Source organism: Streptomyces guryensis (assembly GCF_021261325.1).
Classification (GTDB): Bacteria; Actinomycetota; Actinomycetes; order Streptomycetales; family Streptomycetaceae; genus Streptomyces; species Streptomyces guryensis.
Genome location: NZ_JAJSBI010000034.1, coordinates 1 through 56,070, shown reverse-complemented (window position 1 = coordinate 56,070; position 56,070 = coordinate 1). Strand labels below are relative to the sequence as shown.

The following is a 56,070-nucleotide window of genomic DNA, read 5'->3' as shown; positions in this document are numbered from 1 at the left end:
CAAGCTCCGGGTCTCCAGCCGTGTCCAGGCGGCGCTCCTCGCGGAGCGCGCCGGACTGCTCAGCGACGACGGCGCCGACACGGCACGGAACAACGGGCGATGAGCACGGGGCAGGCACTGTGGCGGCGGATGCCGCCCTGGGCCGTCGACGCGGGCCTCGTGGTGCTCGCCGCGCTCGACGCCTGGATCAACCTCTACGACGAGGCGACACCGTTCATGTGGGCCTGCGCCGCCCTCGGGTGCGCCGGACTGTTCCTGCGCAGGCGCTTTCCCCTGGCCGCCTTCCTGCTGACACTGCCCATGACCCTGTTCATGGACGTGGCGGTCGCGCCGATCGCCACCCTGTACACACTGGCCGCGTGCTCCCGTAACCGCCCGCTGCTGGCCGGCTGCGCCCTGCTGAACGCGGCGGCCAGCACCCTCGTCTGGCCCCTGTCCGACTCGTTCTCCGGCGACCGGACCTGGACGCTCGTCCAGTTCGTCTACACGCTGGCCACGGCCTTCGCCCCGATCCTGTTCGGCCAGCTCGTGCAGGCCAGACACGACGTGGCCCGTCAGCTCGTCGAGGTCGAAGTGGCCCGCGAACACGAAAGCGCCCTGTACGCCCAGGCCGTCCTCGCCCGCGAACGCGCCCAACTGGCCCGCGAGATGCACGACGTCGTCTCCCACCAGGTCAGCCTCATCGCCGTACAGGCCGGAGCCCTGCAGGTCGCCGCCAAGGACCCCGACGCCCGCGACGCCGCCCGCACCATCCGCACCCTGAGCGTGAACACCCTCGACGAACTCCGCCACATGGTCACCCTGCTGCGCGCCTCCGGCGGCAAGGAAACCGAACTCACCCCCCAGCCCACCCTCGCCGGCCTCCAGCAGCTGATCGCCAACAGCGGCATCGAGACCACCCTGACCGGCGGGCTCCCGCCCGGCATCAGCACAACCGCCCAGCGCACCGTCTACCGCACGGTCCAGGAAGCCCTCACGAACGTACGCAAGCACGCTCCCGGCGCCCGCGCCGAGGTACGCCTGTGGCACGAAGCGCAGCACTTCGGCGTCACCGTCACCAACACCGCCCCCACCCGCCCCTCCGTCGCCCTGCCCAGCGCCCGGCACGGCCTGATCGGCCTGAAAGAACGCGCCGAACTGCTCAACGGCACCCTCACCGCCGAACCCACCCCCCAGGGCGGATACAAGATCGCACTACGGGCCCCCACCCGGCCCGCCTGAGCAAAGCTTCGCGGAGGACTGCGACCTCACGACCGTAAGAGGTGACGAGCAGCCCTGCCGGACCGGCGTCGAGGCGGGGCACGACGCCCTCTTCCGCGGGCCGTACGCCGGAACCGCCCGCGCCGCCCGGTCGGCGCCCGCCGACCCCTCGTCTCCGCCCCGACCCGGCCATGGTCGAGGCGGAGCCGACGATCACCACAGTGGACGGCGAGCCGCCGGCCGCCACGCCCGCGTCGGCCGTCGTGGAACGGACAGCGGAGGGCCACTGGAGGTTGACTCGGAACACGGCTCCGGCGGCCCGCGACCACAGCACCCGCCCGAACAGCTCCCGGAACCGACCGGGACCGGATCAGTCGGCCAGCCGGTTGACGGCAGCGGCGGCGATGCCTTCCATGTAGCCGGGGTCGTCGCTGGGCTGACCGGTGAGTTCGACGATGCCGAACCTGTGGCCGCTGCGGATCACCGCGACGCCGCCGGCGACCTTGCCGTCGCCGTTGAAGGCCGGGTACCAACTGCCCCCGCCGGCCTTGACGGTGATCGCGTGCCCCTTGCCGTAGTACCAGTGACCACGAGGCTCGTCCTGGCAGCCGCGCACCAGCTTGTCGAGCTGCTTCTCGTACGACGCCGCCGATGTGTCGGTGGAGCCGTCCGCGGCGGATTCGGTCAGCAAGGTGCCCTTGGTGTCGAAGGTCCAGGTCACGTCGGCGTAGGCGGCGGCCTTGCCCTTGGTCAGCTCTCGCATCGTCTCCTCGCCGGAGCACGCCGAGAGAGCCTGCTTCCCGGTCAGGTCCACCGTCGCGCGGACCGGGGCCAGGCCCTGCTGGAAGAAGTCGTCACTCTGCATCAGGCCGGCGGAGCCGAGGCCGGGTGCGGCAGGAGCGGCGGCAGACGCGGTCGCCGACCGGCTCGCGGAAGTCGTGTCCGCGCCGGCGGCGGGAAACGCGCCGATGCCGATCGCTATCAGTGCGGCACCGAGGGAGGCGGCTGCTCCTGCGGTGCGACCGCGAGGCGCGAACTTCCTGTGGGCTGCCTGGTTGTCGAACATCTCATCTCCTGTCTGGTCGCGACGCGGTTGGCGTCGTCATACGTCTGGGAGATGCCGGAGGTACGGGAGATGTTGGATGGCGATCTGCCGCGGTCGATGTGATCCACGTCACGTCTGCCGGTGGGCCTGGGGTGGTCTCAGAGCCGTGTCACGGCCGCACGGACGATCCGCGTCATCGCAGCCGAGCCCAGGCAGGCATCGACCTCCAGGATCCCGTAGTGAGAGCCGTTGCGGAGTACGGCGACGCCTCCGCACGGCTCCTTGCCCCGTGGAGCGGTCCCTGTGGTGTTCAGATCGCCGCTGTAGACACCCATCCAACTCGCGGTGATGTCCCCAGCGACGTCGATCGTGTGCGTCGGCCCGTAGACCCAGTGCGTGGCCGGTTCGCTCTGGCACGGCACCTCCTCCAACAGCAGGCGCTCGGCGTAGTTCTGAGCCAGTGCCCGGCTTCCGGCGTCGCCGGCGACTTCGCGTGCGACCTGATCGCCGATGTTCGCCGCCTCGGTGGAGTCGCCGCTGCCCCTGTCCTTGGTCGTCACCAGGCCGCGGAAGTGTGCGTCGTACGCTCCCAGGGTCTCGCCGAGGGTCTTCTCGCCGGTGCAGGTCGCGTTGGCGTAGTTGCCGTCTCCGACGCGGTCCCGCACGTATATGCGCTTGGAGAGACCGACCTTCGTGAACTCGGCCGCTGTCAGCAGGTGCCGGTTCGTCATGGGTCCGCTCGCGGGCCTCGGAGCCGGAGAGCCGCTGCCCGGCGGGGACGCCGCAGCGCCCGGCGTCACCGTCGGGGTGGCCCGAGCAGCGGGAGCGGGCAGCACGAACCGGCCGGTCAACAGGCCGAGTCCGACGGCTACCGCCAGGATGACGACGATCGTCCGAGGCCGCACGGCAGCACCTCCCGGCCCGCGATCGAGCTGAGAGCGAAGGGGGAGCGGGAAGCCGGGGCGTCTCAGAAGGCACCGCCGAGGCGGTCCCGCATGAAGCGACGAGCCTGATGGATGCGGTCCTTGACCGTGCCCAGAGGAGCGTCGGTGATCTCGGCCACCTGAAGATAGGTCAGGTCGCCGAGATCGCGGAGCACAAAGGACTCCACCAGGGCCGGGTGCCGCTCCTCCAGTGCCGCCAGCGACTCCATCAGGTCCAGGCGGGTCCCCGCGATGACGCTCGTCGTCCGGGGGTCGACACCGTCGGGAACGACCGCATGACTGTCCTCCGCACGGCGGCGCATCGAGCGATACGTGGCCCTGGCGGCGTTCGACGCGATCACTGTCACCCAACCGAGGAACGAGCCCCGCCCGCTGTACTCGTGCAGATGCGTGCTGATGGACAACAGAGCGTCCTGCGCGGCCTCTTCGGCGTCGGCGTGGTGCGGAAGAAACCGGGAGCAGCGGCGCATGACGGTGGGCCGGAGCCTGGTGAGGAGGCGGTCCAAGGACGCCCGGTCACCTGCCTGGGCAGACGCCACCAGGTGCGTCAGCTCATCCTCCTCGAGCACGCTGCTGTCCCCCCGCTATCGTCAGATCCGGACCCCACTGGGTCGCACGGAGGTTCCCGACCACAGCCGACCACGGTCAGCCGCTTCCGCCTCCGCCCCATCGCCCCGAGAAAAATGTTGCCACATGCAGAAGCTAGGTCGTTATCTCCTCGAGGACAGGCTGGGAGCCGGTTCGTTCGCCACCGTCTGGAAGGCATACGACCCCGAACTCGACACCGATGTCGCGGTCAAGGTGCTGGCCGACAACTGGGCGTCGAACGCCGATGTACGGCAGCGCTTCCTGGCGGAGGCGAGGCTGCTCCGCAGGATCTCCAGCCCCCGTGTCGTGCGCGTTCACGACGTGGGCGTCCAGGACGACCGGCCGTACTTCGTCATGGACTACGTCCGAGGCGGCACGCTGGCCGAGCAGACCGGGCACTGCCGGCCCGCGGAGGCGCTCCGGCTCGCGGCCGAGGCCGGGTACGCGGTTCAGGTGCTCCATGACGCGGGCGTCATCCACCGCGACATCAAGCCGTCGAACCTCCTGCTCGACGCCGGCCGCACGCCCGCCGCCGTACTTGTCGCGGACCTCGGCAGCGCGAAGCAACTGGCCGATGCGTCGGGGCTGACCGTGACCACCGGCACTCCCGCGTACATGGCGCCCGAACAGGCCTTCCAGACCGGCGGGTTCGACGGTCGAGCCGATGTGTACGCCCTCGGTGTCGTCGCCTTCGAGTTGCTGACCGGGCGCAAGCCGTTCGGGTCGGGAGGTCGCACCGTCCCTGTGGCGCGGCAGGCGTCGACGTCGTCGTCGCCGGCCCTTCCCAGGGAGCTGGGGGTTCCGGACGGCATCGAAACACTGCTTCGTGCGGCGCTGTCCGTGGAACCTGACGAACGACCGCAGACCGCCCGGGCGTTCGCGGATGCGCTGCTGTCGCGGGAGGAAGAGGAGTGGGCGTCGGTCAGGTCCTCGGGGCCGACGCGTCTGGCGGTCTGGCTTGCGGCGGTCGTCGTGTTCCTGGTGACAGCGGTACTGACCTGGTTGTTCCGCTGAACCTGCGGTGTCCTGGTTCGGTCGGACCCGTCACATGGAACCGCGAAGGTGCCGGGCACACTCTGCGTGTTGTAGTCCATTCGACACGAGGATGTGCCACACATGATCACGCTTACCAAAGAAGACGGCCCGGCGGACCTGGACGGAGTGACCCACCTGTCCATCGGCGTTTCCTGGGATCCCACCGCCGGTAGCAGCGGCGGGGTCCTGGGCAAGCTGCGCCGCAAGACCGGCACCGACCTCGACCTGATCGCCGTCGCGCTCCAGGGCGGAGACCCGGTGCGCCTTGCCGGTCTCGACTCGCTCGACCCGATGGGCAACGGCTCGTTGGTGCACAGCGGTGACAACCAGACCGGCCACGGGGACGGCGACGACGAGACGGTGACCGTCGAGTTCGCCCGGATACCACCCAACATCACGTCGATCGTGTTCGTAGCCGCCGCGTACAAGAAGGGCAGTTCGTTCCAGAAGGCGCGCAACATCAGCTTCAAGGTCTACGACGCGACCGGGGGCAGCTCGCAGCAGGTTGCGGACATCTGGCCGAGCATGCTCACCCAGGACAACGGCTGTGCCGTGGCCAAGGCGGTGCGGGTCGGCGGCAGTTGGAAGCTGGAGGTGATCAACACGACGGGCAGGATCAAGCAGGGCGACGAGCATGCCTTGATGCGTTTTGCTGTCAGCAAGTAGGACGTCGCTGAGGTCCGGAGCGTCTGAGGCTGCCGAGGGGGCGGCAGGGCGTGGGCGCCTGCGCACCGGGGGGATGTGGCAGGCAGCCGAGTTCGCTCGCACGCCCGGGGGGTTGGCGGTTCGGCGGTGCGGGTCAGGCCCACGCCGGAGTGGTGCCGTTGTGGATCGCACAGCGCTTCGCGTCCCCCGGTCGGCACCCAGCCCGCGGTCTGCGACGCCCAGGCCTCCACCGACGACCAGGCTCCCGAGAGCTCCCCGCCCCATGACACTTGCGCTTGCGTTGGAAAACCGATCGGTTTACCCTTCTGGAAACCGATCGGTTTTTCGTTCTCAGGGGAGAGTCATGACTGTTTTGAAGGGCGCGAACGTCTTCGTCACCGGAGGCAGCCGCGGCATCGGCAAGGCCCTGGTGGAAGAGCTGTACGCGCGCGGTGCCGGCAAGGTCTACGCCACGGCCCGCGACCCGCGCGGCGTGACGCACCCGGACGCGGTCCCGGTGGCGCTGGAGGTCACCGACCCGGCCTCCGTGGCGGCCGCCGCCGCACAGGCGCAGGACGTCACCGTGCTGGTCAACAACGCCGGGGCATCGGTCGGCGCGTCCTTCCTCGACTCCCCGATCGACGACGTACGCCGGGAGTTCGAGACCAACTTCTACGGCCCGCTCCTCGTGGCCCGCGCCTTCGTGCCGGTGATCGAGCGCAACGGCGGCGGCCACCTCCTCAACGTGCACTCCGTGCTGTCCTGGATCGCACTCGGCGGCTCCTACAGCGCCTCCAAGGCCGCCCTGTGGTCGCAGACCAACTCCCTGCGCCTCGAACTCCAGCCGCGTGGCATCGGGGTGACCGGGCTGCATGTCGGCTACGTCGACACGGACCTCGCGGCCGGCGTCGACGCACCCAAGTCCGACCCGCGCGACGTCGCCGCACTCGCCCTCGACGGCGTCGAGACCGGTGCGTACGAGGTGCTCGCCGACGACATCTCCCGGCAGGTCAAGGCGGGCCTGGCCGGCGAACTGGCAGGGCTGTACCCCCAGCTCGCCAAGTAGACCTGCGCGGGCCCCGGAGCAACGAACACCAGTTTCCTGAGACCGGAAAGGGTATTGGCAATGAGCGCGAATTCGCAGGTGAGGAAGAAGTTTTACGCCCTGAACATGTTTGACGTGGTCGATCTGGAAAAATACCTTGCGTATTTCAGTCGCTTGCCCGAAGCGGCTCCGCAGTATGGTGGTCGAATGGTGGCGTTTGGTCGCTTCCGGGACAACGTGGCCGGTGATCTCGCGCCACGGCAGGTTCTGTTCCTCGTGGAATGGGAGTCCGAGGAGGCCTTCAACAAATTCCGGGACGATCCGGAATTGGCCGACCTGCATCCGCTGCGGGAGAGCGGGACGGCGTCCTACATCTGGCAGACGTTCGATGGCTCCGATATGAGTGACCCCGCCGACGTCTCGCTCGACGACGTACTGGCGGTGCTCAAGCCTTAGCGCTCCAACGCGAATGGTGAAGTCCCACTGGAATATTGGTGGATGTCGGGATCTTGAGACCACGAGCAGCCCATGGCAGGCTCATGCCGCATGATCGATGATTTCGCGAAAGCCAACCTGCACGGGAGACTGCGGCGGGACCGCGAGGCGCTGCTCTGGAAACTCGACGGCTTGTCCGAATACGACGCCCGCCGACCTTTGACCGCAACCGGGACCAACCTCCTCGGCCTGGTCAAACACGTGGCCACCGTCGAGGCCAGGTACTTCGGCGAAGTCTTCGACCGGCCTTCCCCGGAACCGCTGCCCCGGTGGCAGGACTCCGACGGCAGCGATCTGTGGGCGGCCGAGGACGAGACCCGCGATCAGATCGTCGGGTTCTACCGGCGCACGTGGGAACACTCGGACGCGACGATCACCGCGCTTCCCCTCGACGCCCCCGGCCACGTGCCGTGGTGGCCGGAGCCTTATCTCAACACGAACCTGTTCGCCATCATCGTCCATGTCCTCGGCGAGTCCATCCGGCATGCCGGGCACGCCGACATCCTGCGCGAGGGCCTCGACGGCCGGACCGGGGTGCGCGCCGAACACGAGACGCAGATCGACGAGGAAGCCCGTGCAGCCCACTGCGCGAAGATCGAGCAGGCCGCCAGGGCGGCCGCACCGGTCAGGGCTTGGTGAGCGTTTGACTCTCGGTCGCCGGTTTCATCTGGCTCAGCCGCCACGCCAGTTGGGGGTGGCTTCGTGGGTGCGGCCCCGGGCAGCGCCTGCGGGTCAGGCGGCCAGCTGGTTCATCTTGCGGATCTGCTTGTCGAAGACCGCGGCGCGGGAGCGAGGCGGCGCAGGACGCGTGCGCGTCCGGCCACAGGGCCGGCTGTGTGGCGCGGCCTCGGCTTCGGGCCGGTCGCGGCCGCCACGATCGCCTTGGCGACGACAGCGGGGGCGTCGCCGCCCCTGACCGCCTCCGCCATCACCCGGCCGACGGTCTGCCGCGCGCGTACACGTGCAGGGAGGTGCCGGGTTTCGCGCTGTTGGCCTCGAACCCGGTCCTGGTGTAAGCGGGTTCGACGATGAGCGCCCGGATACCGTGGTCACGGACCTCGTGGTCCAGGGACTCGGTGTAACCCTCGATCGCGTGAGCGTCACACCCCCGAGCGGGGTGAGGTGTGAAATGTCGCGGCCTGTTGCGGCCACTTGGAAACCCGCTGCGACGAGGGCGAGCGCGGTTTCCCTCCCGATGGCGGAGGACGCACCCGTCACGAGTGCCACCGGCCGATCCGTCGTCATCCTGGACTCCCACTCCGATTCGAAACCGATCGGTTTCCGTTACAGTAAACCGATCGGTTTACCGGTGCAGGTTCAAGCAGGGGATGCGGCCATGGGCGGAGTCAGTGCGCAGGAGCGGCGAGAGAGCGTCATTCGCGCGGCGATCGCCGAGTTCGCGATCGCCGGCTACCGCGGCACCACCACCGCGGCGATCGCCGACCGGGTCGGCGTCAAGCAGCCGTATCTCTTCCGGCTCTTCCCGGACAAGAAGGCGATCTTTCTCGCCGCCCTGACGCGGAGCGCGGAAGACACTCGCCTGGCTTTCGAGAGGGCGGCCGACGGGGTGGGGGGAGGCGAGCGCGCCGGGCAGGTGATGGCGGACGCCTATGCGCAGCTGATCTCGACGTGCCCCGAAACGCTCCTGATGCAGATGCAGGGATACGTCACCGTGGCGGCCGCCGAGGCGCAGGGGGACGACGTGATCGGTGAGGTCGTCCGGGCCGGCTGGATGAGTATCTGGGAAACCGTGCACCTGTCGCTGGGCGCTGATGCCGAGCGGACCGCAGGCTTCTTCGCCTGTGGCATGCTCGGCAACATGCTCACGGCCATCGGGCTTCCCGTGAACGCCGGGAGGTGAGGGGGCGTTGCGGACCGGGGTGCGTCAGCGCATGTCCGCCGCGTCGAGCATGGCGGCCACCGTGGGGGCGACGAGTCCGCCCTGCGTGTCGGCTTTGATCCCCGCACGGGCGCTGGCGCCGTCGAAGACCAGGATCAGCTGCCGGGCCAGCAGGTCCGGGTCGCTCGCCCCGCCCTGTTCCGCCTCGGCGCGGAAGTAGGCCGTCAGGTTCTCCTTGACCCGGCGGGCCACCCGGCTCGCGGAGTGGCTCGGATCCTTGAGCTCGATCTGTACGACGAGGTACCGGCAGCCCTGGAAGTCGGGCGCACCCGCCTGCGCCTCCGCCTGTTCGAAGACGTGCAGGATCCGCTCACGGGGCGGACGGTTGTCGTCCGCCGCGGGCAGGAGTGCCGTCACGTAGGCGGAGGCGCGTTCCTCCAGGCTCGCCGCCAGCAGTTCGCCTTTGCTCTCGAACAGCTTGTACATGGAGCGCTTGGACACCCCCGCCGCCTTGCACAGCGTGTCGACGCCGATGTTGACGCCGTCTCGGTAGGTGAGCGTGGCCGCTGCCTCCAGCAGTCGCTCTCGGGAGCTTGCCATTGCTTCGGTGGTCATATGGCGAGGTTAACTCGATTCCGACCGATTGGAAACCGATCGGTTTACGATGCGCGCTGCGAGGAAGCGGTGCGCTCTTCGTCCTTGCCGCGCTCGGTGCCGCCCGGCATTTCTCGCCACGGCGGATTCAGGCTCAGTGGGCGATCACAGGCTCGCCCTCCGAGGGCGCCAGAGCTGAATTCGGCATCAGGAACGCCGTGAGCGCCGCACCGACCACGAAGATCCCGGCGCCCCACGCCAGGGTGGCCGTGTAGCTCTCGACCCCGGCCTGGGCCATGGTCAGTGCGCCCGGCTTGTGCGAGGACAGGTAGTCGGTCGCGGCCGATGAGGCAACGGTGGTCAGCAGTGCCGTACTGATCGAGCCGCCCACCTGCTGGCTGGTGTTGATCAGCGCCGAGGCGACGCCCGCGTCCTCGTGGTGCACGCCTGCGGTGGCCCCCTGGAACGCGGTGGTCATCACCGCACCGATGCCGAGGCCCAGCAGGATCATGCCCGGCATGATGTCGGCGACGTAGCCGCTGTCCAGGGTGAGCCGGGTCAGCAGGGCCATACCGGACGCGGAGACCAGGAAGCCGGCGCTGACCACGACCTTCGGGCCGACCCTGGGCAGCAGCAGTGAAGGCACCGTGGTCGACGAGGCGACGATGCCCCCGACCATCGGCAGGAACGACAGACCGGCCTCGATCGGCGAGTAACCGATGCTGGCCTCCAGGTAGTAGGTCAGGAAGCGTGGTGGTCAGCGGTGTTCTCGCGCCCGGAGTGGGCCCGGTGATCGCCGGGGTGGAGCCCAAGCCGGCCCTCCGTACGATCCTTCAGGGGGGCCTCGGCGACAAGAGCGCGCTGCGCGAGGACTACCTGGACGAACTCCTCCAGGTGGGCAGCCGCCCCGGCTACCCGACCGTCGCGCGGGCCGTGTACCAGGCCCTGCCCAGCCTCATCGCAGCCCGCCCGCGCTACCCCGAGATCAAGGCGCCCGTCCACCTCGTCTACGGCGAAAAGGACTGGTCCCGCCCCTCGGACCGGGAAGCCAACAGGCAGCTGCTTCCGGCCGCCGACTTCACACTGGTCCCCGGGGCAGGCCACTTCATCGCCCTTGAGCGCCCCGATGTGCCGGCCGACCTGCTGAACGCGGTGGCCTGACACGCGGCCGTGGCCGACGCTGCCGAGCCCGCTGCCGTACGGCAGGCCGACGCCCATGATGACCGTCATGCTCGATCCGCAGACGGCTGCCCGGCCGCGGCACCACTCGGTGAGAGCGGCGTGCCGGGCCGCACCGCCGGTGGCGTGGCGCGGGCAGCCGCTCTGAGTTTCGCAGTCGGCCGGAGATCGCTACGTCCGGGGAGCCCCTCCGGACTCAGGGAGCGCCGGCCCGCAGGGCGACCGAGTGGCGCCGTCGCGACCGCGCATATCGAGGTCGGGCCGGACCGCCGGTTGGCGGGCGTACCTGATCGAGTGCATGGGCCCCGGCGCGGCGGAGTTGTCGACTGGCGATGGTCTCGGAACCCCGCTCGTGATGCGCCGCGGACTTCGGTCCGACGCGCGTGCGGGTGGACGCCGTATCGCCGGGCGTGATCCCGCCCCGGCTCCGGGCGGCACCGAGTCCCACCCGGGCGAGATCATGGTGAGGGGCAGACCGCGCAGGCGCCGCCGCCCGCAGCCGGGAGGCTGACCGGGGGGACACGGTCTGCTGCCCCAGGCGGGCGCTCACGGCCGGCCGGGCGTCGCGCATGTGCGAGCCGACCGGGCCACGCCCGCGTGATCAGCCGGAAGCGGGAAGGGGAGCGTCGGGCGCTTCTTGCTCGGCACGCCGGCGGTACTCGGCGTTGATGCGCTGAGCTTCCTCGAGCTGGTCCTCGAGGATGACGATGCGGCACGCGGCCTCGATCGGGGTGCCCTTGTCCACGAGCTCGCGGGCGCGCGCAGCGATCCGCAGCTGGTAGCGGGAGTACCGGCGGTGTCCGCCCTCCGAGCGGAGCGGAGTGATCAGACGAGCCTCACCGAGGGCTCGGAGGAAAGCCGGGGTGGCGCCGAGCATCTCGGCGGCCCGACCCATGGTGTATGCGGGGTAGTCATCGTCGTCCAGACGATCACTGAGGGGGTTGTCTGCTGTCATGTCACCTCGTTGTGCAACGCGTCGAGGGGCCCTGGTGCCGTACGGCACCAGGGCCCCGAAGGAAATTCAACACCATCCGTCGGCCCTAATGCTCTGCCGACCTTCTGTTTTCCGCTACCAGCCCTGCAGAAGGGGGGTGCGGGGATCGCGGCTGCGTGACCGGGGACCACCTTCCAATCCGGGGTCTTGCGGTACCCGGCCGAGTGCGTCTCGGGCCGGGCGATCCGATGGCGTCTGCGTCCTCCGTCCTTGCTTTGAACCAGAACTGCACTGCTTTGCGAACTTCATGTACTGCAACCCGCCAGTTCGTGTCTGCCGGGTCTCGCTTGACCTGTGTCGACGAGGAAAAGGCTAACTGGGTCAGAGCCCAATGTCTACTCTGACAAGAGTAGATTTCACCTGCCTGAGGGAACAGATAGCCTGTGACCTGCAACGACGGGTGACGCAGTCGTCGTGGGCGGCGGTATCGCGGCTAGGCCTCCCGGGCAAGGCCGTCAGGTGGCGCGGGCCTCAGTGGCCCGGTCCGTTCGCGGGCAGCGGCAGCGGCAGCGGCAGCGGGTCGCGGGCGGCGGGACGGCGATGAGGGCCCTGCCGACGTGTGTCGGCAGGGCCCTCATCGGAATCCGAATGGCGGTTTTGCCGCCCGTCCTCATCCGTCCAGGCAGGCGGCGCCGAGCAGCGCCGACGAGGTCTGGAGCGGAGCGGAGACCCGCACGGGCGCGGCGTCGGGGCGGGCATGGCAGGTGAAGCCGAGGCGGGTCATGGCCCGGATGACTTCGCTGCCGGTGAAGTCGCGGCGGTCCTGTCGGGTGACGACCTCGCCCACCTGCTTGACGGGGTAGCGGCGGCGGCCGATCGTCACGGACTCACCCGTCACGATCTCGGGCGCGAGGCCCTTCATCGAGGCCAGCACTCCGCTCTTGCTCAGGTCGAACGGGTACCGGGCGATGACACAGCGCATGATGCCCTCACAGGGAGAAGGAGAACGGGCTGGGCGGGGTGAGCCGGATCAGTGGGAGAGGGCGAGGACGCCCGCGGCCCGGCCGTGTGCCCGGCCGCGTGCCCCGCCGGTGACGGGCCGAAGGACGGGCGAGGCGGACGGCTCGTCGAGGACGTCCCGTAGACGCAGCCGGTCCGTGTAGACGGAACTGCTGCGGTGAACGGCGAGTTCGGCCCGGGTGACCGCGCCCGTGCACTGATCGTCCCCGTCGCACAGGAGCAGGAACTCGACACGGGCACCGGCCATGAGGGACAGGGCGACCTCGACGGTCATGTCGTCCCGGACCCGGGGTCCGGCCGCTTCCTTGTCGTCGACTGCGCTCATGGTGAAGCGAACCGCCGGTTGCCGCTGCATCTGAACCGGTGTCAAAGCTGCCTCCATGGAGGGGGGTGAGGGATGGGTGCCTTCTGGCGATGCCTCTACGTGGATGGGGCGAAGCGATGCCTCTACGCAGCCGAGTCGAAGGCGGGCCGCTGCGCCCTGTTCCGCCCGGCTCGTCCGGTGGCGCGCCCCTGGGCAGGGCGATCACGGCGGCCCCGGGAGGAGGAAGCCGCGGAGCGGCGGGGGCGTTCCGCGACGGGCGCGGTGATGACCACGGGGACACCGGAAGGGGCCTGGGCCCCGGTGATGCGGCTCAGTTCCGCCTCACCCGAACGCACCGGGGTGATCCGGGGGGCGATGCCGGCCGCGGTCATCAGCCGGGTCATGTCGCGGCGCTGGCCGGGAGTCACCAGGGTGACGACACTGCCGGACTCTCCGGCGCGGGCGGTACGGCCGCCGCGGTGCAGGTAGTCCTTGTGGTCGGTGGGCGGATCGACGTTGACGACCAGGTCGAGGTTGTCGACGTGGATCCCGCGCGCCGCGACGTTGGTCGCCACCAGTACCGTCACATGTCCGGTCCTGAACTGGGCGAGGGTCCGCGTGCGCTGCGGCTGGGACTTGCCGCCGTGCAGGGACGCCGCGCGGACGCCGCTGTTCAGCAGGTGCTCGGTGAGCCGGTCGACGGCGTGCTTGGTGTCCAGGAACATGATCACCCGGCCGTCTCGTGCCGCGATCTCGGTGGTCGTCCGGTGCTTGTCCGCCTCGTGCACGTGGAACACGTGGTGTTCCATCGTGGTGACCGCTCCCGCGGAGGGGTCGACGGAGTGCACCACCGGGTCGGTCAGGTAGCGGCGGACGAGCAGGTCGACGTTGCGGTCCAGGGTGGCGGAGAAGAGCATCCGCTGCCCTTCGGGGCGCACCTGGTCGAGCAGGGCGGTGACCTGCGGCATGAAGCCCATGTCGGCCATCTGGTCGGCCTCGTCGAGGACGGTGATGGCGACGTCGTCCAGCCGGCAGTCGCCGCGGCCGATGAGGTCCTTGAGCCGCCCCGGCGTCGCGACGACGACCTCCGCGCCGGCCCGCAGCGCGCCGGCCTGCCTGCCGATGGACATCCCGCCGACCACGGTCGCCAGCCGCAGCCTCACGGAACGGGCGTACGGGGTGAGCGCGTCGGTCACCTGCTGGGCGAGTTCGCGGGTGGGGACCAGGACCAGGGCGAGCGGCTGCCGTGGCTCTGCGCGCCGACCCGCCGTACGGGCCAGCACCGCGAGGCCGAAGGCCAGGGTCTTGCCCGACCCGGTACGGCCGCGGCCGAGCACGTCACGTCCGGCGAGGGAGTTCGGCAGCGTCGCCCCCTGGATGGGGAACGGCACGCTCACGCCCTCGTGGCCGAGCGTGGCCAGCAACGGTGCCGGCAGGGCAAGGTCGGCGAACGACTCGACGGCGGACAGCGCCGGCGTGAGCGTCACCGGCAGCGCGAACTCGCCCTGGGGTGTGGCCGGGCGCCGTCCGTGGGCATTGCCGCGCCGCGGAGCCCTCGAGCGCTCGGCGGCGGAACCTCGGGAGCGGTCGTAGGTACGGGTCGTGCGTGCGGTGCGTGCGCGGTTCAAGCGGAACCTTCCTCGATGTGAGCACGTAGGCACGTAGCAAGGAATTTCCGCAGCAAAATGAAAGGCGCAGAGAATCGCGAGAACGAGCCGGAGGCGATGGGCGTCGAGTCGATCGACGGGGAATCGTCCCCGGTCGGTGACGTGGCGGAGCCTTCCCGTCATGCGCCCTGAAATGCACTGAGCTGGGGCCCGCACCCCAAGGTGCGGGCCCCAGCTACGAAGTATGCGTTGTTGCCGGTGTCAGGCGGGAACGATGTTCTCGGCCGTGGGGCCCTTCTGGCCCTGCGCGATGTCGAACGACACCTTCTGGCCTTCCTGCAGCTCACGGAAGCCCTGGGCGGCGATGTTCGAGTAGTGGGCGAAGACGTCGGGGCCGCCGCCGTCCTGCTCGATGAAGCCGAAGCCCTTTTCTGCGTTGAACCACTTCACGGTGCCAGTAGTCATGTCATTTCTCCTTCGGAGACGATGTCGGAATCCGCCCTGTGCGGATTCTGCGTCGCCGTGCTGATTGGACCGTCGGGAAATGAACCTTCTGGCAACCACACCTGCAACTGAGAACGACGTTAGCACGGTGCGAGCGACCCTGTTCGGTCAGTAATTCTGCTCGGGTCGGCGATCGAGGAATACTCGCCGTGTACCGTGCCTATTTCTGGCTTCGCGGATGCAGATATTGATCCGCGCGGATGAAGCGTTCCCGTCGAACGCTTCCGGCCACAGGGCCCCCACCTCCGTCGATGCGTCATGTGCCGCCGCCGTCGTCGTTGACGGGCGGGGAAGCGGCCACCCTGCCGAGACCCCCCTTCCGCGAGGAAGGTCACATCGGCCCGGAAGGGGCACGACGCCGACGGCCGCAGCCACGGCGGCTCGTGTGGGCATCCCCATGTCGTCCACCGGGCGGGTGGCCGGTTCGCCGGTCGGATACTTTTCGCCGGGCTGCCGGCCGCCGCTCCGCCCGGACGGCCACCCCATCGAACAGTGCCGCGCCTGCCGCCACGAGAATCCCCGTGTCCCGCCCGGCTTCACCTCGGTGATCACCGACGGCGCACGCCGCACAAGCGTTGCCCCCGAGGGGCGGTGTGCAACCGCTCCTAGCCGGCGCGTTCGGCGGTCCAGGTGATGTGAGGGGGCTCGACGCGCGCGCACAGGGGCCCGCCCTGCGCGTCGGTCAGGCCGAGGCGTCCGACCAGCAGCCCGCCGCGTGCGGCTGCGGCGAGTACGTCGGCGGGGATGACGTCGAGCATGAGCTTGGCGCGGCGGAACATCGTGAAGGTGCCCGACTCGTCGACCGTGCCCCACGACAGATAGATGAACCGTCGGCCCAGACGGTCCTGCACGTAGGGGCCTTTGACCTCGGTGCCGGTCGGCGAGGCGCTCGCGGTGCACTCCAGGGTCCACGTCGCGGACGGTCCGTCGCCGGGCTGTGGCTCAAGGACTTCGTCCGGACGGTCGCGGCGTTGCACAGCGACGTGGAGGTTGCCGTGGGCGGGGACTTCGCCGTCGACAAGGGCGGGGCGGCTGGGACCGGGCAGGTCGACGGCGTCGATGCGTATGCGCATAGCGGCCATCATCCCGCCAGAGTCCGCGCCGAGGTCGGCCGACCTCGAACCGGGGTGGGCGCTGACAGCGGTGAACCGTCACTCAGTGCCCGGCCCTTCTACGGTGCCTTCTCACCACCTCTGCCCCCACAGCGTCCAAGACCGAGGCCGGTGACGCGGCCACCGACGCTGTTCGGCGTGAGACCGGCTCGGGTTCCGGATCCGCCGCGTGATCATTGCCGTCGCCGGTACGTCCGGCCTTCCGGCAGCCCTGGACTCGCCTCCGGCTCATCCATGTGAAAGGGCAGGTCAGCGTCACGTTGCGATGTGATGGGTTACCCGGGACGAGCTGCTGCTGGCGGGCACGGCCGGGTTGCGGTGCCCCTTGTCGGCCCCAAGCATGGGTTCAGAGGAGCAGCCACAGGCACATCCGAGGGCACCGTCCGGGAGGACATGAGAGCCATGCCGTTTGCCGCGTCCCGGCCCGCCGGGCGTCGCCGGACAAGGCGCCGTCGACACGCAGGGTTGCGATCGGAATGACCGACGACGGCCGGCCGCTGCGCTGTCTGGTCACCGGCGCCACCGGTTACCTGGGCGGCAGGCTGGTGCCGGAGCTGCTGGCCGCCGGGCATTCCGTGCGCTGCCTGGCCCGCACGCCCGGCAAGCTGCGGGACCATCCGTGGGCCGGGCGGGCGGAGGTCCTGCGCGGGGACGTGACGGACGAGGGGGCCGTACGTGCGGCCATGGAGGGCACGGACGTCGCGTACTACCTGGTGCACGCGCTGGGCACCGGTCGGGGCTTCGAGGAGACCGACCGGCGCGCCGCCCGGATCTTCGGTGAGCAGGCGCGGGCCGCCGGAATCCGCCGGATCGTCTACCTCGGCGGTCTGAGCCCTTCCGGAGTACCCGAGCGCGCACTGTCACCCCATCTGCGGTCCCGCACCGAAGTGGGCCGCATCCTCCTGGCCTCGGGCGTGCCGACCGCCGTACTGCGGGCAGCCGTGATCATCGGGTCGGGTTCGGCCTCGTTCGAGATGCTGCGGTATCTGACCGAGCGGCTTCCCGTGATGGTGACCCCGAGCTGGGTACGCACCCGCATCCAGCCCATCGCCGTCCGCGACGTGCTGCGCTTCCTCGTGGGATGCGCGAGGCTGCCGTACGACGTGAACCGCGCCTTCGACATCGGCGGACCGGACATCGTCACGTACGAGGAGATGATGCGGCGGTACGCCGTCGTCGCCGGGCTGCCGAGACGCGTCATCGTTCCCGTTCCGCTGCTCACCCCCCGACTGTCCAGTCTCTGGGTCGGCCTGGTCACCCCGGTGCCGGGCGCCCTCGCGCGCCCGCTGGTCGAGTCGCTGAAGCACGAGGTCGTCTGCGCCGAGCGGGACATCGTCCGTTACGTGCCTGACCCTCCGGAGGGACCGGTCACCCTCGACCGGGCGATCCGGCTGGCTCTGCGGCGCGTGCAGGAGGCGGACGTCGCCACCAGATGGTCGTCGGCCTCGGCTCCCCGGGCCCCGAGCGACCCGCTGCCCACCGACCCCCACTGGGCGGGCGGGAGCCTCTACACGGATCACCGCGAGCGCACGGTCGCGGCGTCGCCACAGGCCCTGTGGCGGGTGGTGGAGGCGATCGGCGGCGAGAACGGCTGGTACTCCTCGCAGCTCGCCTGGTCCCTGCGGGGCCGGCTGGACACCCTGGTGGGCGGTGTCGGTCTGCGCCGGGGCCGCCGGGACGCGACCCGGCTGCGGGTCGGCGACAGCCTGGACTTCTGGCGGGTGGAGGAGATCGAGCCGGGCCGGCTGCTCCGGTTGCGCGCGGAGATGCGTCTGCCGGGCCTGGCCTGGCTGGAGCTGGCCGTCGACCAGGATCCACAGGGACGCACGGTGTACCGGCAGCGGGCCCTGTTCCATCCGCACGGCCTGGCCGGGCACGCCTACTGGTGGGGTGTGGCGCCGTTCCACGCCGCGGTTTTCGGCGGCATGGCCCGCAACATCGCCGCCGCGGCCGAATCGGCCACCCCGGAACCGGCCCACATCCGCTGAGGGGGCTCAAGGAACCGTGCGCGTCTCGCTCGCCCTGTTCACCGCCGACCTGCGGGTGCACGACAACCCGGTCCTCCAGGCCGCCCTGAAGGACGCGGAACGGGTGGTCCCGCTCTTCGTCGCCGACAGCGGCATCCGCCGCACCGGCTTCGCCGGACCCAACCGCGCGGCGTTCCTCGCCGAGAGCCTGGCCGACCTCGACGCGGCCCTGCGGGCTCGGGGTGGCCGGCTGGTGGTGCGCGTCGGCGACGTGGTCGAGGAGACCTGCCGGGTGGCGGCGGAGACCGGGGCGACCGAGGTGCACATCGCGGGCGGGGTGAGCCGCTACGCGGCACGGCGCGAGGACCGGCTGCGCGCGGAGCTGGCCGGCGACCGACGCGAACTACGGGTCCACGACGCCTCGTTGACGGTCGTCCCGCCGGGGGCACTGACACCGGCGGGCAAGGACCACTTCGCCGTCTTCACCCCGTACTTCCGCCGCTGGGAGAGCTTCTCCGTGCGCGGCGTCGTGCCGGCACCGGACGCCGTACGGCTACCGGACGTGGGCTCGGCCGGCCTTCCTCGCGCACGGTCCCTCGCGTCGGGCTCCGCGTCGCCGGGCCGGCCCGCCGGCGGGGAATCCGAGGCCCGCCGCAGGCTGCGGTCATGGCTGGCGGGCCCGCTGTCCGCATACGACGACCGGCACGACGACCTGGCCGCCGACGCGACCTCCCGGCTCTCCCCCTACCTGCACTTCGGCTGCCTCTCACCCACCGAACTGCTGCACCGGGCCCGCGCTCAGGACGATCCCGGTGCGCGGGCCTTCGTCCGCCAACTCGCCTGGCGGGACTTCCACCACCAGGTCCTGGCGGGCCGCCCCGACGCGGCCGGCCACGACTACCGGCCCCGGCACGACCGCTGGCGCCACGCCACGAAGGAGTTCGAAGCCTGGCAGGACGGCCGCACGGGCTACCCCGTCGTCGACGCCGCCCTGCGACAGCTTCGCCACGAGGGCTGGATGCCGGGCCGTGCCCGCCTGCTCGCGGCAAGCTTTCTCACCAAGACGCTGTACGTGGACTGGCGGGCGGGAGCCCGCCACTTCCTGGACCTCCTCGTCGACGGCGATGTGGCGAACAACCAGCTCAACTGGCAATGGGTCGCCGGGACGGGCACGGACACCCGCCCGAACCGGCTCCTCAACCCACTCGTCCAGGCACGCCGGCACGACCCACGCGGGGAGTACGTACGCCGCTGGCTCCCCGAGCTCCGCCACCTCGACGCCACCTCGGTCCACCGCGTCCCCCACCTCGACGCAGCCGCCCGTGCGGGCCTGGACTACCCCGCCCCCCTCGTGGATCTCGCCGAGGCCGCCGCCCGTTTCAGGGAGCGGCGGAGAGCCGACTGACGGGACAAGAAACTGACCCCGGGCCGCTGACCTGGGGCTTCAAGAAGAGCGGATGTGCGCATGCGCGACGCCGCGCGCCGTATGGCTCGACTGATGGTGGCCCCCGTGCCCAAAGCGTGCCCACAAGAACGGCCAACCACGGTCGACAGCGGTGCGGACAGGCCGGCGCAGCGGTGCCGCGACACGACGAATCCGCGCAGGTCAGCAGCCATTCGCCCACCCAGGCGCCGTCGCATCCCAAGCTGAGAGCCCGAGTTCGATTCTCGTCTACGGAGTGGCTGCCGTCGAGGGCCGGGCGGAGTGACCGGTGAGGGTCTCGGGCCGCAGGAGCATGTCCAGTTGGCCGGCGCTGAGCAGGCCGGCCTCGGCGGTGAGATCCCTGACGGTGCGGCCGGTGGCCAGGGCCTGGCGGGCGAGGGCGGTGCTTGCGGTGTAACCGATGTGCGGGGCGAGCGCGGTGACCAGCCCGATGGAGCGGTGGACGCTGTCGTGGAGGTGTTGGCGGTTGGCAGTGATGCCAAGGACGCAGCGGGTGGCAAGGGTGTCGCAGGCGGCGCGCAGATGGGCCAGGGAGCGCAGCAGGCTGTAGGCGATGACGGGTTCGAAGGCGTTGAGCTGGAGCTGTCCGGCTTCGGCGGCCATGGTGACGGTCAGGTCGTTGCCGATGACCTCGAAGGCGACCTGGTTGACGACTTCGGGGATCACCGGGTTGACCTTGCCGGGCATGATCGACGAACCGGCCTGCACCGGCGGCAGGTTGATCTCGCCGAGTCCGGTGGTGGGGCCGGAGGAGGTCAGGCGCAGGTCGTTGCAGGTCTTGGAGAGTTTCACGGCGACGCGCTTGAGGACGCCGGACAGCTGGACGAAGGCACCGCAGTCCTGGGTGGCCTCGATGAAGTCGCCCGCGGGCCGGACGGGTTCGCCGCTCAACTCGGCGAGATACGCGCAGGCGAGTTCGGCGTAGCCGGGGTGGCCGTTGATGCCGGTGCCGATGGCGGTACCGCCGAGGTTGCACTCCAGCAGCAGGGCGGCGGCCTCGGTGAGGCGCTGGCGGTCCTCCTCGATCATGACGGCGTAGGTGGTGAACTCCTGGCCCAGCGTCATGGGTACGGCGTCCTGGAGCTGGGTGCGGCCCATTTTCAGTACGTCGCCGAACTCCGTCGCCTTCTCGGCGAACGCCGTGGCCAGCGCCCCCAGCGAGTCTCCGAGCCGGCGCACTGACGTGACCAGGGCCAGGCGTACGGCGGTGGGGTAGACGTCGTTGGTGCTCTGGCCGAGGTTGACGTGGTCGATCGGGTGGATCACGTCGTAGCGGCCGCGGGGGTGGCCGAGGACCTCCAGGGCCCGGTTGGCGATGACCTCGTTGGCGTTCATGTTCGTGGAGGTGCCGGCCCCGCCCTGGACGGGGTCGACGACGAACTGTTCGGTGAACCGTCCGGCGCGGATCTCCTCGCATGCGCCGATGATCGCTCCGGCGATGTCCGGGGGCAGCAGGCCGAGGTCGCGGTTGGCCTGGGCGGCAGCCTGCTTGACCGCGGCCAGTGCGGCGATCAGGTCGGGGAACCGGGCGATGGTCGACCCGGTGATCGCGAAGTTCTCCACCCCTCGCACGGTGTGCACGCCGTAGTAGGCGTCGGCGGGCACCTCCTTGTCTCCGACCAGGTCGTGTTCGATGCGGGTCGCCTGGACCATCTGCCGCTCCTCGTCACTGCCACCCGACGGAAGCCGGGATACCGGCGCGCGACCCCTTGACAGGCCACCGCGTCCGCCCTCAGTCTTACCGACCAACACGCAGAACGCAATATATTGCATATGGCAGGAGTTCTGATGGACACCGCTCACCCCCTCCCCACCAGCACTGACACCCCACCGCCACGCCCCTCGCGGTGGTGGCGGCGCTGTCTTCGTATGCCGATCGGCGTCCAGTCGGTCATCGCCGTCGGCCTCGGCGCCCTCATCGGATCTCTCGCTCCGTCCGCGGGCGAGCAGATGAAGATCCTCGGAGACGTGTTCCTGAACCTGGTGCAGGTCGTCGTCCTGCCCCTGGTCTTCCCGCTCATCGTGCTGGGCATCGCCCGGATGGAGTCGGTCAGGAAGGTCGGCCGGATCGCGGGCAAGGCGATCCTCTACTTCGAGATCGTCACCACCGTCGTCCTGCTGATCGCGGTGGGGCTGGCCAAGCTCACCGGCATCGGCAAGGGCGCCCCCGTCCACGGGGCCGACGCCAAGGACCTGAACGGCCTGAGCCAGGGCATCGACTTCCACGCACTGCTCCTGAACGCCGTACCGAAGAACATCTTCGCCGCGTTCGGCGAGGGCAACCTGCTCGGCGCGATCGTCTTCGCGCTGCTGGTGGGCGTCGCGATGGCGGCCATCGGGGAGAAGTCGGCGCCCTTCGCCTCCGTGCTCGAGTCGGTCGCCGCGGTGATGTTCAAGGTCGTCGGATACGTCATCCGGGTCGCACCGCTGGGCGTGCTCGGCTTCATCTCGTACGACGTCGCCCACTACGGCTTCGGCAACCTGCGCAGCCTGCTGGGCTTCATCGCCGTGGTCTACGCGGGCCTGGCCATCGTGATCGGCGTGCTGTTCCCGCTCATCGCCGCGATCTACCGCATCCGCTACGTCGAGTTGCTGAAGTCCATCGGAGAACTGGCCGGGATCGCCTTCGTCACCCGCAGCTCCGAATCAGTCCTGGCCCCTCTGATGGGCAAGCTCGAAGCATTCGGCCTCAGCCGCTCCACGACCTCCTTCGTCGTCCCACTCGGCTACTCCTTCAACACCGACGGCTCCGTCCTCTACCAGGCGGCCGCGCTGGTCTTCCTCGCCAACGCCTACGGCGCGGACACCTCCCTGCCCGCCCTGCTGCTCATGGTCGGCGTGCTGGTGATCCTCTCCAAGGGCATGGCCGGCGTCGCCTCCTCCTCGATCGTCGTCCTCATCGCCGCAGGCAACTCCCTCGGCCTGCCCGCCGAAGGCATCGCCCTGCTCCTCGGCGTCGACTTCATCGTCGACATGGCCCGCACCGGCGTGAACGTCATCGGCAACTCCCTCGCAGCCGCCGTCATCGACAGCTCCGAGAACCGCCGCGAAGCCAGACGCGGCAGCCGCGAAACCCCCCACAACCCGGCCGAGCACGAGGCCACGGTCCTCCAGAAGGAACCCGCACAGTGACCAGCCCTGCTCGCACCGCTGAGATCATCGGCATCCTCGGCGGCATGGGGCCGGCAGCCACGGCCGACTTCTACGCCAAGCTCGTCTCGACGACCCCCGGCTCCAGCGACCAGGACCACCTTCGGACGGTCATCTGGTCCGACCCGACCATCCCCGACCGCACCGAGGCCCTGCTGGGCGACGGCCCCGACCCCACCCCGTGGCTCCTCGACGGAAGCCGCGTCCTGCGCGAAGCCGGTGCCACCGTCATAGCCATCCCGTGCAACACGGCCCACGCCTTCGTCCCGCGCATCGCCGACCACGTCGGCCTGCCCATCGTCCACATGATCGGCGAGGTCGCCCGGTATCTCACCACGCTCAGCCCCCGCATCCGCACCGCCGGCCTGCTCGCCACGACCGGCACCGTCCGGGCCGGCCTGTACCAGGAGTGGCTGGACCGCTTCGGCATCCGCCTCGTACTCCCCGACGCGACCAGTCAGGACCACGAGGTCATGACCGCCATCCGCATGGTGAAGGCGGGCACTCACGGCGATACGACGACCGCGCTCCTGTCCCGCGCCGCACAACGCCTGACCGAACACGGCGCGCAGGCGGTCATCGCCGGCTGCACCGAGATCCCGCTCGGCCTGCCCGCCGACGCCGTGGACGTCCCTCTCATCGACCCGGCCCTCGTCCTGGCTCAGGCCCTTGTCCGCCGGGCCACAAGCGAGAGCACAGCCCGACAGGACGGGAACGGACAGGACGAGAACGGACAGGACGAGAACGGATAGGACGAGAACGGATAGGACGAAAACAGCGATGTACTGTACGCAATATGTCACTCGACCGCCCCGTCTCCCGCCGCCTCCTCAGTGACGAGGTCTTCGACCGTCTGCGCGACTCCATCGTGCGTGGGGAACTCGTCCCCGGTGAGAAGGTCAGGGACGGTGAGCTCGCCGAGCGCCTCGGACTCAGCAGAACCCCGGTGCGCGAGGCGCTCGCCCGGCTCGCCGACATCGGCCTGGTCGAAGCGAAGCCGGGCGTCTACACCCGCATCACCACCCTCAACCGCCGCGACGTCGAAAAGACCCTCGCCGTCCTGCGCTCCCTCGACCAACTCGCCGTGGAGACAGCAGTTCCGGTCATGACCGAGCGGGACCGGCAGCGCATGCGCGAGGCCAACCGCGACTTCGAACGGGCCGTCGCCGCCAACGACACCACCGCCGCACTCGCCGCGGACGACCGCTTCCACGCCGTCCCCATCACCGCCGCGGACAACCCCGTGCTCAGCCGGATCGTCGAGCAGCTCCACCCGCAGATCCACCGCATCCTCTACCGCAAGTTCTCCACCCTGCTCGGCGGCCGCAACACCATCGAACACCACGACCAACTCGTCGCCGTCTGCGCCGACGGCGACGGCCGCGCCGCCGCCGAGCTCTCCGGACGCCACTGGTCCGAACTCGGCGGACACATCAACGAGCTGTTCGACACCAACCAGTTCGCCGAACCAGCGACCCGCTGAAATGCCAACGCCGGCGTGAGGTGGCCGCCAGAATCGAATTCGTGGAAGCGGGCCACAGGCTGCGCGGGCATGTCCGGCTGGGGCACCGTCAGCGTTGACGTCGCCGGTCGTCGTTCGAGTCGGTGTGGGGCCGTGAGCGGAAAGTGCGGCGGTAGGTGTCGGGAGGCACACCGACCGTGCGGTTGAAGTGTCGACGCAGCGTCGTGGCCGTGCCCATGCCGGTGGCTGCCGCGACGGCGTCGACGACGTCGTCGGTGGTCTCCAGCAACTCCTGGGCGCGGCGGATGCGTTGTGTCAGCAGCCATTGCAGCGGGGTGGTGCCGGTCACCGCCCTGAAGTGGCGGCCCAGATTGCGCGAGCTCATCCGTGCCTGGCGTGCCAGGTCCTCCACGGTGAGTGGGTGGTCGAGGTGTTCGATCGCCCAGGGGAGCAGCGTGGCGAGCGGGTGGTCGTCCCGGACGGGCACGGGGGCGGCGACGAACTGTGCCTGGCCGCCGGCTCGGTGCGGAGGCACGACCAGGCGGCGGGCGACGGCGTTGGCGACGGACGAGCCGTGGTCGAGACGGACGAGGTGCAGGCACAGGTCCAGTGCGGCGGCCTTGCCGGCGGAGGTGAGCACGCTGCCGTTGTCCACGTAGAGCACGTCCGGATCGACCTCCACCCGCGGGTAGCGGGCGGCCAGGGCCCCCGTGTGCGCCCAGTGCGTGGTCGCGCGCTTGCCGTCGAGAAGGCCGGCGGCGGCCAGCACGAACGCGCCCGTGCACAGGGAGGCCACGCGCGCACCCGCCTCGTGTGCCGCACGCACCGCGCCGATGAGATCGGCGGGCGGATCCTCGTCGGTGTCCGCCCAGCCGGGGACGATCAGGGTGTCGGCATGCCGGAGCCGGTCGAGCCCATGGTCGGGCTCCAGCCGGAACCGGCCGAGCCGCACGGCGTCCGACCCGCAGACTTCGACGTCGTACCAGGGGACGGTGACACCTGCCGGAGCGGCGCCGAACACCTCGTACGCCATGGACAGTTCGAAGTGCAGCATGCCCTCGGTGACGGCCAGCGCGACAGTACCCATGTCTGAAACTGTATGGGGCGCGTCGTTCCGGACACTCACGGTGGGGCGCCCGCCCCGCCAGGATGTTCGCAGCGGATCAAACGGATCATTCGAGCACGGGGGAGTACCCATGGGACGGGGACGGACGGTGACGGTGTTCGGCGCGTACGGACACACCGGACGCTTTGTGGTGGCACAGCTGCGGGAGCGCGGGTTCGTCCCGGTACTCTCCGGCCGTGACGCCGGCAAGCTGCGGGCGCTGGCGGCACCCGACCCAGGACTCGAGGTCCGGCCGGCGTCGGTCGACGACGCTGCCTCGCTCGACCGTGCCCTGGACGGTGCCGACGCTGTGATCAACTGCGCCGGGCCCTTCGCGGTGACTGCCGCTCCTGTGATCGAGGCGGCACTGCGCACCGGGATCCCGTACGTCGATGTGGCGGCCGAGATCGAGGCCAACCTCGACACGTTCACGCACTTCGCGGACCGCGCCCGCGCGGCAGGAGTGGTGATCGTCCCCGCGATGGCCTTCTACGGCGGCCTCGGCGACCTGCTGGCGACCGCCGCGATGGGGGACTGGACGGCGGCCGATGAAGCGAACATCGCATACGGACTGAGCAGTTGGCACCCCACCCCCGGGACGCGCACCGCGGGTGCGGTCTCCGGCGAGCGTCGAGGCGGCCGACGTGTCCGCTACACGGACGGGCGGCTGGAGTACCACGAGGATCAGCCGACGCTCCTGAAGTGGCCCTTCCCCGAGCCGATGGGCACCAGGGAGGTCATCGGGGAGTTCACGATGGCCGACGTGGTCACCATCCCCAGCCACCTCTCCATCCCCGAGGTACGCACCCACATGACGACCGAAGCGGCCAGAGACCTCTCAGCCCCGGACACGCCGGCGCCGACCGCGGCTGACGAGAACGGGCGGTCCGACCAGACCTTCCTCGTCGACGCCGTCGTACGCTCCGGCGGCACCGAACGGCGCGCTGTGGCAAGTGGCCGGGACATCTATGCCGTCAGCGCACCGCTCGCGGTGGAGGCGGTCCACCGCATCCTCACCGGCCAGACCCGCACGGTCGGAGTCGCCTCCGCCGGCGAAGTCTTCGACGCGCCCGGCTTCCTCCGCGCGCTGTCCCCGCACATCTCCTTCGAACTGCGTCAGCAGCAGACCGGGTCCTGACCATCGGAGTGGGTGCTGCGGCCAACGCCCACGGAGGACGCACCGTCACCTACGTTCGTGCTACATCGTGCTGGGCGCCGCCCAGTCGGTCCATGTCAGTCACCAGGCGCTGGATCCCGACCTCGCGGACGCCGTGAGCGTCGCTTTCCGGCTACCTCCGGGGCGCACGCAAATCCGACAACAGCGCCCGGCTCTTCCGGTCGCGGTGAGCCTCCTGGCGGCATCCCGGCGACCAGGTCGACGACCGCAGTCGTTCGTGCACGGCCGAACCGACCCCCGCCAATCGGAGGGGGTCGGTTCGGCCGACCGGCGGGACGCCTCCCGAAGCCCGGCGGATGGTCGACGGCCCCCGGCCTCGGCAAGGCTGTCCCGGTGACCGAGACCGCTGGAGTACCTGCTCAACGGCGCCACCGGACTGGCGAGTTCCGTCCGCTGAGCCTCGGGCTGGCACCCCGGGCGGCAGCGTGAGTCGGCCTCCGGCATGCGGGCGCCGGAAGCCGTAGCCCCCCACGAGGCGCCTCGCAGGTCCCCCGGTGCGGCGTACTGCCGGACGGTGCCCGCGGCTCCCGCGCAGCCTTCCGCCTCTCACCTGACGATCCGACCTGACACCGACCAAGGACGTTCGCCATGGCCGCCATCCCTACCGCGCGGAGCACCGGCTCCCATGGCCCGAGACGGGAATCGCACCGCCGAACCGACCGGCCGGAAGCTCCGGCACGCTGGGAACCCCCGGCGCTGGCCGCGGTGTTGGGCGTCGCCACCCTGCTGTATGCCTGGGACTTGGGGCACGCCGCTATCCACCCCTACTACGGCGCGGCGATACGGTCGATGGCCACCAGTTGGCGGGCCTTCTTCTTCGGCGGTCTCGACACCAGCGGTTCGATCACCCTCGACAAGCTGCCCGGCGCCTTCTGGCCCGATGCCGTCTCCGTATGGCTCTTCGGGCCGCACACGTGGGCGGCCGCGCTGCCCCATGTGATCGAGGGCGTGCTCACCGTATGGCTGCTGCACCGGATCGTACGGGCCTGGGCCGGGCCGTTCGCCGCACTGATCGCCGCGCTGACACTCACCTTCACTCCGGTCACCGTGGCACTGAACAGGGCCACCATCCCGGACACCGCCCTCACCCTGCTGCTGGTGGCAGCCGCCGGAGCCCTGCAGAAGGCGGCACGAACCGGGCGGCTGCTCCCGCTGATCATGTGTGGCGTCTGGGTCGGGCTCGCTTTCCAGACGAAGATGCTGCAGGCCTGGCTCGTACTGCCGGTCTTCGCCGTGGTCTACCAACTCACCGCGGGCAACTCGCCGTTGCGGACGGCTCGGCGCCTCCTGCTGAGCGGTGCGGTCACGCTGGCCGTCTCCTGCTCGTGGGCGCTGATCGCATGGGTGACTCCCGCAGACAACCGCCCGTACGTCGACGGTACGTCGAACAACAACCCCTTCAGCCTGGTCTTCGGCTACAACGGCATCAGTCGCTTCAGCGACGACGGCACCGCGTTCGGCGCCGTCTCGGGCACCGCCGCCAGCCGTACCTCCGGAAACACCGGCTGGGGGATGCTCGTCAACCACACCGTCGGTCCACAGATCGCCTGGTTCCTGCCGCTCGCCGTGCTCGCCGCCGTAACGGCCCTCATCTGGCGTGCCGGCGAGCCGCGGTCCGACCCGCTGCGTGCGGGTTTCCTCCTCTGGGGCGGTTGGCTCGCCATCCATGCCGCGGTGTTCAGCGTCTCCAACGGCAATCACGTCTACTACACGGCCGTGCTCGCACCGGCGATCGCCGCGCTGGCCGGAGGCGGGCTCGCGCTCTTCCGGTCCGCGTACGAGTCCGGCGGCCGGCGACGGCTGTGGCTGCCGTCGGCGATCGTGCTGACGGTGGCCTGGGCGCTCGTACTCGACGGGCCGACCTGGTTCGTCTCCCGGCTGCTGGCGTTCGCCGTGATCTTCGCGGTGTGCGGGGCGTTCGGCCTGTGGCACGGCGGGTCACGCGCCTCCCCGAGGCTGGTCCGAGGTTCGCTGGCCGCCGGAATCGCGGCCACTCTGCTCGTACCCGCCGGCTGGGCAGTCTCGTCCCTCGACCCGCGCTACGCGGGCGCCTCCACGTCGCCGACGGCGGGTCCGGTCGGCGAGGTCCACCACAGGGCCCTCCACCACCCGTCCGCTCCCCGCCGGGCCGAGCTCGACCGGCCCAGCACCCGCGACACCGCCCTGCTGGACTACCTCATCGCGCACCGCAGGGGCGAGAAGTACCTGCTCGCGACCCAGGCCGCCTACCCCGCGGAACGTCTGCTGCGCGCTCAGGCCCAACCCATGCTCGTCATGGGCGGATTCACCGGGAAGACCCCCTTCCCCAGCGCCCCGCAGCTCGGCAACCTGATCGCCACTCACCGACTCCGCTACGTGCTGCTCACTCACCTGCGACCCACCACCCCCGCCACGACTTGGGTGAAGTCCCACTGCGAGCGCGTCCGCTCCGGGGCCTACGGCTGGCGCACCAGGGGCAATTTCGGCCTTTACGACTGCCGCGCGCAGGGCTGAGCGGAACGCACCCCCCGATCGGCGGGGGTGGAGCAGCCGACTGAGGGATGGGCAAGGCAGAGAAAATTCAAAACAATCCTTGCGGGCAATTATCGCCTCGCCGGCAGGCGGCCCATCGCAATTCGTTCACATTTGGTTAAGCCCATATACATCATTCTTGCAGGTTTTTTGAAGCGAGCGTTTCGGCCATTGAGTCCACGTCCAGAAGTCCATGAATCGGCAGGTCGGGGCGGTGGAATGGCTGTTTTTGTGCTGCGTGAAACGGCGCTTTATCGCCAATGGGTGAGCGTCGTCACACCTTGCCGGTAAACCGGCGGAGCATTCCCGTCATCAGTTGGTTCGAGAACTTCTTTTTTGTTGCTTCACGCGACATCGGTAGAACCTGGAAAGGATTCTTCTTGACCACCACTCGACCTCCGATATCCACGCAGAGCCCGGCTCGGCGTCGGGCGGACATGGCTGTGTTGGGAGGTGTGCGGCCGCCCCTTGCGGCCCTGCTGGTTCTGTTGGCACTCGTCGCGGGCCTGACGGTGTTCGCCGTCGGGAGCGACGCCGAACGGGGCGTTCCCGAGGCCGTCCTCAGCTCCCAGCAGCACATCGCCGAGGACGGGGCGGTCGCGCTGCAGGGCTCCGTCGACCAGAGCGTCACCGATCTGCGGGCGGCGGCCGCGGACTTCGGTGGCTCCAGGTCCGTACCGGCGGACGCAATGCTGACCCGCCTCGACCGGACCTACCGCAAGTGGCGCGGTACCGCCGTCGTCGACCTGTCCACCGGTCGGCTGCTCGCCTCGCAGGGCGAGGCCGTACCGCTCGGGAAGGTGAACCTTCGTGGACTGCCGGCGAACCCGCCTCCGAGACTGGTGCGGGACGACTCGGGCGTCACCCGGCTGCTGGCCTTTGCGACGCTGTCGCAAGGCGGCAGGCAGGAGTTGCTCGTCGCCTCACAGAGCCTGAAGCTGCCGGGCATCTCCGTCGGCAGGAATCACACGCTCAACGTCGTGGACCGCGACGGGGCCACTCTCGCCGCGGCCGGGCCGGGATCCGGCACCGACCGGGCCAAGGCCCTGGCCGGCACCGCCGCCCGCGAGGCGCAGAGCAAGGGACCGTCGGACACGGCCGCTGCCGGCGGCTTCGACGGTCCGAGCGGCAGTCTCGTCCGGGCGGCGGACGGCGACACCCGGAACGCCGTCGGGTACGCCTCAGTGGCCCGGGGGCCCGCCTCGAAGGAGAGTCCGAGCAGCGCGCTCGGGCTGACGGTCGTCACGACGGTGCGAACCGAGCCTCATGGGGCCGGGACCGGTGACCTTCGTCTCGCCCTCCTCGTCGCGGCCGTGCTCCTGGCCCTCGCGGCCGGGGTCACCGCCGTCCTCCACCTGGTGGTGCAGCGGCCTTTGCTGCGGTTGCGCCGCGAAGCGCAGAGGATCGGCTCGGGTGACCTCACGGTTCCGGTCCGCGTGCCCCGCTTCGGGGAACCTGCCCGGGCCGGCGCCGCGCTGGAGGCACTGCGCCGTCAACTCCGCGGCAGGAGCGGGCCGTCGTGGGAGACGGTCGCGCAGCCGCCGGCGAAGAGGCGTGTTCCGCTCGGGACCGGCAAGGGCCGGCGTCGGCTCGGACTGCGCACCGTCCTTGTGGTGTGCGCGTTCGCCCTGCTGGCCTGGCCCACGTCGATGCTGCTGACGCTCGGCAGCACCTTTCCGCACCCGGCTGCGATCGTCCCGCGGCTGATCTCCGACGACCAGCGGCAACGCACGGAGACGACGGCGGATCGCGTGCGCAGGGGTATCAACGACGGATACGCCGATCTCGCCCATCTCGCCACCGTGATCGACGCTCCCCGGTCTCAGGAGGCGCGCAAGGTCCTCGACAGATCCCTGGAGCAGCACGGCCGATATCGGTCCTTGTACGTCGTCGACGGCGCCGGCGAGATCCTCGTCCGCGCCGGCGACGAACCCCGTACCCCGAAGAAGGTCCGCATCAGGCCCGGGGTCATGCAGACGAACACCTCCGGCACGGAACCGGTGCTCGCCGCCGTGGCCGCTCAGCAGGTCAAGGGTGCGCCGGCGAGGACCGGACGCCGCTATGTCGTGGGCGAGTTCAAGGTCCAGTACCTGGCCGGCATCCTCAACCGACCCGGTCTCGGCTCCGTGTGGCTGGTGGACTCCGCACATCGGGTCATCGCGTCCAACAAGGGGTTCGTGGCCTTCGGGCGGGTCTCCGACGGCCGGCTGCGGGCCCGGCTGGCGGCCGTCCGCACGACCGAGGGCTCCGCCGAGCTGCTGCTCGGCTGGAGGGATCCGGCGGTCGCCGCGGTCGCGCCGTTCAACGGCAAGCTGGGCGTCGCGAGCGCACTCGGCTGGAAGGTCGCCTCGATCAGGCCGGTGTTCTGGATCGGCCTGCCCGAGTACGAGGCACAGCGGCGGATCATGCTCGTCGGTCTGCTGGGGGTGACCACGGGCGCCCTCTGCCTCGGCTGGCTGTACCTCGTCGTCGTCCGTCCGCTGCGTGACATCACCCAGGGTGCCGAGGCGCTGGCGGCCGGGGACCGCAGAACGGTGCTCTACCCGCGCTACCACGACGAGGTGGGATCCCTCGCCCGCAGCCTCGAACTGATCAGACAGCGACTCCCACGCACCGACGCACCGCCCGCGCCCGCTTCCCAGGACGGGTCGCCCACCGCTTCCACTTCCCTGTCCGGCCCCGGTCCCAGGAGCTGACCCGCCGTGCTCTTCCTGTACTGCGTCCTTGCGGTGTGCTGCGCCGGCCTGCTCGTCGCAGGCGTCGTCGAGCAGCGCCGCCATGACGCGAAACTCGCCGCCATACCCACCCGGGTGCTCGTCAACGGCATTCGCGGCAAGTCCTCCATCACCCGGCTGTGCGCGGGCGCGCTGCGCGGCAGCGGCCTGGTGACCGTCGCCAAGACCACGGGCACCGCGGCCCGGTTCATCCACCCCGACGCCACCGAGGAGCCCGTCTACCGCAAGTTCGGCATCGCCAACGTCGTCGAGCAGATCGGCATCGTCCGGCGGGCCGCCGGCTACCGGCCCGATGTCCTTGTCATGGAGTGCATGGCCGTCATGCCCGCACTCCAGGAGATCAACCAGACCAAGCTGATCCGCTCCACCATCGGCGTGCTCTGCAACGTCCGCGAGGACCATCTCGCCGAGATGGGACCGACGTTGGACGATGTGGCCCGCTCCCTGTGCCGGTCCCTGCCGGAAGGCGGCGTCTGCGTGACAGCGGAGAAGGAGCGCTTCCACCTACTCCAGGAAGAGGCCGACGCCCGGAACTGCGAGCTGGTCTACGCCGACCCGGAGACCGTCACCGACGAGGAACTGCGCGGCTTCAGCTGGTTCACCTTCAAGGAGAACGTCGCCATCGCGCTCGCGGTCGCCGAACTGGCAGGCGTCGACCGCGCGACCGCGCTGAAGGGAATGTACGAGGCGCCACCGGACCCGGGTGTGCTGTCCGTCGAGCGGTACCGCACCCCCGACGGAAAGCGGCTGCGCTTCGCGAACGTCTTCGCCGCCAACGACCCCGAGTCGACGCTGATGAACATCACGCAGCTGCTCGAACTGGGCGCGATCCACCGTCCGTTGCACGTCGTCATCAACTGCCGTCCCGACCGTGTGGAGCGCAACGGGCAGATGGGCGCACTCATTCCCCAACTCGACCCGGAGACGCTGTTCCTCATCGGCCACCCCACCAAGTCGGCCGCCGACGCCGTACCCGCCCACTGGACCGGGAACGTCGTCGATCTCGGCGGGGACCGCCGCGACCCCGACCGGCTCACCACGGACCTGCTGGCTCACCTGGGGCCGGACTCCTCGCTCGTCGCCATCGGCAACATCCATGGCCAGGGCGAACTCTTCCTGGAGCGGCTCGCGGCACTGGAGCCCGAACACCCTGACGCCGACCCTGCCGACCCGGCCGACCCGCGCGACGCCCCCACATCGCCCGGCGCCCACCACAACTCCTCCCATGGAGAATCCCGTTGATCCCCGCAGTAGTCACCCCGCAGATCGCCGCCATCGGCATCGCACTCGGTCTGGTGTTCTCCCTCCTGTGCTACCTGACCACGAACCTCTCACCGGGCGGCATGATCACCCCCGGCTGGCTCGCCCTCACCCTCGTCGGTGATCTGCGGCGCGCCGCCATGGTCGCGGGGGTGGCAGCCCTGACCTACCTGCTGACCAAGTTGCTGCAGCGCTTCGTCATCCTCTACGGCAAGCGGCTGTTCGCCGCCGTCGTGCTCACCGGGGTCCTGCTCCAGGCCGGGCTCTCCCTGTTGCTCCAGCAGCAGTTCCCCCTGCTGTTCGCCCATCAGGCCCTCGGGTTCATCGTCCCCGGTCTCATCGCCTACCAGCTGGAGAGGCAGCCCAAGACAGCGACGGTCCTGTCCACCGGCGCGGTCACTTTCGCCACCTACGTGATTCTGGTGTCCGGGCTGCTGCTGGGCGCCCTGCCCACAACATGAGCCGCCCCCTCCCCGGCCTGCGGCGCCATCCCTCCTTCCCGCCCATCGGAGTTGCCCAGTGAAACGCCCCCTGCCCAGAATCCGGAAGCTCTCCCTGACCAGGAACGCGGCCCTGTTCCTGGTGACAGCCGTCCTGCTCGCGGCGAGCTGCGTCCTGACCCTGCAGCTCAGGCACCGCACCGACCGGCCGACGGCGACACCGGCAGTACCGGCATCACAGGCATCACCGGATGCCGGAATCCGGGTCAGGAGCGGCCCACTGCACTTCGAGCGGATCGGCAACCCCGCCCGCACGGTCGCCCGCGACCGGCACGGCACCGTCGTCGCCACGTTCACCGACGGCGCCCGTACGGCCGTACTGACAGGGCCCGGCAGGACGTTCGCGGAGCCGCGTACGACGGATGCCAAGGTCGTCACCAAGAGCTGGGTGCGGCTGCTGCCCAAGGCATGGGCCCGTGGCGTGGAGCGGAGCGACTGGTTCAGGACCTGGCTCAGGTCCCGGCTCGGCAGCCGCGATCCCGACATCCTCGCCACGGCCTTCGACTACATCGCAGGTGCCCCGGCCCGGAAGACGGCGGCGGGAGTCACATACAGCGGTGCCGCCCGCTACACACCCGGCACCACCAGCGGCTCCGGGCGTACTCGGCAAGGGAAGCCGCGCATGGGTTCGGACTTCTACGACTACCTGGGTATCCCCTGGACCTTCCCGGACGCGGTCACCCGCCGCCCCGAGGAGGACCGCTCGCGCTCCGTCGACAGCTCCGGCTATGTCCGGCTGGTGTACGGATACCGCTCGGGGTTCCCGCTGAACAGCAGGGACAGCCCGGCGGGCGGCGCACTGCAGCGGACCGCCGACGCGATCGCCCGCGCGCGGCTCGGCGTACCCGTGATCCCCCTCACCGACCGCCGCCCCGCTGTCGTCCAGCAACTCCAGCCCGGCGACCTGGTCTTCTTCAGAACACGCGAGCTGCCCGGCGGACGGATCGGCCACATGGGTATCTACCTCGGTCTGGACACCGCCGACCACCCGCGCTTCATCTCCAGCCGGAAGAGCGCGGGCGGCCCCACCATGGGTGACAAGGGCGGCACCTCACGGCTCGACGGTGACGGCTACTACGCCCAAGGGCTGCGCGCGGCCCGCCGCCTCTGACCACGCTCCGCCCGGGTCGACGCCCTGGCACCCGCAGATCGCTGATTCGGCACATACGCCCGCCACTGTTCCCGCGTCAGATCGGTGCCTGCGCGGGCGCAGACCCGCTCGAAGGCCAGGGACCGGATGCCGTCGGCGGGGTGCGAGAGGCCGGCGACGGCGGTGACGCCCGCGGCGCCCGCCGTTCGACCGGCGGAGGCGGATCCGACTCCTTTGTTGCGCGGCGTTCACCGGCGGTGTTTCCCCTGGTCCGCGAGAGGTCGAGGTCGAAGGCGCCCTTCTCTGCCGACGCCCGCCGACGCCCGCCGACGTGCGGTCGGCCGGTGCTCGGCCGACCGCACGTCGGGGATCCGCAGCCGTCAGGATGCGGGTGATGGCTGGGAACTGATCACGCCGGTACGAGCTGCCATTGCTGGTTGATGCCGCCGCCGGCGGTGTACTGCACGACCTTGGCGCCGTCGCCGGTGTCCCAGCCGTAGTCGTCCGCCACCAGCCCGCTGTCGTGGCTGACGATCGTGAAGTACCCGTCGCCGGTGGGTCGCAGGTACCACTGCTGGTTGGTGCCACCGGTGGGCGTCCACTGCTGAAGCTGGAGCCCGACGGTCGATGAGAAGCCGTTGACATCCAGCGCCTTGCCGCTGGGGACGTAGTTCAGCGTGTACGCGCCTCCCGAGGCGGCGTCGATGGTCCAGGCGCCGCCGCCCGTCGTCTGGACGGCGGGCGCGCCGTCCGCGGTCGAGTTGCCGGCGATGGCGAGCGGCTTGCCGCTGTTGCGGTTGACGATGCGGTAGTTCGTGCCGGCCGCCGGCTGGCCGGCGATCTCGAAGCGGTCGACGACGCCGTAGTGGTCCGTGGCGGCGGACCGCTGGTCGCCGGTGACGCGCACCCGGATGGTGTGCGTGCCGGAGGCGAGCCGGGGGCTGGTCCAGATCGAGACGTCGCCGGTGCGCGCCGCCGAGTACTCGTCGACCAGCGACTCGGCCCCGCCGTCGACGGAGACGCCCACGATCCCGTGGTTGGGCCCGGTCACGGCGTGCAGGGTGATGCCGGTGCCGACGAAGCTCAGCGTCGCCGTGTCGCCCGCGGCCTTGCTGTAGGAGTTCGTGCCGGCGTACGGGCCGGTCTCGCCGCTCGTGTGACCCCAACTGCCCGTGTAGGCCACCGAAGTGTCGGCGTCGTCCACGTTGTTCGGCGTGTTGCCCAGGTTGAGGTACTCCACGCTGTCGGTGAACATGGTGTTTCCCGACTTCGTGGTCGACAGCACCAGGTACACCCGGCTGCCGCCGGACGGCGCGGTGAACGAGATCGGCTTGGTGACCCGGGATCCGAGGGGGATGGTGAGGGGTTCGCTTCCGGACGCGATGACCGTGCCGTCGGGCTTGTCGAGTCGCGCCGTCCAGTTCAAACCGACGGAGGTTCCGCTGAAGTCGTCGTTGAAGACGGTGATGTTCCGGGTGACGGTGCTGTTGTGGTCGTAGGTGTCCACGTTCTGCGGGAGCGGGAAGGTGCCGTCCTTGTCCGACTGGCCGGACGCCGACCAGTAGGGCAGGTCGATCGCGGCCACCGGATTGAACGCGGCCTGGATCCGCTGGATCTGCGGGTTGCTCCACGGGTCGGACAGGTTGTCCGCGCCGTAGACGGGGTGGCCGCCCTCTTCGGGGACGAAGTCGGTGGTCCGCACGCCGGGCACGAAGCCCGCCCAGCCGGACAGCAGGGTGTAGGGGCGCAGGTCGCTGGCGTCCTTGGCGCGCTTGGCCGCTGTCGCGGTGGCGAACCACTCGAAGCCCTGCTTGGTGTTGGACGCGTTCCAGACGTACTCGCCCTCACCGTCGGGGCGGCCGGCCAGGGAGGCGCGCGCCTCGCCGTACTTGCCGATGCCGTCGATGTAGTGCGAGTAGACGGCGAAGTTGCCGTTCAGCAGGTTGGGGTAGGGGTTGGTGTTCCAGGCGGTGTCGACGCTGACCGGCCGGGTGCCGTCGTTGCCGTTCATCGCCGCGTACAGGTCGCTTTCGAACGACTCGGAGTCGAAGCTGCTGATGTCGGCCTCGTTGCTCTGGCTCCAGCGGATGATCGCGGGATGGTTGCGGTCACGCAGGGTCAGTGCCTTGGCGTGGTCGACCATGTAGTCGTGCCCGGCGACGAAGTCCTGGCAGCTGCAGGTGCCGCGGATCCCGGTCTCGTCGATGACCATCAGGCCCATCTCGTCGGCCACGTCGAGCATGTACGGGCTGGCCGGCTCCTGGTGGATGCGGACCACGTTGTAGTTGAGCCGCTGGTAGTTGTCGACCGCCTGCGGCCAGCCGCCGTTGCCCGTGGACGGCGGGAGGAAGCCGGGCAGCGTGTCATAGGCGTCGCCCTTGCCGCCGTTGTCGATCCGGTCGTAGTCCGCGCCCTGCAGGCTGTCACCGCGGTAGTTCACCCGCACGCCGTTGAGGTAGTAGTACTCGCCGTTCTGGACGGTCTCCCGGAACCCGAACCGGTAGGTGGCGTCGCTGGTGTGGCCGTCGTCCGTGGACGCGTGCACGGACAGCACGTGCAGTTGGGCCCGGTATCCGGAACGGTAGGGCGCGTTCGGCCACCAGTAGGAGGAGGAGCCGAGGTTCCACGCCACCGGGCCGACGGTCACCTTGGCGGTCGAGTGGGCGGCCACGGTGACCGTCTTGCCGGGCAGCGTCGGATAGTTGAACGAGGTGCTGTTGTCCGAGGCGAGCGACCCGGTCAGCGTCACCGACCGCGAGCTGCCGGAGGTGTTCGTCACGGACACGTCGTAGGTGAGGGTCTGGTTGGCCACGGAGGTGCGGACGAAGGTGTCGCTGACGTACACCGCCGGATACACGCGCAGGAACGCCGAGCGGTAGATGCCCTGGGGGATCGCCTCGGACCAGTTGGCGGCGTCGGGAACCAGGGTCTTGCCCGCCGACGACACCATGGCGCCGCGGCCCTTCACGTCCACGCTGATCGTGTGGGTGGTGCCTGGGGCGGCGTAGGGGCTGATGTCGAAGTTCGACGGCGTGAAGGAGGTGGTCTTGGTGGCGACCACCTGCCCGTCGACCGAAAGCGTCGCCTGATGGTTCACGGCGCCGAACTCGATCCACGCCGACTGCGGCTGCCCGGTGTCAGGAACCGTCACGGTGCGCGAGTACACCGCCTCGTTGACGTCGGTGAAGCCCTGCTTGTACCAGCCGCCGCCGGGCACGGTGATCGACGTCGCCGCGCGGCCCTTCGGCGTGAAGCTCCACGTTCCGGCCAGGTCGACCGACCTGAGCGCGGCGTTGCCCGCGGTGAACCCGTTGGTGTCCGGCACCGTCGTGGCGGACGCCGATTGGGGTACCACCAGGGCCGCCGCGAGCAGCGCGGCGGTGGTCACGAAGAATTGCACAAGCCGTGCGGAACGTCTCCGGTGTGGCGGCGGACTGTGCTGGTCCATGAAGATCCCTCGGTGTGAATCGGATGATGTGAGCGCCGACATCTGCACGGTGAACGGGCGAGAGCCCTCGACTCACCCCGCCCTGTTCGGGTAACTGCCGTCTGTTTCCACGGCGACGGAGGCGCCCGGTCGGCCGGGTGCTCGGCCGACCGCAGGTCGGGGATCCGCAGCCGTCAGGATGCGGGTGGTGGCAGGGAGATCACGCCGGTACGAGCTGCCATTGCTGGTTGGCGCCGCCGGAGGCGTTCCACTGCACGACCTTGGCGCCGTCGCTGGTGTCCCAGCCGTAGTCGTCCGCCACCAGCCCGCTGTCGTGGCTGACGATCGTGAAGTACCCGTCGCCGGTGGTTTGCAGGTACCACTGCTGGTTGGTGCCACCGTTGGATGTCCACTGCTGAAGCTGGAGCCCGGCGGTCGACGAGTAGCCGTTGACGTCGAGCACCTTGCCGCTGCTGACGCAGGTCAGTTTGTACGTGCCTGAGGGGGCGGCGTCGATGGTCCAGGCGCCGCCACCCGTCGTCTGGACGGCCACCGCGCCGTCCGCGGTCGAGTTGCCGGCGATGGCGAGCGACTTGCCGCTGTTGCGGTTGACGATGCGGTAGTTCGCGCCCGCCACAGGCGCCGGCACTCCGGTGACCTCGACGACCACGACCGAGTCGTTGGCGTTGGGGGCGGTCGTCGGTATGGAGACGTTGATGTTGCCGCCGCTGACCGTGTAGGAGAGCGAGGCCGTCGGGTTGTTCATCAGGTAGACGCGGTTGACGGTGTTGTGGATCAGCGGAATCTGCAACGTTCCGCTGGTCGGCCAGGTGAACACGTGGGCGAAGAGTCTGCCGTCCTTCTTGGTGAACTTGCCCCAGGACGGCTCGGCGGTGAAGGGGCTGGCCGTGGTTCCGTGGACGCTGTCGCTGTAGGTGGTCATCCAGCTCGCCAGGCCCTGCAGGATGGCGACGGACCCGGGCGTGGGGGTGCCGTCGCCCTTGGGGCCGATGTTGAGCAGGTAGTTGCCGTCCCGGGAGACCACCGTGACGAACTCCTGGACGATGGCCTTCACGGATCGGTAGGAGTTCTCGGCCCCTGCGTTGTAGCCCCACGCGCCGTTCATCGTGGCGCAGGTCTCCCAGGGCCGGCTCAGCGGCGCGGCCGGTACGGTCTGCTCCGGGCAGGCGAAGTCACCCAGCCCCACGTCACGCTTGACCCGCTCGTTGACGACGAGGCTCGGCTTGCGGCTGATCAGCCAGTTGTAGAGGTCGGCGCCGTCGGACTGGGTCCACCAGTCGGTGAGGGTCGGGGTGGAGGGGTTGCCGCACCAGTCGCCGTCGAACCACAGGATGGCGGGGTCGTACTTGGTGAGCAGCTCCTGCAGCTGCGCCTTCATGTCCGTGATGTAGGCGGAGCGGGCGCTCATCGACGCCATGTCGCTGTAGTTGGTGTTGCGGTTGATGGTCTGCGACGAGTGGTTCCAGTCCATGATCGAGTAGTAGAGACCGAACTTGATGCCGCGGGCCTCGCACGCGCTCTTCAGCGCGGCCAGCAGGTCGCTCTGGTAAGCGGTGTAGTCGTGCAGGTTGTACTGCTTGGTGCCGGTGGTGTCGGTGAAGCTCGCCACGTCGGAGTCGTACATGGCGAAGCCCTCGTGGTGCTTCGCGGTGATCACGAGGTACTTCATGCCGGCCTTCAGGGCCAGGTCGGCGATGGTGTCGGCGTTGAAGCCGGCCGGGTTGAAGTGCGGCGACACCTGGGTCTGCCAGCCGGACTTGGTGTAGTTCTCGGTGGAGAACGCCCACTCGCCGTGGCCCAGATAGCTGTAGGACCCGAAGTGGATGAACATGCCGAACCGGGCCTGGTACCACCAGGCCATCTTGGAGGGCACGCTGTACGCCTCCGCAGCGCTGGGCCACAGGGCCTGCGGCAGCCCGAAGGCCACGGCACCTCCGGCGAGCGCGGCCGCCTTGATGAGTGAGCGTCTGCTGAGAGAGAAGGAGGACATGGGGGGCTCTCTTGACGGTCGAAGGGCGCCGGGGAGACGCCGGGGAGGTGGTGAGGGCTGAACAGTTCGAACAGACTCGGCGGGACCAGGGCACGAGACGCGCCTCAGAGTTGTCATGCCTCCGAAAACGCCTCGCGACATCGGATGTATTAAGGGGTAAGAAGCTGCTGCGTGTCCAGGGTGATGACTGAACTACCAGGTGGTAACAGTCTGTTGTGTGATCCGAGCTGGCCCAAAACCCAGTAGACATCCCATGTGCGCTGCGGAGTGTAAGTGCCTTGGGCGGGCCCGTGGACGACTCGGGGATCCTCTGCCGCGCCTTGCGGTTCAGGCCCGGCCGGGCGAAGTTCAGCCCCTGTGCGGAGTGACCGGCAGAAGACAGCAAGGCAGGTCGCGCGGCAGCGCGGGCACAGGCGCAGGCGCAGGCTCATGCTCATGCCGGGCGCCCCTCACTGGCCGCCGCGGGCGTTCTCGCCATCTTGGTCATGGCGTTGCCCACCACTCTGGTCATGGCGTCGCTGCCCGACCGTGAAGCCGACGCAGGACCTGCGGCGCCTGGACAACGTCACCTTCCTCGACCGCACTCACGTCGCCTTCGTCGAGGACGCCGGCGACACCGTGCACACCCAGCGCGGCGCCGGCCTCCGGGTTCGTCTTCGCCATGACCACCGACTACTCGCGCGGCGCACAGCCGGTGCGCTTCCTGGGCGAGGGCCGACCCTCGCCCGCCTGGCCATCCGCGTCCACCGCCGCCGCACGCAGACAGGCCGGCGTGAGACCCGTGAGAGTGTCTACGCCGCCACCAGCCTCGACAAAAGGTCTGGATAACAAGTAAGCCCAGGTCACTGACCCGGGGCTTCCATCTGGAGCGGGTGACGAGAACCGAACTCGCGCTCTCAGCTTGGGAAGCGACGGCGCTTTCGAAATCGGAGCGCCTCTGACCTGGCCGTATGTACTCTGGCGTAGCGGTCGGGAGGGCGGGCTCGCACCGCTGTCGACCGTGGTTGACCGCTCTTAAGGGCACGCTATGGGCACAGGACTGAGGAACGACGGTCGGAGTGCCGCCTCGACGGGCTCTCGGCCCGGCTCGGCTCGGCTCGATCACTCGGCCGACCCGGGGGCGCTTCGCCCGTGCACACTCCTCCGCCGAGGCCGCTCCCTCGCCGGCCTTCGGGTCCTGCCAGGTGGATGTGCACTCTCGTCGGCCACGTCGGCCACGTCGGCGGGCGTAGGCTCGAAGGCACCGAGGGCGCCTCGTGTGCCGGCTCACGCGCCGGTGCCGTTCTCGGCGGACGACGACGCCGGGCCGGACCCGTCCGGACCCGGAGCAGGGTTCGCCCATGACCGTGAACACGCCGGACCGCCCTCAGACCGCCCACCCAGGGACAGCGGGCCGGCAACCAGCACCTCCCGAGGCGCCGTCGCAGCGGCGCCGGCAGGGGCCCTCACCCGAGAAGGGCGAGTTGGTCCGTCCGCTGACCCGGCGCCAGATCGACGACCGCATGCGAGAGCTCGGCGAGCTGTACACGAACACCTCTTCCCACCAGGTGCGGGCCTCGGACGCGTCGGGCCAGGTCCGGTCCGCTGCATTCCGGCGACGGCTCGCGGGCCACATGCGGCGACCGGGGTTCGAACTGCTCGTGGCGGAGACCGCCGGCCCCTCGGGCGCCATCGGCCTCACGGCATGCGCCTACGGTTTCCCCGTGCGTGGCGACGGGCCCTGGTGGGACGGCCTCGACGGGTACCTCCCGGAGAGCCTGCTCCGCGTCGCCGCCTTCGGCAGGCTCTTCGCGATCGCCGACATTCTTGTGGAGCGACGGGTACGCACCCAGGACCAGAGCCGCGAGTGGAACCTCGCTCGGCGCCTGCAGAAGCGGCTGCTGCGCGATCACGCAGCCGCGCTCGGTGTCACGCTGATCGACCGGGACAACGCGGACACGCTCGAAGCACTGCTGTCCTGGGGCTGGCGCCGCCTGTCGGCCGACGCCCGCGAGGCGTCGCATCTCGCTCCCAGCCGACTTCTGGTGCTCCGCTGACCGTCGGGTGGCGACCGGCGGGCGTGGGCCCCTGCCCGTTCTCGTTCGGCCGGCACCCGCGTCGACAGCGCTGCCATGCCCGCGTTCCACCTGTCCCGGATCCGTGCCGACGCTGGTGAGGCACCATGCGCTGGCTGGCCGGCACCGCGATGCTCACCACGGCCAAAGTCCTGGAGAACATGGAGCTGGGCCACAACATCTGCACGGCCAGTGGGACTGGATGGGCGACCCGGCGATCCACTCGACCACCTGGGAGTGGGACTTCGCGACGCCCGCCGACGCCTGGAAGCGCACCCACAACCACCTGCTCCCCACGTACACCAACGTTGTCGGCCGCGACCGCGACCTCGGCCACACCATCCTGCGGATGAGTCCCGGCCGGCCCTGGCACCCCGTGTACCTGCTCCAGCCCGTCTACGCCGCCCTGCTCGCGCCGGTCTTCGGGTGGGACATCGCTCTGTACGACCTCGAAGCGGAAGCCGTGCCGGCCGGCCGCAAGAGCGCGCGGGCCTTCCTCGGCGACCTCACCGGCCTGGCGCGCAAGGCGGACACGTCCTCACCGGCAACCTCAGCCACCAGATCGAGCACCAAGTCTTCCCCGACCTGCCCAGCAACCGCTAGGCCGAGGTAGCGCCCCGGGTACGCGGGATCTGCGCCCGGTACGGGCTGCCGTACGTCACCGCCGTACGGCATTACGCGTCCTGGAGGCCGGGGCTCCCGAGCGCTTCCGAGGCGGCCTGGAGGGGGCTGCGGGCACCCGCATCCGGGATCGGTGCGGCCTCGGGACGGGCGTGGCAGGTGAAACCGAGGCGGGCCATGGCCCGGGTGACCTCGCCGCCGCTGCAGTCGCGGCGGTCCTGCCCAGTGATGACCTCACCGACCTGCATCACGGGACAGCGGCGGCGGCCGATGGTCACGCAATCACCGGTGACGATCTCGGGCCTGACGCCCGCCATCGAGTCCAGCACGCCGTGTGTCAGGAGCGCGCTCGCGCCGAGGTGGAGCGCGGGGCCGGCCGCGGCGGTCATCAGCCGAGAGGCTTCGTCGGCAGGCTCCTGGGGCGGGACGACGAGGAGCACCCAGCGTCCGACGGTGTCGCAGTCCAGGTGATGAGATGCTCCTCGCCCGCGGATCGAGTCGGTTCCACGGTGATCACTCTGCCGGGTGACATCACCGTGTGCGGTGCGTCGGGCCATTGAGCGGCGTCCACGGTGACGCCCACCGTGGTGAACCGGTCCGGCTCCAACGCGGCGACGAGCGAGGGCAGTTCCAGATCAAGCGCGTCGCATCGCGGCCACCAGGCTCCGTCCAGCGGGCCGTGGCTGACTCCCGGAGTGAGGGCCGGACGGGGCAGGGGCATGCGGTAGGTGTGCCCGCCGTCCGCGGGTGGGCCTTCGGCAGGCGTTCTGCTGGGTTCCATCGTGCGGTCCCGTCCCGGGAACCGAGGGCGGCTGCCCGTTTCGTCACTCGCCGGAAACGGCACCGTCGGTCGCGCTGCGCGAAAAGCCCTCGATACGTTCAGGGCACGCCCGGACGGGGAGGAGCGGTTCGAGGAGCGACGCCCGGGCCGGTCAGGCCCGGTCACAGGGCCAACACCGCGCGCACTCTGTTGCCGCCCCCGTCGACCGGATCGATGTCGAAGCGCTGTGCCAGGCACCGCACCATGGCGAGGCCGCGCCCGCTCTCACCCCACGTCGTCAGCGGCCGAACGCGGGGCCGGCCGGGGCTGCCGTCGTAGACCTCGACGGTCACCTGGGTGTCGGACACGTGCAGGCGCAGGCGGCAGCTGCCGCCGTGCCGCGTGGCGTTGGTGACCAGCTCGGAGACGATGAGGGTCGCGTCGCCGATGTGCTCGGCGTCGAGCCCCGCCGTCCGGCGGTCGGGCCGGGCGAGGAACTGCGAGGCCAACTTGCGCGCCCTGCCCGCCGATTCGGCATCGTCGGGCAGCACGTACTCGACTCGTGCGGAACGCCGATGACTACGCCGATGCGTGCGCATGGCGGATCACTTCCCCTCCTGGGCCACCCGACCACCACCGCCGTGGCCGCTCGCCTGGCAGCGGCATGTCCTGCCCGGTGCCGATGCCCGGTGCAGGTGATCGCCAACCGGAAACGGGTGAGCCGGGCATCGCCGACGGCGCACGGTGCTGCGCGGTGGAGGTCACGTGTCCCCTGCCGGACGGCGGCCTCCTCCCCCGTCCCGAAGGAGCGCGCTCGCGGTGAGGCGGAGCGCGGGATCGGCCGCGGCCGTCATCAGCCGCTCGGCCGTGGCCGTCTCGGTCTCGGGCGGGACGACCAGCAGGTCCCGGCGTCCGACGCCATAGGCGAAGAGCCGGATGGCGTGCGGGTCGAACCCGGACGTGAACCACGCTGCGCGCACCGTGTGCCCGGCGACGGGCAGGTCGCCGGGTGCCTGGGGCCAGGCGCTGCGGTGTGCGGCCATACGGGTCACACGCCCCCATGACCTCTCGAACGCCTCGATGAGAGCGGGCTGTTCGGTCGGCAGGTCCTCGGAACGGGGCCACCAGGCGCCGCTCACGGGGCCTGCGGAAAGGTCGGCGGACGCAGGGTGAGACGGGCGGGCCGAAGTGAAGAAGGGCGTATCCGCTCGGGCGAGGCGCGAGGCGCGAGGCGCGAGGCGCGAGGCGCGAGGCGCGAGGCGCGAGGCGCGTTGACCGGTGGGCGCGTTCATGTCGCGGTCCCTGTCCCCGGGCCGCCGTGCGACGGACCGGTGTCGTGGTGCGACGAGAACGACGCCGACGGAGCGTCGGCATACGGGCAACTCCCGGTTCGTTCCACGCTACTGAGCCCCGGCGCGTGGACGGGCGAGACCGTCCGAAGATTCTCCGTGGCCCTCAAGGGTTCTCACCCGGGGCGAGTCCACCTAGGGTTTGCGGTATTCCGCCGTGCACAGGCTTCCGGCGGAACGTACGCCGTTCGGCAGCCCGTGGGCTGCCCGTGCCCCGAGCCGCCGGGCAAGGATCGATCCTCACCCTCTGCAGAGCAGTCGGCTTTCGATGCCCGTTGTTGTCGGCTCCTGTGCTCGCCCCGTCCAGCTTCCCCTCGTCGCGAGACCGGCGCGGTGCCTCCCGCATGCCGTCGCGCGGTCCGATGCGGGGCACACGGCTCCCGATCGCGCGTCCGTGAAGGGGGATTCGGCCGCGGGGGAGTCCCGGACGGCCGCCGCCAAGGATCGGGCGATCTGGCGGCGGCCGTCGGAAGGCGCTTGCGCCGGCGGACCTGTGGCCGTTTGCGCGCGCAGCAGCCGCCCGGATCACGCGCGCAGCAGTCGCCCGGTGATCTCCCGGTACTCCCGCAGTGCGAGCCGGAGTTCGGCGGACTGCGTCACGGGATCATGGTCCTGCCAGCCCGCGCGCAGGACGCGCCGACGTTCCATGAGGGCGTTCACCAGCGCCTCGGTGGCTTCGTCGAAGGCGCTCTCGGCCTCCTCCAGGGCCTCGCCCGGAGCGTCCGCGAAGGTGTTCACGGCGTGTCCGAGGCGCCGGACGATCCTGTCCCGTTCGCCGGACGGGAGCAGCGGTTCCGGGCCCGGGGCGCGGCGCCCGGCGTGGCCCGGGGGCCGGTCGTCGGGTTGCTGGGCGCGTGTCTGGTCGTACATCGTCGTATGCACCGTTCCCGTTGTGATGGGGGCGCCGCCCGAAGACGCCCTTGGCCTTCTCGGCGGCCTGCTTCAGGCTGCCGGAAACCCGGTCGGCCCTGCCCTTCACGGCCCTGCGCCGTTCCGTCAGTGAACTTTCGGCGACGATCCGTGTCAACGCGGCACCGGCCCGAGCGCACCCCGCCCGGGGGTCTGACCGGCGGTCTCCGAGCGTTTCCCGCCACAGGGAGTACGGTGGAGAGAACGAGGGTGCGTTGTGCCTGCCCGACAGGTCGTCTCCAGTACACCACCCATCCGGTCACGGGCAGCCCGTGACCCCGGCCGCACCTCTGTCCCAGCGGCCTCCGCCGAGGTCAAGGAGCCCCTCCATGGCACCCGGCCCACCACACCCACCGCGCCGACCCCACCAGCGCCCGGCACGGCGTCGACCGCGGTCGGCTCGCCCCGTCGGCCGCCGTCATCCGCCTCCTCGAAAAGCTTCGGCCGGGTACACGACGTGCGCCGGCCGGCGCCGGACCGGGTCGCGGCCTGTCGTGCCGGACGTCAACCATCCCATCATGCAAGGCAGTTGGCAGGAGCCGTCATGACCACCGCACTGCAACCCCCGCTTCCCTCGCAGCCCGTCCTGCGCCTGCGTCTGGCCCCCCACAGGGACCTGCCCCGGGCCATCGACGGCGCGTGGTGGCCTCGTTCGTACGACCTCCTCGCCGAACTTCCGCAACTGCTCGCCGGGTTGCCGCGCGCGTGGGGCCACATCACCAGCGTCACGGTCAGCGGGGCGACATGGTCCGCGGTGCCCGGCCGGATGCTCGTCTCCAACCAGGTCGTACGGCTGCGCAGGACACCGGGGGCATCGGCCCCGCGCACCGTCGTCCTGCTCGCCCCCGGCCGCGGGCGCTGGGACCTGCTGGTCGTGCCGCCGGGCACGACCGACGAGGCCGCGGAACCGCTCATGTCAGCCGCCGCGGGCGGTCGGGCCTGACCTGGCCGTGACCGGCTGCCGGGCGGCTCACCAGGTCACCGGGGCGCTGCAGGCCGGGGCGGTGAGCCGGCCGTCACATGCCCGCCGCCGGCCGGTCCGCCGGGCCGGCCCCGGTGTCGTACGACGAGGCTGTGCCGTCGGGCCGTTCCGCCGTCATGAGGGCGGACGCGGTCCAACGCGGGCCCGTGTCGGCGCTCGCGGCGGCCATCAGCCGGGCGGCAGCCGGGTCGTCGGTCTCCGGGGGAACCACCAGGAGGTTCCAGCGGCCCGACGCGCCGGACAGCAGCAGGATCTTGTGCGGATCCAGCTCCGAGGTGAACCAACCAACCTTCACCACATGGCCGTTGACGAAGACTTTGCGCGGAATGATCGGCCAGTAGCGGGGATTGACGGCGATCCGGGTGATCCGGCCCCACAGCGGGTCCAGTACGTCGGCCAGCGCGGTGAGTTCCTGTGTCAGGTCACGTGAGCGGGGCCACCAGGCGCCGTCCAGCTCAACGTGTCCCGTGGAAGGGCGCACGGGTTTGAGGGCGAGGCGTGCGGTCGGAGCCCTGAAGGGCATGGCGCTCAGTGGAGGACGGCCGGTGGTCGCGGACATTGTGCGGACCCGTCTCCGGACTCCCTGCGCGCGGGCAGTTGTCCGGCGTCGTTGCTCACCAGGAACGACACCGGCGCCGGGGCCGGTGCGCGAAATGCTCCCGATGGCCTCACGGTACTCCTCGAACAGGCCGAACCGACCGCCCCTGCCCGTCTCCTCACTCGCGCCCGCTGTCCGCTCCCGGGGTGCGGCTGGTCTCCAGCCAGGACCGCGCCGGTTCCGCCGCCCGCGTCGTGTCCACGACGAGCTCGAGGCGCGTTCCTCCCGCGGCGCCCGCGGGATAGCTGCGCTGCTCGGTCGCCGCGAAGCAACGGCGGAGCACCTCCGCGACACGGCGGGCGACCTCGGGGGAGGCCGCGATGATGCGTACGTCGGCGTGCCCTCCCGAGGGGGTTTGCTTGGGCTGCTGCATGGCGACCTCGGGTCATCTGGGCACGGATGCGCGGACCGGATCTTCGACTCTACTCCGGCGCGTCTCGCGGCTCACGCCCGTGACCAGCGGCCTTCGCGGCCGCAGTGAGCCGCGCAGTACCGTGAAACGAGAAATCCACTCCGCGTTTCCGCCGGCGGACAGACAGGTGAGTGTGATGCCCGACTCCGACTCCCCGCGTGTGACCAGGCTCCTGCCGGACACGCTCCACCAGGTGGCGAAGCCCGGGACGGCCGTCGTACGGCTGGAGACGACGCATGAACGGCAGGGTGTTCTGGACGGGGCATGGTGGCCGCGGTCCCGTGACATAGCAGCCGAGCTGCCCGCCCTGATCGCCGCACTGACCGAGTATCTCGGGCCGGTCACCCGCATCGGCCTGGACGCCACCGCCTGGGAGCAACTGCCGACGCGGCTGATCGTCGACGACCGCGTCGTCCACATCGACTCCTTCCCGGTCGGCGACGACACCGTCCTGGTCACCAGGGGCGACCAGGACCACTTCTCTCTCCTCGTTGTCCCGCCGCACGCGACGCCCGAGGCGGCACGCGCCGCGATGGCCGAAGCGGTACGCACCGACAACATCACCGAGGCCGCACAGATCCTCATCGACACCGGCACCGGCCGGGTGGCGCCGGAGATGTGACGACGGCCGGTCCGGTGCCGGGACGGCCGATCCGGTGGCGAAGTCCGACAGGCGCAGACGACACGTGCGGGCGTACGACCTCCCGCTCTGACGCACGACAACCGGCGGTCAAGTGCCCGCTCCCACGCGGGACTTGTGTGCCGTCCACGACGCAGCACGGGCAGGACGGATGTCGCCCTTGCCCGAGAACAGCGGGCTGAGGGCTCGCCTCCGGCTCATCTACGCGAAAGTGCAGGTCAGCGCCATGCTGCGACGTGATCGGGGCGCCCTCCCAAGCGGCGCGTGCCCTCTGCGTGCCCAGTCCGGGGGTGCAGGAGCACTCGTAAAACGCGGCAGCGGCTCCCTAATGAAACAGCGTCCACGCAGGACCGCCGGGCCGCCGTCGAGGCGATGTTCGACATCCTCACCCACGGCTGGGAACCGCCGAGCAAGCCGCACGCGCCGTAGCGCCCGGGCAGTTTCCTGAGTCCGCCCTCGACCAGCCTCGGCTTGCCCCACCCCGCGTTTCTGCCGCATCCGCCCTGCCCCGCAACGAGAACTGACATCCCGTCATTGCGAGCGGCGAGCACCTCATTCTGATCCCAGTCCTAAGGGCATGCAGGAGAACAACATGTGGGCGTGCGTCGCGCTGACCTGGGACGTCAAGTACCAGAAGCAGCAAGTTAATTCTCTGCATGCCCTAAGTCGTCAGTGCGATCCGCAGTGACCTATGACGCCGTGTACCGAGACCATCAGGCCGAGATGACCAGGCTCGCGCGTCGACTGCTGGTTGAGGAAGGAGTGCCTGAGCCCGTCCTCGGCGCCGAGGATGTTGTGCAGTCGGCGTTCGCCAAGGCGCTTCGCGTCCCTCACCGAACAAACCCCGGGCCACTGACCTGGGGTTTCATCATGGAGCGGGTGACGAGAATCGAACTCGCGCTCCCAGCTTGGGAAGCGACGGCGCTTGGGGAGCCCTATGCGCTCTGACCTGCACTGATCCGCTGAGTCGCTGCTGGTGTGGGGGCTTGACGGCACCGTGGTTGTCCGCTCTTGTGGGCGCGCTATGGGCACAACGCTCGACGACGGGCGGGTGTCGCGCTGACGTGGCCCACTTTCTGCGTGGGGTTTGTCGGTGCTCAGGTCGACTTTGGGAAGCCGTTGCGAGAGCGTATGGCTGGTTGCCTGTGCCCGGCTATGAAGATCACAGAAAGCCTCAGGGGTGATGCTGACTTTGATCTCTGCCGGGGGCAGGCTGGTGCGGCCTCTGAATCCGAGGAATCACTCATCTCTAGGATTCGGCTGATTGGGCGTCAGGGAGGCGAGAACACGGCAGGCGCCCGGCTCACGATTACCGAGACCGGCTTCGCGTGCCTCGGACTGCCAGTCGACGAGCCGGCCGACTGCCATCGCGCGAACAGCCTGAACTGGCCCGGTAAGCTCGACCTGCTGCGCGCAGAGTGTGAGCACACCGAGGCATGACCGGCACGCACGACGGCGAACAGGCCCCCGAGGGCGTCCTGCTGGCGCTGGCCGACCCGATCCGCCGGCAGATCCTCAGCACCCTCGTCGGTGAAGGCGGCGCGACATCCACCTCGCTCGCCGCGGCTCTCCCCGTCACCACCTGAAGCCCCTGGAGCGCACGACCCGCTGACTGGTTGCCCTCGCCGCCCAGTGGGACCGCCGCCTCGACGCGATCAAGGTCCTCGCGGAGCAGGAAGAGCCGTCTTGAGCGGCCGTACGCCAACGTCGGGCCCCGGCCGGGTGATTTCGGCCGGGGCTCAGGCGTCAGGTGCGGCTACCGGCGGGCGGCGCGGGCTCGGGCCAGGCCGAGGCCGCCCGTGATCAGGCTCAGTACGCCGACGGCGAGGCCGGCGATGCCGAGCGTGCGAGCGGTGGAGTCGCTGGCCTTCGCCGTCGTGGTCGAGGCGCCGTCCGATACTCCAGAGGCGGCAGCGGGCGTGAGTTTCAGTGTCGGGGCGGGGTTGTCCGGTTCCGGCTGGCCGGACTGTTGCTGCTCGATCCAGCGGACGATTTTGCCGTCGGAGTAGGTCTGGAGGGCCTTGAAGGCCAACTGGTCGGTGCCGCTGGGCAGTTGGCCGAAGGCGACGGTGAAGTCCTGGTAGTTGCCGGGGGCGATCCCGCCGCCGGTCCAGACGATCTCGGAGACGGCGCTGGTGATGTCGCCGTCGTCGGTCTTGATCGGCGTCTTGAGGTGGGTGTTCTTCACCTGGGCCGTCCAGCCCGCGACCGGGCTGACCAGGACAGAGGGGATCGGGTGGTCGGCGGGGAAGACGATGTCGACCTTGGTGGTGCGGGCGTTGTCCTCCTCATTGGGCACCCGGAAGGTCAGCGTGCCGTCGGAGGCACCCTGCGGGTAGCTGTCGGGGTGGACGGTGACGTGCGCGAACGCCGCACCGGCGCCGGCCAGCACACCGGCGGTGGCCAGGGCGCCGACCACGGCCAGGCGCCGCAACCCGCGCAGGGGAGTGGAAGCGAGAGGGGTCGCAGACATGCGAAGACTCCGTAAGGGTCTGTAGGGGAGCGTCCGGCGGGCAGCGAAGTGCGCCGGTGGAGCGGTCGAAGAGGGACCGCTGTTCGTGCCGGGGGCTGTGTGGGGATCCGTACGAGGACGGCTCACCGGGGCGGGGCCGTGACCGGCCCCCTCGCCGGAGGTCCCCTGCGTGTCACGGCGTGCCGCAGCAGGAGCTGCCGCATGCACCGCTGTCGCGCGTCACGCCGCCGGACGACCGCGTCGGGCGGCGGCTCGGCGAGGGTGACGGTCACCGGCCACTGGAGCCCGGAACCGCGGGCCAGTGTGGCAACTTGTCGCAGAAGCGACCACACGGCCGCCTCACCGCGCCGCAACCACCAGGCGGCCACCAGTGCCGCCGCGGCGTGCGCCGTCATCGCCCGTCCGTCGGCTCCGTGGTACGTCATCACGGATGCCGTCACGGATGCCGTCACGGAGCCGGGAACACCGGGCGTGGTCGGCATGCCGGGCCCGGTGTGAAGGGACGTGGCGTCGAAGAACATGTGCAGGCCGGCCTGGACCACGGCCATGGCGGCGCAGATCCCGGTCAGCGACCGCTCGCGGCCCGCGAGCGGGCAGCCCAGGGCGAAGACCGTGGCGAAGCCGACGCCGTCGGCCCACAAGGCAGGGGTCGGATGTCCCGCGAGGCTGTGTCCGGCCGCCGCGAGAGTCACACACACCGCGGCGAACACGGCGGCCCGCAGGCTCCGCAGTGCAGTCGACGCGGGATGGTGAACTGCCACAGGAAATAGGCGAGTTGTGGGTCTGTGTCGGCCGGAATGCTCCGTGAGCGGGACGACGTGGGCCACGGCTTACCGTCCCTCTCCGGGGATCCGAACCGTCCTGGTCTGGGTGACCTCGTCGATGGCGGTGGTCCGTACGGTGACGGAGAGCTGCCACGTTCCCGGGGCGAGCAGCTGGAGCCCCTGTGCCACCCAGGCGTTCCCGGATTCCTTGAGGACGGTCTTGAGTTGGCCGATGCCGCGTGCCGGGAGCGCGAAGGCGATGTCCAGTTCCGGGACGTGCGCGGCGGTGTGGTGCGGGCCCAGAACGACGGCCTTGAGGGCGTTCGTTCCCGGACGGCCCGGGGTCAGCGTGATCTCGACCGTGCCTCGGCCTGTGCCGTCGGCCTGACCGGTGTCGAAGGGGACGGCGACGTGCACCGGCCCCGCCTGCGAGGCGGCGGCGCCAGGTGTCTCCGTTCGCGCAGGCTGGGTGTTGGTGAGCACGGTGGTCACGGCGAGCACGAGGATGCCGACGACCGCCTCCATGCCCGCCGTCCGGCGAAGGGCCCGCCGGTAGGAGCCGACCGTGTCCGAGGCCACGGAGACCGATGCCGTCGAGGACGGGGCGTCACCGATGCGCTCGGGCCGGGTGCCGTCGGAGTGACCGGCCATGACCAGCACGGGCTCGCTCTCCCGGACGCGGGCCGTCGCACGCAGTCCCGCCGTCCAGCGCCGGGAGTAGAAGGCGGCCGTCACCATCATCAGCACGCCGTAGACCTTGAGCAGCAGCCACCGCCCGTAGGCGGTCGCGACGAGCGCGTCCCAGGAACCCACCTGGCGCCACGACTGGTAGAGGCCGGTGGCGACGAGCGCGACGACGGCGACGAGCGCGACGACGGAGAAGCGCCGCGCCGTCTCGGCATCGGCGGGTTGATCGGCGGGGACGCGGTACAGGACGGTCAGCAGGGCCAGGAGGCCGCCCAGCCACGCCGCCATCGCCACGAGGTGCAGTACGTCGAGGGAGATCGCCAGCGGCACCTGAAGGCCGACCGAGGCGTGCTCGGCCAGGGACCAGGTGACCGCCAGGCCGACGGCCGTCACCACGACGGCGACGGACAGGCCGAGCCGACGTGCCCGTCCCTTCCTCGCGTCCTCCTCGCCGACGGCGGACGGGAAGCCGAAGCGCCCGGCCAGGAGGAGCAGGAACGGACCCGTCGCCAGCAGGAGCAGCAGCCGTATGAGGACGAAGGTGCCGGCCCTGCTGTCCAGGGTGTTCCGGAGCAGCGTGATGTCCAGCGCCCGGCCAAGCCCCTGCTCCTCGGTGTACGGGCCGCGCAACACCAGAAGGGCGAGCGTTGAGAGCGCCATCGCCGCCCAGCCGGTGAGCAGCAGCCGCCGCAGTGGCCGTATCGCCTGCCGGGTCGGCCGGCACAGCAGGACGAAGGCGCTCGTTCCGACAAGCACCGTGTAGCCGGTGTAGTCCGCGTACCGGCCCAGGCCGTACAGGACACCGGCCGCGCTCGCGTTCGGCGACCTGGTCTGCGGGGCCGTGACATGCCCGGACGGAGCGCCGACGGAGAAGACGAACGCGCCGGCCACCGGGTGGGTGTCGGCGGACACGACGTGCCACGCCACCGTGTACGTCCCGTGCGGCAGACCGCCTCGCAGCGCCACGCGCACCGTCGCGTCGCCGCCTTCGGCGTGCCCTGGGTGGCCGTCGTCCACACGGCTGCCGCTCGGGCCGAAGACCCGGATCGAGTCGTCGGCGATCCCCACTCCCTCGCCGAAGGTCAGCGTGATGTGCCGGGGCGCAGTGGCCAGGATCGCGTTCGCGGCGGGGTCCGTCGACAGCAGGGCGGCGTGGGCCGAGGCGTTTGCGGCAGCGGCGAGCGAAACCGCGAACACCGCGGCGCACAGCACCAGGGACCAGACCAGCCACCGGACCCGAGTCCTGATCGCCGGCCGTGCGGACCTGAGCCAACCCGTCGTCATGCACAGGTAAGTTGGGCCCCGCCGTTTGCCGCGGCATCGCTACGCCGTTCGGCCACCGTAAAGTCGCGCTCCGCCGGGGACGTGTGGCGCGGTGAGCTGTGCGTGGGACCTGTGCGTTCTTCGTGATGGTTGTCGCCGGCGATCACCGGGACCGCCGACGACCGGATTCGCGGTAGCCGGGGATCAGGGCACGGCGATGCCGTCGAGCTTGCCGGCCTTGGCGTCCGAGACCAGATTGGAGAAATGGCCGGCTTGACGCCACGCAGGCTGTCCGACTTCGAGAGTGGACGGGCCACTCCCAGCCCTCCGTCGATGGAGGCGCTTGCGACAGCACTGGAATTCCCGCCTTCCTTCTTCAGCGCCGAGGAAGTGGCCGAGCTGACGGCCGACTCGGTCAGCTTCCGTGCCCTGAGCAAGATGACCGCCTCTCAGCGGGACATCGCCCTCAGCGCCGGGCGGCTGGCCCACACGCTGCAGGACTGGATCGGGGCGCACTTCCGCCTGCCCGTCCCCGAAATCCCGTCGCTGACTTCATTCAGCCGCCTGGGTTCGGACGAGGATCGGATTCCCCACCCAGGGGAGGCAGCTGGCACGGACGTCCCGGCGGAGGAAGCCGAATCCCTGGTGCGTGCGCACTGGGGACTCGGAAACGCACCGATTTCGAACGTGGTCCACCTGTTGGAGGCGCATGGTGTGCGCGTCTTCTCCCTCTCCCGGGACCGCCCTGAGGTCGATGCCTCCTCCTTCTGGGACCGGGGGATCCCGTTCATCCTGTTGAGCACCGAGAAGACCGCGGAACGCGGGCGCTTCGACCCCGCCCACGAAATCGGCCACCTCGTCCTGCACGGAGAGGAACAGATGCCGCACGGCCCGCAGGCCAGCCTTGGCAGCAGCCGCAGGACGGTGACGCTTCACCCCTCTTCCAGATCGAGGGCTGATTCCTCGACTGCGAGGTACCTGTCTGTGGTTGCGGCCTCCAGGTATCCGTCCCGGGCGGGGATCGCGGGCTCAGGGCTGAGGTCGATCAGCTGCTCCCACGTCCGCTCGTCCCCTTCTGTAAAGCCTTGCCGAACAGCTGTCAGGTAGCCGCTCCTCCGCTCAGTCCTGAGGTGCTGCACCAGGCTTCGAGCCTCGGCCACTTGCTGTGCGTATCGGGTGTCACTCACTTGTCGATCTGCATCGTCGGCGATCCGGGGAAGTGGAGACTCTAGTGAACGGACATCAAGTGGTTGTGGCAATCCGCTTATGTAGGGCGTGTATTCGGGGCGCATCCGGCGAGCTTCTTCCGCGATGCGGCGTGCCAGTCCGGCGAGTTCGCGGCACGCGCTGTACAGCCGACGAGACATCCCGAGGACGAGGTCCGTTCCTGGGATTCTGCTGGTCAGCATGTCCAGGCCGTTCTGGTCACGGATTGTTCCCTCACCGGCGGATCCACCGACGCGGCGGCGCAGATCATCCGTGGCAGAGTCGCGCTCCAATAGGCGCAGGGGGTCCGAGCGCTGTAGCGCCCGTCCGGCTTCAGGTTTCCCGACGGGGGTGACTCGCAGCAGAGCCGGCGGCAGCGATGCCAAGGTGAAGTACGTCATCATGCGGGCACGCGCGAGCTCCAGCAGAACATCGCCGCTGTCCTGAGCCTGATCGTCAGTACCGGCTCCGCCGTTGTCGCCGCCATGGTTCACGCTCTCCACGTCGATCACCATGAAGAGGCGTTTTTCGAGGCTCGTGCCACACAGAACCTTGTGGTGTGGCACGGGGAGCAGGGCGCCTACATCCAACTGCTTGGCGCCTTTCCGGCGGGAGGGCATTCGTAGCCAGCGGCCTCCCTTCGCCTCGACCAACCAGACTTCGGAATCTGCCGGATGCGTCCCGAACAGATCGGGCAGGCTGCTGGTCTTCTCCCAATCCGGAGCGGCTCCGGGCGGTGCTGCGCTTTCCGCATGCGTCGTCGGGCCGAGCCCCATGAGTGTGCTGCAGGCCCACTCGGCCATTGTCATGCCGATGGGATAGCCGAACGCCGTACGGGTCGAGCTTTCTGTCCCGTGGGAGTAGACAGCACTCGGAATGACCTTCCACCTCGGTTCTGCCTTTTGGTCCGTCTGCACGCTGTCGCGAACCAGGTAGGCCGACAGCGGATAGCGCCGCGCCATGATCTCGCGGCGGGCCAGTCGGGGTACGGAAGCCAGCCACGGGGTGATGTCGCGGCCGACTGTGGTGGTGGCGTCGAGCAGAGCACGCCATGTTGTGGTGACGAGGTAGTCCCCGTCTGGGGGGATGCTGGTCGATGTCGGCCAGGACTGCTGGGCCTTCTCCACCTCTGTGCGGGACGGCCCTTTCGCAGGGGGCAAGGGGAGGGCACGCCACCCTCGAATTGGACTGGACAACAAACAAACCCCAGGCCGCTGACCTGGGGTTTCATCATAGAGCGGGTGACGAGAATCGAACTCGCGCTCTCAGCTTGGGAAGCTTGGGTTCCCTGGGCGTAGTTACTCAGGTTGAACTCGTAGAGCCTGCGGGGTCGTGACGGTTCGTGATCCCTGCGGTACGACGGGATCGTGAGGTACGCGCAGCGGGGCGGGTATACGCCCGTCGAGCAGGAGAAGCGGGAAC

53 protein-coding genes and 3 pseudogenes (1 of these 56 only partly in view) are annotated in these 56,070 nt (G+C 70.0%); 28 read left to right on the top strand and 28 right to left on the bottom strand.

All coding sequences use genetic code 11. The annotated features are described in order from the left end of the window. Both LJ657_RS41780 and LJ657_RS41775 read left to right on the top strand, forming a co-directional pair. A protein-coding gene (locus LJ657_RS41780; protein ID WP_232654967.1) for a response regulator crosses the window boundary here: on the top strand, positions 1–103 show its 3' end. The gene continues 566 nt to the left of window position 1, outside the view; the window shows 103 of its 669 coding nt (coding positions 567–669); its start codon lies off the left edge, out of view; the stop codon is at positions 101–103. Further along, positions 100–1,221 carry a sensor histidine kinase gene (locus LJ657_RS41775; RefSeq protein WP_232654928.1) on the top strand — a complete coding sequence of 374 codons (1,122 nt, stop codon included), beginning with the start codon at positions 100–102 and terminating at the stop codon, positions 1,219–1,221. Before LJ657_RS41780 ends, LJ657_RS41775 begins: the two co-directional genes overlap by 4 nt. A gap of 349 nt (positions 1,222–1,570) precedes the next feature. On the opposite strand, the gene LJ657_RS41770 is transcribed toward LJ657_RS41775, so the two are convergent. The 3 genes from LJ657_RS41770 to LJ657_RS41760 form a co-directional block, all read right to left on the bottom strand. Further along, positions 1,571–2,266, bottom strand: coding sequence for a hypothetical protein (locus tag LJ657_RS41770; RefSeq protein ID WP_232654927.1), 696 nt, complete (start codon positions 2,264–2,266; stop codon positions 1,571–1,573). A 137-nt stretch (positions 2,267–2,403) separates the two neighbouring features. Then, positions 2,404–3,150 carry a hypothetical protein gene (locus LJ657_RS41765; protein ID WP_232654926.1) on the bottom strand — a complete coding sequence of 249 codons (747 nt, stop codon included), beginning with the start codon at positions 3,148–3,150 and terminating at the stop codon, positions 2,404–2,406. A gap of 62 nt (positions 3,151–3,212) precedes the next feature. Further along, on the bottom strand, positions 3,213–3,758 hold the full coding sequence (locus LJ657_RS41760; protein ID WP_232654925.1) for an RNA polymerase sigma factor: 546 nt from the start codon (positions 3,756–3,758) through the stop codon (positions 3,213–3,215). Between the two features lie 124 nt (positions 3,759–3,882). Between LJ657_RS41760 and LJ657_RS41755 the strand changes: the two genes are divergently transcribed. The 6 genes from LJ657_RS41755 to LJ657_RS41725 all read left to right on the top strand — a co-directional run bounded on the left by LJ657_RS41755 (position 3,883) and on the right by LJ657_RS41725 (position 8,858). Next, positions 3,883–4,791 (top strand): serine/threonine-protein kinase, encoded by a 909-nt coding sequence (locus LJ657_RS41755; RefSeq protein WP_232654924.1) that lies wholly within the window; start codon positions 3,883–3,885, stop codon positions 4,789–4,791. A gap of 102 nt (positions 4,792–4,893) precedes the next feature. Then, positions 4,894–5,478, top strand: a complete 585-nt coding sequence (locus LJ657_RS41750; protein ID WP_232654923.1) for a TerD family protein — start codon at positions 4,894–4,896, stop codon at positions 5,476–5,478. A 343-nt stretch (positions 5,479–5,821) separates the two neighbouring features. Next, complete coding sequence (locus LJ657_RS41745; protein WP_232654922.1) at positions 5,822–6,523, top strand: SDR family oxidoreductase; 702 nt, start codon at positions 5,822–5,824, stop codon at positions 6,521–6,523. 60 nt (positions 6,524–6,583) lie between these two features. Then, a complete protein-coding gene (locus tag LJ657_RS41740; protein WP_232654921.1) occupies positions 6,584–6,958 on the top strand; it encodes a DUF1330 domain-containing protein in 375 nt (124 codons plus the stop codon). Between the two features lie 90 nt (positions 6,959–7,048). Next, complete coding sequence (locus tag LJ657_RS41735; protein ID WP_232654920.1) at positions 7,049–7,636, top strand: DinB family protein; 588 nt, start codon at positions 7,049–7,051, stop codon at positions 7,634–7,636. A gap of 697 nt (positions 7,637–8,333) precedes the next feature. After that, the gene (locus LJ657_RS41725; protein WP_232654966.1) at positions 8,334–8,858 is read left to right on the top strand and encodes a TetR/AcrR family transcriptional regulator; all 525 of its coding nucleotides are present in this window, start codon (positions 8,334–8,336) and stop codon (positions 8,856–8,858) included. Between the two features lie 24 nt (positions 8,859–8,882). On the opposite strand, the gene LJ657_RS41720 is transcribed toward LJ657_RS41725, so the two are convergent. Beyond that, positions 8,883–9,452, bottom strand: a complete 570-nt coding sequence (locus tag LJ657_RS41720) for a TetR/AcrR family transcriptional regulator (protein ID WP_232654919.1) — start codon at positions 9,450–9,452, stop codon at positions 8,883–8,885. Positions 9,453–9,585: 133 nt separating this feature from the next. Beyond that, positions 9,586–10,110 carry an MFS transporter gene (locus LJ657_RS41715; RefSeq protein WP_232654918.1) on the bottom strand — a complete coding sequence of 175 codons (525 nt, stop codon included), beginning with the start codon at positions 10,108–10,110 and terminating at the stop codon, positions 9,586–9,588. Between the two features lie 71 nt (positions 10,111–10,181). On the opposite strand from LJ657_RS41715, the pseudogene LJ657_RS41710 reads away from it, so the two are divergent. After that, positions 10,182–10,592: pseudogene (locus tag LJ657_RS41710) on the top strand (alpha/beta fold hydrolase); the annotation flags it as partial. Positions 10,593–11,211: 619 nt separating this feature from the next. Here the strand turns inward: LJ657_RS41710 and LJ657_RS41705 are convergent. The 6 genes from LJ657_RS41705 to LJ657_RS41680 all read right to left on the bottom strand — a co-directional run bounded on the left by LJ657_RS41705 (position 11,212) and on the right by LJ657_RS41680 (position 16,052). Beyond that, positions 11,212–11,565 carry a MerR family transcriptional regulator gene (locus LJ657_RS41705; RefSeq protein ID WP_232654916.1) on the bottom strand — a complete coding sequence of 118 codons (354 nt, stop codon included), beginning with the start codon at positions 11,563–11,565 and terminating at the stop codon, positions 11,212–11,214. Between the two features lie 649 nt (positions 11,566–12,214). Next, a complete protein-coding gene (locus tag LJ657_RS41700) occupies positions 12,215–12,526 on the bottom strand; it encodes an SCO5918 family protein (RefSeq protein ID WP_232654915.1) in 312 nt (103 codons plus the stop codon). A 48-nt stretch (positions 12,527–12,574) separates the two neighbouring features. After that, entirely contained in the window at positions 12,575–12,889 is a 315-nt protein-coding gene (locus LJ657_RS41695) for a hypothetical protein (protein WP_308117128.1), read from the bottom strand. A gap of 122 nt (positions 12,890–13,011) precedes the next feature. After that, positions 13,012–14,496 carry a DEAD/DEAH box helicase gene (locus LJ657_RS41690; protein WP_232654913.1) on the bottom strand — a complete coding sequence of 495 codons (1,485 nt, stop codon included), beginning with the start codon at positions 14,494–14,496 and terminating at the stop codon, positions 13,012–13,014. Positions 14,497–14,736: 240 nt separating this feature from the next. Beyond that, positions 14,737–14,940, bottom strand: coding sequence for a cold-shock protein (locus tag LJ657_RS41685; RefSeq protein WP_048585022.1), 204 nt, complete (start codon positions 14,938–14,940; stop codon positions 14,737–14,739). A 644-nt stretch (positions 14,941–15,584) separates the two neighbouring features. Beyond that, on the bottom strand, positions 15,585–16,052 hold the full coding sequence (locus LJ657_RS41680) for a DUF5990 family protein (RefSeq protein WP_232654912.1): 468 nt from the start codon (positions 16,050–16,052) through the stop codon (positions 15,585–15,587). A 515-nt stretch (positions 16,053–16,567) separates the two neighbouring features. Here LJ657_RS41680 and LJ657_RS41675 point away from each other — a divergent pair. Beyond that, positions 16,568–18,079, top strand: coding sequence for an SDR family oxidoreductase (locus tag LJ657_RS41675; RefSeq protein WP_232654911.1), 1,512 nt, complete (start codon positions 16,568–16,570; stop codon positions 18,077–18,079). 16 nt (positions 18,080–18,095) lie between these two features. Continuing rightward, positions 18,096–19,463: a cryptochrome/photolyase family protein gene (locus LJ657_RS41670; protein ID WP_232654910.1), complete on the top strand. Its 1,368-nt coding sequence runs from the start codon at positions 18,096–18,098 to the stop codon at positions 19,461–19,463. Between the two features lie 267 nt (positions 19,464–19,730). Here the strand turns inward: LJ657_RS41670 and LJ657_RS41665 are convergent, their stop codons facing one another. Further along, positions 19,731–21,155 carry an aspartate ammonia-lyase gene (locus LJ657_RS41665; RefSeq protein WP_232654909.1) on the bottom strand — a complete coding sequence of 475 codons (1,425 nt, stop codon included), beginning with the start codon at positions 21,153–21,155 and terminating at the stop codon, positions 19,731–19,733. A 216-nt stretch (positions 21,156–21,371) separates the two neighbouring features. Between LJ657_RS41665 and LJ657_RS41660 the strand changes: the two genes are divergently transcribed. From LJ657_RS41660 to LJ657_RS41650, 3 genes are read left to right on the top strand one after another with little or no spacing between them, the layout of a single operon-like run. Further along, complete coding sequence (locus tag LJ657_RS41660; protein WP_232654908.1) at positions 21,372–22,634, top strand: dicarboxylate/amino acid:cation symporter; 1,263 nt, start codon at positions 21,372–21,374, stop codon at positions 22,632–22,634. Further along, on the top strand, positions 22,631–23,404 hold the full coding sequence (gene cuyB, locus LJ657_RS41655; protein ID WP_232654907.1) for a cysteate racemase: 774 nt from the start codon (positions 22,631–22,633) through the stop codon (positions 23,402–23,404). The genes LJ657_RS41660 and cuyB overlap by 4 nt, the downstream gene beginning before the upstream one ends. A 44-nt stretch (positions 23,405–23,448) precedes the next feature. Then, positions 23,449–24,135: a GntR family transcriptional regulator gene (locus LJ657_RS41650; RefSeq protein WP_232654906.1), complete on the top strand. Its 687-nt coding sequence runs from the start codon at positions 23,449–23,451 to the stop codon at positions 24,133–24,135. An 88-nt stretch (positions 24,136–24,223) separates the two neighbouring features. Here LJ657_RS41650 and LJ657_RS41645 read toward each other — a convergent pair whose 3' ends face one another. Next, the gene (locus tag LJ657_RS41645; protein ID WP_232654905.1) at positions 24,224–25,201 is read right to left on the bottom strand and encodes a helix-turn-helix domain-containing protein; all 978 of its coding nucleotides are present in this window, start codon (positions 25,199–25,201) and stop codon (positions 24,224–24,226) included. Between the two features lie 109 nt (positions 25,202–25,310). Here LJ657_RS41645 and LJ657_RS41640 point away from each other — a divergent pair, with 109 nt between their 5' ends. From LJ657_RS41640 to LJ657_RS41615, 6 genes are all read left to right on the top strand, one after another. Then, positions 25,311–26,357: a saccharopine dehydrogenase family protein gene (locus tag LJ657_RS41640; protein WP_232654904.1), complete on the top strand. Its 1,047-nt coding sequence runs from the start codon at positions 25,311–25,313 to the stop codon at positions 26,355–26,357. 627 nt (positions 26,358–26,984) lie between these two features. Next, entirely contained in the window at positions 26,985–28,889 is a 1,905-nt protein-coding gene (locus LJ657_RS41635) for a glycosyltransferase family 39 protein (protein ID WP_232654903.1), read from the top strand. Between the two features lie 473 nt (positions 28,890–29,362). Further along, on the top strand, positions 29,363–31,603 hold the full coding sequence (locus LJ657_RS41630; RefSeq protein WP_232654902.1) for a HAMP domain-containing protein: 2,241 nt from the start codon (positions 29,363–29,365) through the stop codon (positions 31,601–31,603). A 6-nt stretch (positions 31,604–31,609) separates the two neighbouring features. Next, on the top strand, positions 31,610–32,884 hold the full coding sequence (gene pgsB / locus LJ657_RS41625) for a poly-gamma-glutamate synthase PgsB (protein ID WP_232654901.1): 1,275 nt from the start codon (positions 31,610–31,612) through the stop codon (positions 32,882–32,884). Further along, positions 32,881–33,363, top strand: a complete 483-nt coding sequence (locus LJ657_RS41620) for a poly-gamma-glutamate biosynthesis protein PgsC/CapC (protein ID WP_232654900.1) — start codon at positions 32,881–32,883, stop codon at positions 33,361–33,363. Before pgsB ends, LJ657_RS41620 begins: the two co-directional genes overlap by 4 nt. 58 nt (positions 33,364–33,421) lie before the next feature. Continuing rightward, the gene (locus LJ657_RS41615; protein WP_232654899.1) at positions 33,422–34,513 is read left to right on the top strand and encodes an NlpC/P60 family protein; all 1,092 of its coding nucleotides are present in this window, start codon (positions 33,422–33,424) and stop codon (positions 34,511–34,513) included. Between the two features lie 388 nt (positions 34,514–34,901). Here LJ657_RS41615 and LJ657_RS41610 read toward each other — a convergent pair whose 3' ends face one another. The 3 genes from LJ657_RS41610 to LJ657_RS41600 form a co-directional block, all read right to left on the bottom strand. Next, positions 34,902–37,880, bottom strand: a complete 2,979-nt coding sequence (locus LJ657_RS41610) for an RICIN domain-containing protein (protein WP_232654898.1) — start codon at positions 37,878–37,880, stop codon at positions 34,902–34,904. Between the two features lie 259 nt (positions 37,881–38,139). Further along, a complete protein-coding gene (locus LJ657_RS41605) occupies positions 38,140–39,930 on the bottom strand; it encodes an alpha-L-fucosidase (RefSeq protein WP_232654897.1) in 1,791 nt (596 codons plus the stop codon). 507 nt (positions 39,931–40,437) lie between these two features. After that, complete coding sequence (locus tag LJ657_RS41600) at positions 40,438–40,593, bottom strand: hypothetical protein (protein ID WP_232654896.1); 156 nt, start codon at positions 40,591–40,593, stop codon at positions 40,438–40,440. A gap of 677 nt (positions 40,594–41,270) precedes the next feature. Between LJ657_RS41600 and LJ657_RS41595 the strand changes: the two genes are divergently transcribed. Next, positions 41,271–41,966 carry a hypothetical protein gene (locus LJ657_RS41595; RefSeq protein ID WP_232654895.1) on the top strand — a complete coding sequence of 232 codons (696 nt, stop codon included), beginning with the start codon at positions 41,271–41,273 and terminating at the stop codon, positions 41,964–41,966. Positions 41,967–42,186: 220 nt separating this feature from the next. Next, complete coding sequence (locus tag LJ657_RS41590; protein ID WP_232654894.1) at positions 42,187–42,597, top strand: fatty acid desaturase family protein; 411 nt, start codon at positions 42,187–42,189, stop codon at positions 42,595–42,597. Positions 42,598–42,658: 61 nt separating this feature from the next. Here LJ657_RS41590 and LJ657_RS41585 read toward each other — a convergent pair whose 3' ends face one another. From LJ657_RS41585 to LJ657_RS41565, 5 genes are all read right to left on the bottom strand, one after another. Beyond that, positions 42,659–42,994 (bottom strand): SCO5918 family protein, encoded by a 336-nt coding sequence (locus tag LJ657_RS41585; protein WP_232654893.1) that lies wholly within the window; start codon positions 42,992–42,994, stop codon positions 42,659–42,661. Continuing rightward, positions 42,994–43,386 carry a DUF5994 family protein gene (locus LJ657_RS41580; protein ID WP_232654892.1) on the bottom strand — a complete coding sequence of 131 codons (393 nt, stop codon included), beginning with the start codon at positions 43,384–43,386 and terminating at the stop codon, positions 42,994–42,996. The genes LJ657_RS41585 and LJ657_RS41580 overlap by 1 nt, the downstream gene beginning before the upstream one ends. A 161-nt stretch (positions 43,387–43,547) precedes the next feature. Beyond that, positions 43,548–43,916, bottom strand: a complete 369-nt coding sequence (locus tag LJ657_RS41575; protein WP_232654891.1) for an ATP-binding protein — start codon at positions 43,914–43,916, stop codon at positions 43,548–43,550. A 210-nt stretch (positions 43,917–44,126) separates the two neighbouring features. After that, positions 44,127–44,504 (bottom strand): DUF5994 family protein, encoded by a 378-nt coding sequence (locus LJ657_RS41570; protein WP_232654890.1) that lies wholly within the window; start codon positions 44,502–44,504, stop codon positions 44,127–44,129. A 735-nt stretch (positions 44,505–45,239) separates the two neighbouring features. Beyond that, entirely contained in the window at positions 45,240–45,584 is a 345-nt protein-coding gene (locus tag LJ657_RS41565; RefSeq protein ID WP_232654965.1) for a hypothetical protein, read from the bottom strand. Positions 45,585–45,953: 369 nt separating this feature from the next. On the opposite strand from LJ657_RS41565, the pseudogene LJ657_RS49215 reads away from it, so the two are divergent. Continuing rightward, positions 45,954–46,119 (top strand): annotated as a pseudogene (locus LJ657_RS49215) (acyl-CoA desaturase); the annotation flags it as partial. Between the two features lie 48 nt (positions 46,120–46,167). Beyond that, positions 46,168–46,566 (top strand): DUF5994 family protein, encoded by a 399-nt coding sequence (locus LJ657_RS41555; protein WP_232654889.1) that lies wholly within the window; start codon positions 46,168–46,170, stop codon positions 46,564–46,566. Between the two features lie 73 nt (positions 46,567–46,639). Here the strand turns inward: LJ657_RS41555 and LJ657_RS41550 are convergent, their stop codons facing one another. Both LJ657_RS41550 and LJ657_RS41545 read right to left on the bottom strand, forming a co-directional pair. Continuing rightward, complete coding sequence (locus LJ657_RS41550) at positions 46,640–47,128, bottom strand: DUF5994 family protein (protein ID WP_372488046.1); 489 nt, start codon at positions 47,126–47,128, stop codon at positions 46,640–46,642. A 193-nt stretch (positions 47,129–47,321) separates the two neighbouring features. Next, positions 47,322–47,576 carry a hypothetical protein gene (locus tag LJ657_RS41545; RefSeq protein ID WP_232654887.1) on the bottom strand — a complete coding sequence of 85 codons (255 nt, stop codon included), beginning with the start codon at positions 47,574–47,576 and terminating at the stop codon, positions 47,322–47,324. Between the two features lie 175 nt (positions 47,577–47,751). Between LJ657_RS41545 and LJ657_RS41540 the strand changes: the two genes are divergently transcribed. Beyond that, the gene (locus LJ657_RS41540; RefSeq protein ID WP_232654886.1) at positions 47,752–48,237 is read left to right on the top strand and encodes a DUF5994 family protein; all 486 of its coding nucleotides are present in this window, start codon (positions 47,752–47,754) and stop codon (positions 48,235–48,237) included. A gap of 687 nt (positions 48,238–48,924) precedes the next feature. On the opposite strand, the gene LJ657_RS41535 is transcribed toward LJ657_RS41540, so the two are convergent. Further along, on the bottom strand, positions 48,925–49,089 hold the full coding sequence (locus LJ657_RS41535) for a hypothetical protein (RefSeq protein WP_232654885.1): 165 nt from the start codon (positions 49,087–49,089) through the stop codon (positions 48,925–48,927). A 321-nt stretch (positions 49,090–49,410) separates the two neighbouring features. Between LJ657_RS41535 and LJ657_RS41530 the strand changes: the two genes are divergently transcribed. Both LJ657_RS41530 and LJ657_RS41525 read left to right on the top strand, forming a co-directional pair. Continuing rightward, positions 49,411–49,695 carry a hypothetical protein gene (locus tag LJ657_RS41530; protein ID WP_232654884.1) on the top strand — a complete coding sequence of 95 codons (285 nt, stop codon included), beginning with the start codon at positions 49,411–49,413 and terminating at the stop codon, positions 49,693–49,695. Further along, positions 49,692–49,841 (top strand): helix-turn-helix domain-containing protein, encoded by a 150-nt coding sequence (locus tag LJ657_RS41525; protein WP_232654883.1) that lies wholly within the window; start codon positions 49,692–49,694, stop codon positions 49,839–49,841. Before LJ657_RS41530 ends, LJ657_RS41525 begins: the two co-directional genes overlap by 4 nt. A 170-nt stretch (positions 49,842–50,011) precedes the next feature. Here the strand turns inward: LJ657_RS41525 and LJ657_RS41520 are convergent, their stop codons facing one another. The 3 genes from LJ657_RS41520 to LJ657_RS41510 form a co-directional block, all read right to left on the bottom strand. Then, complete coding sequence (locus tag LJ657_RS41520) at positions 50,012–50,728, bottom strand: YcnI family copper-binding membrane protein (protein ID WP_232654882.1); 717 nt, start codon at positions 50,726–50,728, stop codon at positions 50,012–50,014. Between the two features lie 122 nt (positions 50,729–50,850). Then, positions 50,851–51,489, bottom strand: coding sequence for a hypothetical protein (locus tag LJ657_RS41515; RefSeq protein ID WP_232654881.1), 639 nt, complete (start codon positions 51,487–51,489; stop codon positions 50,851–50,853). A gap of 69 nt (positions 51,490–51,558) precedes the next feature. Beyond that, complete coding sequence (locus tag LJ657_RS41510; protein WP_232654880.1) at positions 51,559–53,463, bottom strand: copper resistance CopC/CopD family protein; 1,905 nt, start codon at positions 53,461–53,463, stop codon at positions 51,559–51,561. 243 nt (positions 53,464–53,706) lie between these two features. On the opposite strand from LJ657_RS41510, the pseudogene LJ657_RS49210 reads away from it, so the two are divergent. After that, positions 53,707–54,309: pseudogene (locus LJ657_RS49210) on the top strand (ImmA/IrrE family metallo-endopeptidase); the annotation flags it as partial. A 65-nt stretch (positions 54,310–54,374) separates the two neighbouring features. Here the strand turns inward: LJ657_RS49210 and LJ657_RS41505 are convergent. Then, positions 54,375–55,775, bottom strand: a complete 1,401-nt coding sequence (locus LJ657_RS41505) for a hypothetical protein (RefSeq protein WP_232654879.1) — start codon at positions 55,773–55,775, stop codon at positions 54,375–54,377. Positions 55,776–56,070 lie beyond the last annotated feature (295 nt).

Bases quoted from the DNA above. Each gene is read 5' to 3' on its own strand.
- LJ657_RS41700 (WP_232654915.1), bottom strand. From the start codon at position 12,526: ATGCGCTGTGTCATCGCCCGGTACCCGTTCGACCTGAGCAAGAGCGGA.
- LJ657_RS41590 (WP_232654894.1), top strand. From the start codon at position 42,187: ATGGGCGACCCGGCGATCCACTCGACCACCTGGGAGTGGGACTTCGCG.
- LJ657_RS41755 (WP_232654924.1), top strand. From the start codon at position 3,883: ATGCAGAAGCTAGGTCGTTATCTCCTCGAGGACAGGCTGGGAGCCGGT.
- LJ657_RS41550 (WP_372488046.1), bottom strand. From the start codon at position 47,128: ATGCCCTTCAGGGCTCCGACCGCACGCCTCGCCCTCAAACCCGTGCGC.
- LJ657_RS41720 (WP_232654919.1), bottom strand. From the start codon at position 9,452: ATGACCACCGAAGCAATGGCAAGCTCCCGAGAGCGACTGCTGGAGGCA.
- LJ657_RS41770 (WP_232654927.1), bottom strand. From the start codon at position 2,266: ATGTTCGACAACCAGGCAGCCCACAGGAAGTTCGCGCCTCGCGGTCGC.
- LJ657_RS41605 (WP_232654897.1), bottom strand. From the start codon at position 39,930: ATGTCCTCCTTCTCTCTCAGCAGACGCTCACTCATCAAGGCGGCCGCG.
- LJ657_RS41530 (WP_232654884.1), top strand. From the start codon at position 49,411: ATGAAGATCACAGAAAGCCTCAGGGGTGATGCTGACTTTGATCTCTGC.
- LJ657_RS41725 (WP_232654966.1), top strand. From the start codon at position 8,334: ATGGGCGGAGTCAGTGCGCAGGAGCGGCGAGAGAGCGTCATTCGCGCG.
- LJ657_RS41635 (WP_232654903.1), top strand. From the start codon at position 26,985: ATGGCCGCCATCCCTACCGCGCGGAGCACCGGCTCCCATGGCCCGAGA.
- LJ657_RS41650 (WP_232654906.1), top strand. From the start codon at position 23,449: ATGTCACTCGACCGCCCCGTCTCCCGCCGCCTCCTCAGTGACGAGGTC.
- LJ657_RS41585 (WP_232654893.1), bottom strand. From the start codon at position 42,994: ATGACCGCCGCGGCCGGCCCCGCGCTCCACCTCGGCGCGAGCGCGCTC.
- LJ657_RS41665 (WP_232654909.1), bottom strand. From the start codon at position 21,155: ATGGTCCAGGCGACCCGCATCGAACACGACCTGGTCGGAGACAAGGAG.
- LJ657_RS41705 (WP_232654916.1), bottom strand. From the start codon at position 11,565: ATGACAGCAGACAACCCCCTCAGTGATCGTCTGGACGACGATGACTAC.
- LJ657_RS41695 (WP_308117128.1), bottom strand. From the start codon at position 12,889: ATGAGCGCAGTCGACGACAAGGAAGCGGCCGGACCCCGGGTCCGGGAC.
- LJ657_RS41580 (WP_232654892.1), bottom strand. From the start codon at position 43,386: ATGGAACCCAGCAGAACGCCTGCCGAAGGCCCACCCGCGGACGGCGGG.
- LJ657_RS41525 (WP_232654883.1), top strand. From the start codon at position 49,692: ATGACCGGCACGCACGACGGCGAACAGGCCCCCGAGGGCGTCCTGCTG.
- LJ657_RS41685 (WP_048585022.1), bottom strand. From the start codon at position 14,940: ATGACTACTGGCACCGTGAAGTGGTTCAACGCAGAAAAGGGCTTCGGC.
- LJ657_RS41545 (WP_232654887.1), bottom strand. From the start codon at position 47,576: ATGCAGCAGCCCAAGCAAACCCCCTCGGGAGGGCACGCCGACGTACGC.
- LJ657_RS41675 (WP_232654911.1), top strand. From the start codon at position 16,568: ATGACCGACGACGGCCGGCCGCTGCGCTGTCTGGTCACCGGCGCCACC.
- LJ657_RS41645 (WP_232654905.1), bottom strand. From the start codon at position 25,201: ATGGGTACTGTCGCGCTGGCCGTCACCGAGGGCATGCTGCACTTCGAA.
- LJ657_RS41565 (WP_232654965.1), bottom strand. From the start codon at position 45,584: ATGTACGACCAGACACGCGCCCAGCAACCCGACGACCGGCCCCCGGGC.
- LJ657_RS41595 (WP_232654895.1), top strand. From the start codon at position 41,271: ATGACCGTGAACACGCCGGACCGCCCTCAGACCGCCCACCCAGGGACA.
- LJ657_RS41555 (WP_232654889.1), top strand. From the start codon at position 46,168: ATGACCACCGCACTGCAACCCCCGCTTCCCTCGCAGCCCGTCCTGCGC.
- LJ657_RS41660 (WP_232654908.1), top strand. From the start codon at position 21,372: ATGCCGATCGGCGTCCAGTCGGTCATCGCCGTCGGCCTCGGCGCCCTC.
- LJ657_RS41715 (WP_232654918.1), bottom strand. From the start codon at position 10,110: ATGGTCGGGGGCATCGTCGCCTCGTCGACCACGGTGCCTTCACTGCTG.
- LJ657_RS41540 (WP_232654886.1), top strand. From the start codon at position 47,752: ATGCCCGACTCCGACTCCCCGCGTGTGACCAGGCTCCTGCCGGACACG.
- LJ657_RS41740 (WP_232654921.1), top strand. From the start codon at position 6,584: ATGAGCGCGAATTCGCAGGTGAGGAAGAAGTTTTACGCCCTGAACATG.
- LJ657_RS41640 (WP_232654904.1), top strand. From the start codon at position 25,311: ATGGGACGGGGACGGACGGTGACGGTGTTCGGCGCGTACGGACACACC.
- LJ657_RS41735 (WP_232654920.1), top strand. From the start codon at position 7,049: ATGATCGATGATTTCGCGAAAGCCAACCTGCACGGGAGACTGCGGCGG.
- LJ657_RS41520 (WP_232654882.1), bottom strand. From the start codon at position 50,728: ATGTCTGCGACCCCTCTCGCTTCCACTCCCCTGCGCGGGTTGCGGCGC.
- LJ657_RS41775 (WP_232654928.1), top strand. From the start codon at position 100: ATGAGCACGGGGCAGGCACTGTGGCGGCGGATGCCGCCCTGGGCCGTC.
- LJ657_RS41680 (WP_232654912.1), bottom strand. From the start codon at position 16,052: ATGCGCATACGCATCGACGCCGTCGACCTGCCCGGTCCCAGCCGCCCC.
- LJ657_RS41750 (WP_232654923.1), top strand. From the start codon at position 4,894: ATGATCACGCTTACCAAAGAAGACGGCCCGGCGGACCTGGACGGAGTG.
- LJ657_RS41600 (WP_232654896.1), bottom strand. From the start codon at position 40,593: ATGGCGAAGACGAACCCGGAGGCCGGCGCCGCGCTGGGTGTGCACGGT.
- LJ657_RS41745 (WP_232654922.1), top strand. From the start codon at position 5,822: ATGACTGTTTTGAAGGGCGCGAACGTCTTCGTCACCGGAGGCAGCCGC.
- LJ657_RS41510 (WP_232654880.1), bottom strand. From the start codon at position 53,463: ATGACGACGGGTTGGCTCAGGTCCGCACGGCCGGCGATCAGGACTCGG.